Below are 55125 nucleotides of genomic sequence, written 5' to 3'. Positions count from 1 at the left end.
TTCGCTGTGGGTGCCGCGCTCGACGATCCGGCCCTGGTCCATGACCAGGATCTGGTCCATGTCCGCCAGGGCCATGGGCCGATGGGTGATCATCAGCGTGCTGCGCCCCTGCATCAGTTGGTGCAGCGCGTCCATCAGGGCGCGCTCGGTGGCGGCGTCCAGGCCCTCGGTGGGCTCGTCCAGCAGCAGGATCGGGGCATCCCGCAACAGGGCGCGGGCGATGGCGATGCGACGCGCCTGTCCGCCGGATACCCGTACCCCGGTCTCGCCGACCCAGGTGTCATAGCCCTCCGGCAGCGCCTCGATGAACCTATGGATCTGCGCCGTGCGGCAAGCCGCTTCCAGGTGCCCCTGGGTGGCCTCGGGCGCGGCCAGCAGCAGGTTGTCGCGGATGCTGGCGTCGAACAGGTGTGTCTGCTGGGACACCAGCGCGATGTGCCGGCGCAGGTCCTCGCCGTGGAAGGCGTCGATGTCGGCGCCGCCGAGACGGATGTGGCCGCTGTCCGCGGCCCAGAAGCGCAACAGCAGATGGAACAGCGTGCTCTTGCCGGAGCCGGTGGCACCGACGATGGCGATGCGCGCGCCCTCCGACAGATCCAGGTCGATCCCGTCCAGCGCCGGTCGGGAGGCCTGCCCGTTCGCGCTCGGGTAACTGAACCGCAGGTCGCGAATGTGTAACGCGTGGTTTTGGGGCACCGGGGAGGGGCCGGCTGGCTCGGGCACCGCCGGTTTCGCGTCGACGATGGCGAACAGGCGTCGGGCGGCGGTCAGCGTTTGTTCCAGTTGCTGGAAGGCCAGGGGCAGACCGGCAACTGACTCGAAGGCCGCCAGCGCCAGCAGCGCCAGCATCACCAGTTGGGGGGGCGCCAGGGCACCATCGGCCACCAGCGGGATGCCGAGCCAGAGCATGCCCCACAGGGTGAGGTTGGCGCTGAGGCCAACGGCCCCCTGGGACATCCCTGCCAGCCGGCTCATGCGATCCTGGTCTGCGATCAGCGCCGCAGTGGCCGCATCCAGCCGCCGTGCGTGGTCGTCGGCGGCGCCGTAGACCAGCAGTTCTGCCAGGCCCTGGGTGCCGTCGATGGCCAGTTGGCGCAGTTGGGTGTCGGTGTGCGCCAGCCGGCGACCCGGCGCCGCGCCCAGCCGCCGGCCGAGCCAGGGCAGCAGCCCCCCCGCCAGCAGCAGCATACCCAGCAGCAGCAAGGCCAGCTGCAGGTGGTACAAGGCGGCGAACACGAACAGGCCGGCACCGGCGGTCAGCGCCACCAGCACTGGTACCAGCACGCGAATGTACAGATTGTCCAGGGCGTCGATGTCCGCGCGGATGCGGCTCAGCAGATCGGCGCTGTGGTATTGCTGCAGGCGGGCGGGGGCCAGGGGTTCCAGGTGCTGGTAGAACCAGACGCGCAGCCCGGCCAGTTGGCGCAGGGTGGCCTCGTGGCTGATCAGCCGTTCCAGGTAGCGACCGACGGTGCGGGCGATGGCGCTGGCCCGGATGAGGGCCGCCGGGGCAAGGTAGCTCAGTGCGACACCGCTGGCGCCGGCAATTGCCATGGTGGTGACGAACCAGCCGGACACCGCCAGTAGCGCGACATTGGCCAGCAGCGTCAGCAGAGACACCGCAAAGCCCGCGATCATCCAGCCGCGGTAGGGGCGAAACAGCAACCAGAGGCGTTTCAGCTCAGGCATGCACGGGAGTCTCCGCATTCCATCAGGCGTTCGCCTCCAGCAGGCGGACCATGCGCTGGTACGGACCCGGCTGGTTCACCAGCGAGGCGTGGTCGCCCTGCTGCACGATGCGCCCGGCATCGATCACCAGGATGCGATCAGCATCGCGCACGGTGGCGAGCCGGTGGGCGATGATCAGCAGGCTGCGCCCGGCGGCCAGGCTGTCCACTGCCTGCTGCACCAGGGCCTCGCTGGCGGGGTCCAGGTTCGCCGTGGCCTCGTCCAGGATCACCAGCCGGGCGTCGCGCAGGAAGGCGCGGGCCAGCGCCACGCGCTGTATCTGGCCGCCGGACAGCCCGGCGCCGCGCTCGCCCACCGGGGTGTCGTAGCCCTGGGGCAGGCGTTCGATGAACTCGGCGGCATGGGCGCGGCGTGCGGCCTCGCGCACCGCCGTCAGGTCGGCATCCGGCGCACCCAGGCGGATGTTGTCCAGCAGGGTTCCCTGGAACAGGCGCGGATTCTGCGGCAGCCAGGCCAGGCGCCGGCGCCAGTCGTCGATGTCCAGCGTGTTCAGGTCGATGCCGTCGATGGCGATGTGGCCCTGGTCCGGGCGTACGAATCCCAGCAGCAGGCTGGCCACGGTGGTCTTGCCGGCGCCGCTGGGGCCCACCAGCGCCACGCGCTCACCGGGGCGGATCTCGAAGCTGGCCCCGGCCAGCGCCGGTCGGCCCTGTTCGTAACCGAAATGCACGTCGTCGAAGCGGATCAGCAGCGGGCTGTCGGCGTCCAGCCGGCGCGGCTCCGGCGGCGCCTCCGGCAGGGGGGTGTCGAGGATGTGCACCAGTCGCTCCGCGGCGGCGACGGCCTCCATGCGGGCATGGTAGTGGCTGCCCATGTTGCGCAGCGGCAGGTAGAACTCCGGCACCAGCAGCAGGATGAAGAAGCCGCCGAAGAAGCTGATCTGCGGCGGCGACAACAGCGCCGGCAGCGGCAGATCCAGCTGATACAGCCGAAAGCCGATGAAGATCGCCACCAGCGCGATGCCCACCGTGGCAAACAGCTCCAGCACTGCCGATGACAGGAAAGCCAGGCGCAGCACCTGCATGGTGCTGCGGCGGTAGTCGTCCGACACCCGGGCGATCACCGCCGCCTCCCGCCGGCTGGCGTTGAACAGCTTGAGCGTGGTCAGGCCCTGGATGACGTCGAGAAAGTGCGCACCCATGCGTGCCAGGGTCTTCCACTGGCGCTGGTTGGCGCGGCCTACCCGTGTGCCGATCAGGATCATCGACAGCGGCACCAGCGGCGCCGTGATCAGCATGATCAGCGCCGACAGCCAGTCCAGCGGCAGCACCGCCAACAGCATGGCCAGCGGGATCAGCGCGGTGAGGGTCATGGCCGGCAGGTAGCGGGCGTAGTAGTCCTGCAGGCCCTCGATGCCGCGGGTCAGGTCCTCCGCCAGGGCACCGCTGCGTTGTCCGGCCATCCAGGCCGGGCCGGCGGCCTGGATGTGCCGATAGACCCGGTCGCGCAGCGTGCGCTTGACACCGGCCGCGGCACGGAAGGCGCTCTGCTCCGAGGCCCAGGCCAGCAGGGCGCGCAGCAGGAACAGCGCCAGCAATGGCCTCAGCCAGGCGCTGACGTCAGCCAGGCCGGCGCCGGCGAAGACCACGGCGTCGATGATGTGCGCCAGCAGCCAGGCCTGAGCGATGATGAGCAGGGCATTGCCGAGACCCAGGGCCACGGCGACCCGCAGCCAGGTAGAGGCCAGGTGCTGCTGGGACTTCAGCAGATCGCGAGCGGTGGTCATGCGAGGATCATGCGCCGACGGGCGTCTGTGGGCTGCCTCGGCGGGCGGCACCCTGGGGCGGCAGCTGCGTGGCGGCACCAGGGTAGTTGGCAGCTCCGGGGGAAGGTTTGGGGGCAGCAGCGCTGGTGGCGGTTGGGCGGCACTGGCGGCATGTCAGCGCGGACTGTGCTGCGGCCGTTGCAGCTGGCTCGCATCGTAGCCGACGGAGGCAACGAAGGCCTTCATGCGCTCGAAGTCGGCGTCGCTGAACGCCGGATCACGCGCCATCACCCAGACATAGTCGCGCTTGGCGCGGCCGATGACGGTGAGCTGGTAGCCCTCGTCCAGGTAGATGATGCGGAAATCGCCCTTGAACGGCCAGATGAACTGCATGCCCCAGAGGGCGTTGGTCTGCGTGTCCCGCACAAAACCGGTGGGGTGGTACACCTTGCGGGGGCCATCGAGGCTGCCCTTGTTGAATGTGAATCTGGTGGCGATGGTGCCGTCCGGGTTCAGGGCGTAGGACTCCAGCGGATTGTAGGCGTCCTTTTCCAAGAAGGTCGGGATCACGGCGACCACGTACCAGTCGCCCATGAAGCGTTCCAGGTCGACGTGGGGCACGGTGTCCATGGGGGATTCCTCGCTTGCGCAGGCGCTGAGCAACAGGGCGACGGCGACGGCGGTCAGGGCCAGCATCCGCTGCAGGGCCGCGGGGCGTCGGCGCGCCGGAACAATGGTACGGGTTGTCATGAGGTCGTCGTTTTACCAGAGATCGGGGTCGAGTTCACCTCTCATGCAGGAGGCTTTGGCGGTCCGGGCAGGAAGGCGTTGGTGCGGCGCATGTAGTCCTGGTAGGCGGGCCGGCGCGTGCCGATGTCCTTTTCCAGCAGCGCCACGCCGGAGACGCGCAGCAGCAGGAAGGTCATCAGCAGCGGGGCGATGATGGTCCACCAGGCGCCGGCGGCGACGGCAAACAGATAGAAGGCCCACCAGATGCAGGCCTCGCCGAAGTAATTGGGGTGTCGTGTGTAGCGCCACAGGCCCTGGTCCATCACCTGGCCGCGATTGGCGGGGTTGCTCTTGAAGGCGGCTAGCTGCTGATCACCGATGGCCTCGAAAGCAAAGCCGATCAGCCACAGGGCTACGGCGACGAGGTCGAGCCAGCCCAGGGTGGTGCCGCCGAGCACAATGCCGAGCAGGGGCAGCGAGATGATCCAGGCCAGGATAGCCTGCAGGCTGAAGACGATGTACAGGCTCTTGAACTCGAAATGGGGCTGGTTGTTGGCGCGGATCGCCTGATAGCGGTGGTCTTCGGGCTCGCCCCAGTTGCGCAGGGTGATGAACACCGACAGCCGCACCGCCCACACCGTGACCAGGAACAGCACCAGGTAGGCGCGTTCCGCCACCGTCGGGGCCAGTTGCACATAGGTCAGCAGCATGGCGAGGAAGAAGATCGACCAGAGGGAGTCGACGATGCTGACATCGCCGCGGATCAGGCTGACCAGCCAGGCGCCGATGGCAATGCCCAGCGCGACTGCCAGGCCGGCGGCATACAGGTCGAGATCAAACATGTTCGCGTACCTCGATGGACGGACGCGGCTCGGCGTTGGCCGGCGTTGCGGCCGGCCGGAAGCCGTCCAGGCGGCCGGCCAGGGCGACCAGCACGGGCGTGATCAGCATCCAGCCCGCGGCGACCGCCAGCAGCGCGATCAGCGGATCCGCGAACTGCACGCCGCCGAGTCTGGCTCCGGCATAGTAGGCCAGCGGTGCGCCGATGGCGCCGAACAGCAAGGCCCAGCCGGCGCGACCGCGCAGCCAGCGCAGCGAGACATTGAGCGTGGTGGCAAAGGCCACCCACATGGCGATGATCCAGCTCGGCGCCAGCCACTGGGCGAAGACGCCGGAGGGATAGATCAGCCAGCCATGACCGACCAGTTGCCCGTCCCAGAATGCGCCGATGGCGCCCGCCAGCGCCAGCAGCGCCGCCTCGGCCCAGGGGCGGTGCGCCCGCACCAGGTGATAGCCGACCACGATGGCCACCACGGCGATGCCCAGCAGGGGCCAGCCATGGGCGCCGGAGAGCACGCAGGCGAGCCAGCTGGCCTGGAACAGCAGGAAATTGATCAGGATGGTCACGGTGATCGCCTCTTCCCGGTTAAACCACGGATGTGCTGTCCACCCCGGCCGGAAATCAACAGACCCGTTGCAGACGCCTCAGGGCAATGCTGATGCACTCGGCGTTGCCCGAGCGGGGCAGCACGCGTGTCGGTTTTCAGGCTTGATGTGCGTGAGGCGCCGCGGCGGGCAGGGGCTGGCCGCTGGCAATGACGCTCAGCGCGCGCTCGATGTCGGTCTCGCTGGTGGCGATCACGTCGATGCCCTTGCGCGCCATGCGTTGCCGAAAGCCGTTGCCGGCGCCGCCGGTGAGGATGAGGTCGAGCCCCAGGCCGTACAATGGATGATCGTCGCCGTGGTATTCGTGCAGCGACATCTCCTTGGGCAGGTCCAGGCGGTCGACCTCCAGGGGCGCCTGACCGGGTGCCAGGTCATAGATCAGGAAGCGGCGGCTCTTGCCGGCATGGCTGGTGATGGAGCGGAAGTTCTGGCTGGTAACGGCGATACGCATGTAGACTGTCCTGCGACGGAGCGCGGTGAGAGTGGTTACGGCTGTTTGTAAGGCCGGCAGCATAGGGCGTGCGCCAGCACCCGCACATTGAAAAGGCGCAGTCAGTCCTCGGCGATCCGACGCAGGCTGGCGATGTTCAGGATCACATGATTCGGCTGGGTCTCCGTCAGCAGGCCCTCGCGCTTGAAGCTGGCAATGGTGCGGCTGGCGGTTTCGGTGGTGATGCCGAGCATGGCGCCCATGTCCTCGCGACTGAGCAGCTCGCAATCGTGGTTGGCGTTATCGCGCGCCAGTCGCAGCAGCATGCGGGCAATGCGCTGCCGGGCCGAGCCGGTGGAGAGTTCGGTCAGCCAGGCGTCGGCCTCGGTCAGGGCCCGTTGCCAGCGCGTCATCAGCTCCTTGTGCAGCTTGGGGCTGTTCTGCCCCAGATCTTTTACCAGGCGAGCCGGAAACCGGCAGACCTCGGTGCGTTGCAACGCGATGGCATCATGCTGGTAGGGTTCGTCCAGCAGCACCTCGAGCCCCAGCACATCGGTGCCGCGGGCGATGCGCACGATGCGCTGGCTGCCGTCGGGGAGGTACTGCACCAGTTTCAGCGCACCGCTGCGCACGGTGAACATGTAGTCGCCGCGCTCGCCGGTCTGGTAAAGCGCGGTGCCCTGTCGGAGGTCGAACTGGTCGATCGGGTCATGGATGCGATCGAAGTCTTCCTCTTCCAGACCGGCGAACAACACGGTGGTGCGCAATGCGCAGTTGCGGCAGTCTGCCTCACCTGACCAAGCCTCGCGTAATGTCACGGACTTTACCATTTGGGTTGTATTATCCTCGGCAGAGTAGCTGTCAATGACGATTGACAGCCAAGTCTACTCGATTTGCATGTACCCCGTGACGTTGCAGCCGCGGGGCATGGTTTCCGGCAGCGCTTGCGCGGGCGCATGCCGGAGCGCACTTCGACAATGATCATTGCGTTTTGTTTCGAGATGCCGGTGCAGTCATGTCACTCATTTCCCTGAAGTCCGTCTCCCTGTCCTACGGGGCGCCTGCGTTGCTCGACGGCATCGATCTGGACATCGGCCCCGGCGAGCGGGTCTGCCTGCTGGGCCGCAATGGTGCCGGCAAGTCGACGCTGCTGCGCATCATCGACGGCCAGATCCAGCCCGACAGCGGCGAGGTGCGCAGCCCCCAGGGGGTGCGCATCGGCCGCCTGGCGCAGGAGGCGCCCGCAGGCGGCGACGAAACGGTGCTGGATGTTGTCGCCGGCGGGCTCGGCCACCTGGGCGCCCTGGTGGGCGAGTACTACCGGCTCAGTCACGGGCTGGCCGCCGGGCCTGATGACGCACCCGCTGACGCCCCTGCTGACGCGGCCACCGAGGCAGCGCTGCAGCGTCTGGCGCAGATCCAGCAGCGGCTGGAGACGGAGGGCGGCTGGGAGATCGAGCAGCGTGCCGAACGGGTGGTGTCGCGACTGGGGCTCGACGCCGGGGCACCCTACGCCACCCTGTCCGGCGGCCTGCGCCGGCGCGTCATGCTGGCCCGTGCGCTGGTCACCGAGCCGGACCTGTTGCTGCTGGACGAGCCGACCAACCACCTGGACATCGACACCATCGAGTGGCTGGAGGAATTCCTGCTGGGCTTCCGCGGCTCGCTGTTGTTCATCACCCATGACCGGCGCTTCCTGCGTCGCCTTGCCACCCGGATCCTGGAACTCGATCGCGGCCGGCTCACCGATTGGCCTGGCGATTACGACAACTACCTGCGCCGGCGCGAGGAACGCCTGAACGCCGAGGCCCGCGAGCGGGAGCGCTTCGACAAGAAGCTGGCGGAGGAGGAGGTGTGGATCCGCCAGGGCATCAAGGCCCGGCGCACCCGTAACGAGGGCCGTGTGCGAGCGCTGAAGGCCCTGCGCGAGGAGCGGCAGGCGCGCCGCGAGGGGCCGGGCCAGGCGCGCATCCGGCTGGATGCCGGGGAACGCAGCGGCAAGCTGGTCATCGAGGCGGAGGGTGTCGCCTTCGGCTGGGACGGCAAGCCGGTGATCGCCGGTTTGGACACCCTGATCCTGCGCGGCGACCGGGTCGGCATCATCGGTCCCAATGGCGCCGGCAAGTCCACCCTGCTGAAGCTGCTGCTGGGCCAGCTGGAGCCGGACGCCGGGCGCATCCGCCGGGGCACCAACCTGCAGATCGCCTATTTCGACCAGTTGCGGGCGCAGCTCGATCCGGCCAAGAGCGTGCGCGACAATGTCGCCGGCGGCAGCGACAAGGTGGAGATCAATGGCGTCAGCAAGCATGTGCTGTCGTACCTGAAGGACTTTCTGTTCACGCCGGAGCGCGCCCGGCAACCGGTGTCCGCACTGTCCGGCGGCGAGCGCAACCGGTTGTTGCTGGCGCGCCTGTTCACCCAGCCGGCCAATCTGCTGGTGCTGGACGAGCCCACCAACGACCTGGATGCCGAGACCCTGGAACTGCTGGAAGAGCTGCTGCAGGGCTTCCCCGGGACCCTGCTGCTGGTGAGCCACGACCGCGACCTGCTGGACAACGTGGTCACCTCCACCCTGGTGCTGGAGGGCGAGGGCCGGGTAGGGGACTATGTGGGCGGCTACTCCGACTGGCTGCGACAGCGGCCGGCACCTGTGGCAGAGACGACGGCCAGGACGGCATCACGCTCGCGCCCCTCGGCGCCACGCCTCAGCGACACAAAGCCCGGTGCCCCAAGGCCCGGTTCGCCTAAGAAACTCAGCTACAAGCAACAGCGCGAGCTGGAGCAGCTGCCGCAGCGCATCGAGGCGCTGGAGGCGGAACAGGAGGCGTTGCACCTGTGCCTGGCGGATCCGGCCCTGTACCAGGGCGACGGCAGCGAGGTGGCCGCGGCCAAGGCGCGGCTGGCGGAGGTCGAGGGCGAACTCAGCGCCGGCTATGCCCGCTGGGAGGCGCTGGAAGAGGCGCAAAATCAAGCAAGCGCATAGGGGAGAGACATGCCCAATCCATCCGTGACCAATCCATCCGTGACCACGGGGCCGATCGCCTTCGGCCTCATCGTCATCGGCGACGAGGTGCTCAACGGCGAGCGGATCGACAAGCATCTGCCCAGTTTCAAGCAATTGTTGGCCGACCGTGGCCACGAGCTGGCCTGGTACTGGATGCTTCCGGACGAGCCCGACCTGCTGACCCGGCAGCTACGGGCATCCATGGCCGGCGAGCACCCGGTGTTCTGCTGCGGTGGCATCGGCGCCACACCGGACGACCACACCCGGGCCTGCGCGGCGGCGGCGGCCAATCTGGCGCTGGAGCGGCATCCGGAGGCGGCGGCGCTGATCGAGGGCCGCTTTGGCGCGGACGCCTACCCTGATCGCATCCTCATGGCGGAGCTGCCCGCCGGCAGCGCGCTGATTCCCAACCCGGTGAACCAGGTCCCCGGCTTCGCGGTGGGCCGGCACTACTTTCTGCCCGGGTTTCCGCAAATGGCCTGGCCCATGGCCACCTGGGTGCTGGATACCCACTATGGCCGGGCGGCCGGCCTGAACGAACAGGCGGTGGTGGTGCGGGGTGTGCCGGAGAGCCGGCTGATTCCGCTGATGCGCCGGCTCGGCGAGCAGTACCCCGAGGCCAAGCTTTTCAGCCTGCCGCACATGGGCGACGACCCGCACATCCTGCTCGGCTTCCGCGGCCACTGCGACCTCACCGCGGCCATGGATGCCCTGTGCGCCGGCCTGGACCAGGCCGGCATGGCCTATGAAGACAGGTCCTTGTCGCGCTCGATGAGGGCGTAGGCGGAGTGGTTGTGGATGGACTCGAAGTTCTCCGCCTCCACCACATAGGCGCTGATCCGCGGATCGTCGTTCAGGCGGCGAGCGACGTCGCGCACGGTGTCCTCGACGAACTTGGGATTGTCGTAGGCGCGCTCGGTGACGTATTTCTCGTCCGGCCGCTTCAGCAGGCCGAACAGCTCGCAGGAGCCCTCGGCCTCGACCATCTCGATGAGTTCCTCGATCCACAGGAAGCCACGGGTGCGCGCCTGTACGGTGACATGGGAGCGCTGGTTGTGGGCGCCGTAGCTGGAGATCTCCTTTGAGCACGGGCAGAGGCTGGTGACCGGCACCACCACCTTCACCGACATCTGCGGCTGGCCGTCACGGATCTCGCCGATCAGGGTCACGTCGTAGTCCAGCAGACTGGCCACGCCGGTGACCGGCGCCTGCTTGCGCACGAAGAACGGAAACCGCATCTCGATGTGGCCCGCGTCGGACTCCAGCCGCTCGGCCATCTCGCTCAGCATCGCCTTGAAGGTGGCGACGCCGATCTCGTCCTCGTGGCCGTTGAGGATGGCGACGAAGCGCGACATGTGCGTGCCCTTGAAGTTGTGCGGCAGATACACGTACATGTTGAAGGTGGCCACGGTGTGCTGCTCATGCCCGCTGCGATCCTTGATGCGCACGGGGTGGCGGATGTCCTTGATGCCGACCTTGTCGATGGCGATGCGCCGGCTGTCGGCGCTGGACTGCACATCGGCGATGGCGTTGGGATCGGCAGCAGCGGCTGTGGAGGGCGCTTGCTCCATGATGGAAACCTCGGAAACTGGCGTCGGAAACAGGCGGCGGAAACTGGCGATTGCCCTTCAGCCTTGGTGTGTCAATTCGGGAATATAGGGGCCGGCCGGGCCAAACAAAGGCGCAAGGCCGGGACAACCGAGGGCGCCAACCGGGGACCGTTATCGGTCCCGGTCGACGATGTAGCGGGCGATCCAGCGCAGCGGATCGGCGCTGTCGCCGAACACTGACAGGCTGTGCAACGCGTCCTTCACCAGGTCATCGGCGGCCTCGTGGGCCGGGCCGATGCCCATCAGCGAGGGGTAGGTAGCCTTGTGGTGGGCGGCGTCGGCGCCGCTCTGTTTGCCGATCACGGCGGTCTCGCCCTCCACGTCCAGCAGGTCGTCCTGTATCTGGAACGCCAGCCCGATGCACTTGGCGTAATGGTCCAGCCCCTCTGCCTGCTCCGTCGGCAGCCCCGGCTGCGCCAGCGCGGCCATGTTGACGCTGGCGCGGATCAGCGCGCCGGTCTTGTGGATGTGGATATTCTCCAGCATCACCAGGTCCAGTTCGCGCCCTTCCGACTCCAGGTCCAGCGCCTGTCCGCCGGCCATGCCGATGGAGCCGGACGCGCGCGCCAGGTTCTCGATCATGGCCACGCGCACGGTGGCGTCGCCGGGGAATTCCGGATCCGAGGCCAGCGCATGGAACGCCAGTGTCTGCAGCGCATCTCCGACCAGGATGGCGGTGGCCTCGTCGAAGGCCTTGTGACAACTGGGCCGGCCGCGACGCAGGTCGTCGTCGTCCATGGCCGGCAGGTCATCATGGACCAGCGAATAGGCATGGATCATCTCCAGCGCCGCCGCGGCCGTGTCGACCCGCTGCGGCTCGATGCCCACCGCCTGCGCGGCGGCGTAGGCCAGCGTCGGCCGAATGCGCTTGCCGCCGCCGAGCACGGCGTAGCGCATGGCCTGGTGCAGCCGCAGCGGCGGGGTGTCGCCGGCGGGCAGCAACCGCTCCAGCGTGGTTTCGGTGCGGGCCTGGCAGTTGGCGAAGAAGGCCTTCAAGGTCGGTTCAAGCATCAGCGGAGCGGCCTCCGCCGCGGCGTTTGGGTTGGCTGGGGATGTCGGCGGCCGGTTTGGGGGCGCTGGGGTCGGCACCTGTGGGAGCGTCTGCCACCGGCTCGGGCACAGCGGACTCCGAGCGCTCGGTGAGGATGCGTACGCGCTGCTCTGCGGCGTCGAGGGCATGCTGGCAGCTGCGCGTGAGGCTGATGCCGCGCTCGAACGCGGTCAGTGATTCCTCCAGACTCAGGTCGCCCTGTTCCAGGCGGTCCACCAGCCGCTCCAGTTCCTTCATGGCCTGCTCGAACGCGTTCGGGTCGTCGATCTTGTTCTCTGTCATGCGGATTTGAACCCTTGTTTCCCGCTACGGTAACGTACGCGGTTTTTCCGGTCAATTTGCGCGGCCCTGCGGTCGCGCGCTGCCCATCATCTCTGTGCGAAGGAGCTTTCAGGCTGCCGATGAAAGGAAACTACAACGCCGATGCCATCGAGGTCCTCAGCGGTCTGGATCCGGTGCGCAAGCGCCCCGGGATGTACACCGATACCACGCGGCCCAACCACCTGGCGCAGGAGGTCATCGACAACAGCGTCGACGAGGCGCTGGCCGGGCATGCCAGCCGCATCGACGTGACCCTGTACCCGGACGGCTCGCTGGAGGTGGCCGACGACGGTCGCGGCATGCCGGTGGATATCCATCCGCAGCAGGGCGTGCCGGGGGTGGAGGTGATCCTTACCAAGCTGCATGCGGGCGGCAAGTTCTCCAGTGGCAGCTACCGGTTCTCCGGCGGCCTGCACGGGGTGGGCGTGTCGGTCGTCAACGCCCTGTCGAAGCGGCTGGAGGTCTGGGTCAGGCGCGACGGCAAGGAGTACCGCATGGCCTTCGCCGGCGGTGACAAGGAATCCGAGCTGGAGGTGGCGGGCACCGCGCCGCGCAACCAGTCGGGCACGCGGCTGCGCTTCTGGCCGGATGCCGGGTACTTCGACAGCCCGAAGTTCTCCATCCGGTCGCTGACCCACCTGTTGCGGGCCAAGGCGGTGCTCTGCCCCGGCCTGACCGTGCGCTTCACCGATCAGGCCGCCGGCGAGGAGCAGGTCTGGTGCTATCAGGACGGGCTCAAGGACTACCTGGCGCAGGCGCTCGATACCGTGGACACGGTTCCCGAGGAGCCCTTCGTCGGCGACCTGCAGGCCACCAACGAGGCGGCCAGCTGGGCCGTGGCCTGGCTGCCGGAGGGTGGCGAGCTGGTGACCGAGAGCTATGTGAACCTGATCCCGACAGTGCAGGGCGGCACCCATGTCAACGGCCTGCGCACGGGCCTGACCGAGGCGGTGCGCGAGTTCTGCGAGTTCCGCAACCTGCTGCCGCGCAGCGTCAAGCTGGCGCCTGAGGATGTCTGGGCGCGGGCCAGCTGGATCCTGTCGGTGAAGCTGATCGATCCGCAGTTCTCCGGCCAGACCAAGGAGCGGCTGTCCTCGCGCGAATGCGCCGCCTTCGTCGCCGGTGTGGTCAAGGATGCCTTCAGCCTGTGGCTTAACCAGCATGTGGCTGATGCCGAGCGCATTGCAGAACTGGCCATCGGCGCCGCCCAGGCACGGCTGCGCGCCGGGCGCAAGGTGACGCGCAAGAAGATCACCCAGGGGCCGGCGCTGCCGGGCAAGCTGGCCGACTGCAGCAACACCGACCCTGAGCGCAGCGAACTCTTCCTTGTTGAGGGCGACTCCGCTGGCGGTTCCGCCAAGCAGGCCCGCGACCGCGAATTCCAGGCCATCATGCCCCTGCGCGGCAAGATCCTGAACACCTGGGAGGTGGACCCGGCGGAGGTGCTGGGGTCGCAGGAGGTCCACGACATCGCCGTTGCCATCGGCGTCGACCCGGGCAGCGAGGACCTGTCGCGGCTGCGCTTCGGCAAGGTCTGCATCCTGGCCGATGCCGACTCCGACGGTGCCCATATCGCCACGCTGCTGTGCGCGCTGTTCCTGCGGCACTTTCCGCGGCTGGTGGCGGAGGGGCATGTGTATGTGGCCATGCCGCCGCTGTATCGCATCGATGTCGGCAAGCAGGTGTTCTACGCCCTGGACGATGCCGAGCGCCGGGGCGTGCTCGACCGCATTGCGGCAGAACGCCTGAAGGGCAAGGTCAGCGTGCAGCGCTTCAAGGGGCTCGGCGAGATGAACCCGCAACAACTGCGCGAGACCACCATCCATCCGGACACCCGGCGGCTGGTGCAGCTCACCGTGGAGCCCGACGACGACAGCAGCACGCTGATGGACATGCTGCTGGCAAAGAAGCGGGCCGCCGATCGCCGCGCCTGGTTGCAGGCCAAGGGCGATCTGGCGGAGGTCTAGCCTCCTGCACCCATTGGCCCTTAAGGAAACGCTGATTTATTCAGCTTTTCCCGTGCGGGGCAGGAGGCCCCGCCATTTTTAGCGGCGCAAGTCGCTGAAACTGAAGCGATTCGGAAACCGCGTTTACGAATCGCGTGCTGATTTTTGGCCAGAATGGCCAATATATCAGCGTCTCCTTAAAAGCGGCGACAGTTTATTCGACCCGGCCTGTTGCCGGCTGCATCGCAACGGGAGTGCCTACCCCCTGCCGCGATACAAAATTGGAGATACATAGACTGTCACCGTAATCGAGGCGCCATAATCAGGGTCCCTCCAGCCCGAGGATGAAATCCCACTGCGCCGGCTCCACCGGCATGATGGACAGCCGGTTGCCACGGCGCACGAGCGGAAAGTCCTGCAGGGCGCCGTCGGCGTGCGCCTTCAGCTCCGCCAGGGTGATCTGTCGACGCAGATGGCGCACATAGCGCACGTCCACCATGTACCACCGCGGGTTTGCCGGATCGCTCTTCGGATCATGGTACTTGGCATCCGGATCGAACGCCGTGTGGTCCGGGTAGGCCGCCCGGGCCACTTCGGCAATGCCGACGATGCCCGGCGGGTTGCAGTTGGAGTGATAGAACAGGATCTGGTCGCCGGGCTGCATGTCGTCGCGCATCATGTTGCGCGCCTGATAATTGCGCACCCCGTCCCAGGGCTCCGTCTGTCCCGGACGGGCCGCCAGATCATCGATGCCGAAGGCGTCGGGCTCGGACTTCATTAACCAATAGCGCATGGATTCTCTTCCATCGTCCTGTCATGGGTCGCGTGCAGAACGGTCGCAGTTTAAGGGAATCGGCAAGCGTTCGCCTGTTGCAACCTTTCCCTGGAACCCTTCACCCCCGGCCCTGGTTGCCCCGGTCATCCGGGTCTTATGCACCCTGTGTTGGCCGTAGCGTCATCAGACAGCGGTTTGGAACAGCGCCGGGGCTGCGCCCGGACGACCTCGTGCACCACCAGCGGAATCCGTATTACCCTACAGGAGACGCTGATTTGTTGGCCTGCCTGATCGGATCCCTGATCGGAGCCGGGCCAAGAATCAGCACGCAATTCGAACACGCGATTTGCGAATCGCTTTATTTGATGAACGGGAGCCCACATGGACAAGCAACCATCTGTATACGAAACCTTCTTCGATCTGGACAGGTACGGCGTTGTTGGTCACTCACAGGCCAAGCCATTTCCCCTGCTCAGCTATCGCGGACTCAAGGCCAGGGGCAAGCAAGTCCTTGCCATCGATCCGAGCTGCGACAGTATCGATGGCGACAAGGCCTATCCGAGCCTGGCCGCACTGCCGCACCCGGTCCAGGGGCTGATCATCGAGGTGCCGAAGGCGGAGACCAGGGACTGGGTGGCGGCCGCTGCTGAGGCCGGCATCAAGGATGTCTGGATCCACATGGCCCATGACACGCCGGAGGCCGTCGCGCTCGCCCGGGAGAAGGGCATCAATCTGCGCACCGGCACCTGTGCCGTGATGTATCTGGCGCCGACGCTGTCCTACCACGGCATCCACAAAATCGTCATGAAATTGCTCGGGAAGTATTGAGGCTGGACGCCGCCGCCGGACAGGCCAGCGTACCGTGAGAAAGGCCCGGCCAGGGCGTCGAGGATGCGTTGGCTGGGGTCCTGGGCCTACAGGGCTGCCGCTGCGCCATCCAGGGGCTTTACCACCAAGGAGACGCTGATTTGCTGGTGACCTGACGAAACAACCGGCGCCTTGGTTGATCTGGGTCTATGCCGCAGCACCACCAAGGTGTCGCGTCAGGGTATATTGCTCCCGACGGACAGGAAGAAGTCATTTTTATCAATTGCTTATAAACTGATAGACGGCGCCGGTCCAGCAGGAAGGCAGAGCGCCGACCCAACGCAGCGTGCCACCCCCGGGTGGAGGAGTTTCCGAATGACTGCCATGCAAATCGCCGGCCGGAACGTCCAGTTCAACAAGAAGGGTCACCTGGTCAGCTTTCAGGACTGGGACAATGACCTGGCCGCGGCGCTTGCAGCCGAGGACGGTCTGAAGCTGACCCCCTGTCATTGGTCCGTGATCAATTTTCTGCGTGATTACTACGCCTTTCACGAGATTCCGCCGTCACCGAAGGTCATCGTGCGGGAGATCGGCCACCAGCTATCCACGCACATGCCGTGCACGCGCAAGAGCCTGATGAGTCTGTTCCCCAACGGGGGCTGCAAGCAGGCCTGCCGCATCGCCGGACTGCCGGACTACTACTGCTACGCCTGCTGAGTCGCACTGACCAGGAAGACGCTGATTGATTGGCCTCCCTGATCCGAGCCAGGCCAACAATCAGCATTTGCCTCAATGGCCTTTCCGGCGCGCGGTCATGCAACCCAGGGCTGCGCGTCCGTTCTTGGCTGTTCAGGCCTGCTGTCTGGTCCGGCACCGTTGTCCGATCCTCCGCAGGACGCCCGATGGGTCTCGTCCAGAAATCGCACCAGCACCTCGGCGTGTGCCTCCACCAGGTGCACCGAGTCATGATCGGCATCCGGGACCTCGTAAAGGCGCACAGGTGCGCCGTTAGCGGCGGCGGCAATGCGGCGGGCGTCGGTGATCGGCACGGTGCGGTCGTGGCTGCCGTGGACCAGCAGCACGGGGCAGGCGACCCGGCAGATGGTGTTGATGGGTGCGATGTCCGCAAAGCGATGCCCGATGATCCACTGCACGTAGCGCTTGGTCAGGTTGACGACCAGCCGCGGCAGGTGCAGCCGCGCCAGGGAGCGCTCGGTGAGTTCATCCGGGTCGGCGAAGGTGCCGATGGCGATCACCGCCCGGACCTGCGGGTTGCGCGTCGCCTCCAGCAATGCTGCACCGGCGCCGACGGAATGGCCGAGCACGCTGATGTGTGCCGCCGCTTCGGGGTGTTGCGCTCGCAGCCAGGTGATGGCCTGACCCAGATCTTCGGCGAAGCGGGGCAGCGAGGAGAAGGTGTCGCCGTCACTTGAGCCGTGATTGCGGGCATTGAACAGCAGCAGATTGCAGCCGGCGCGGTGCAGGGGCAGGGCCAGCGGCAGCATCAACTCGGCATTGCTGCCCCAGCCGTGCAGCAGGATCACGCTCCGGCGCGCGCCGGGTGCCGGCAGCAGCCAGCCTGATAGCGTCCGGCCGCGCACCGTCGGGATGCGCACGGCAGCATAGTCCAGGCCCAGGGCCGCCGGCGAGCCATTGATGCCCAGGCGCGGCGCGCGAAAGCCCAGGTGCACGCCCAGGGGGATGGCGCCAACGGTGACCAGGCCGGCGAGCAGGAGCACCCAGGGCAGGGAAGGCGTTGCGGCGTCGGCGAACATCGATCGACTATTGGGCGTTGAGTTCGACGAATTCCAGCGCGTTAGCGTCCGGATCGCGGCAGAACAGCGCCCGCCGGCCGGAACGGCTGAGGCTGAAGGGGATGCCGGCGGCCTCCAGGCGCTGGCGCAGCCGGTCGAGGTCGTGTACCGACAGGGCCAGGTGCCGATCGCGCCCCCCGTGGGCGGGGCGCCCGTCGGTCGGATCGGGGTTGGGCAGTTCCAGCAGGTGGATCTGCTGCGGGCCGATCTGCAGCCAGGCCCCGGGATAGCCCAGATCCGGGCGCGCCGGGTCCGGGGACAGGCCCAACAGGTCGCGGTAGAAGGCCAGGGAGCGCTCGGTGTCGGCCACGATCAGGCTGACGTGGTGAAGTGCCGTGATCTCAATCAATTGACTTGCCTCTGTTTTGTGCGTCTGCGCGGGTCTGCACTCAACCGGCGGCCTCGATCTGCAACACCTTGCCGCCCAGGTTGCGAAACGCCCGCTGCCGGCAGCTGAGCACGATGATCTGCAGGTCGTTGGCATGGCGATGCAGGGCATCGAACATGCGCTCGATGCGGTCGTCGTCGGTGAACACCAGGGCATCGTCAAGGATCACCGGGGCGTGGCGGCCGCCGTTGGCCGACAGCCGTGCGAAGGCCAGGCGCACCAGCAGCGCGATCTGCTCCTGAGTGCCGCCGGACAGGATGTCAAAAGACTCTTCCTGCCGGTTTCGCTCCAGCGAGCGGGGCAGCAGGCTGGCGTCCGTCCAGTTGAGCACGGCGTCGGGCCAGAGCAGGTGCATCAGCGGCCGAAGTTCCCGCGCCACCGGCTCGAAATACTGCTCCCGGGCGTTGCGGCGAGCCTGCTCCAGCGCCGTCTCCAGGCGTTGCAGCACCGCCACTTCGCGTTCGATGCCGTGCAGCCGCCGGCGCGCAAGCTGCAGCTGTTCCTGGGTCTCCTGGAGCCTTTCTTCGACGGATTCGCCGGCGTTGGCTGCGATCCGTTCATCCAGCGTGGCCAGCGCCTGCGCGATCTCCGAGGCCCGGTTGCGGGCGCTGTCCTGGATGGATTGCGCGCGGGTCAGCGCCGCCTGCGCCATATCGAGGTCGGGCGCCTGTGCCTTGCAATGTGCGCAGTGCGCTTCGGCCGTCTGGCGTCGGCAATCGGCCTCTGCCGCGCCCCTGACCAGAGCGGCCTCGTCGGTGTCGGTGAACGGCTGCAGCGCGACGGCGGCGTTGGCCACGCGCTCCTCCGCACCTTCCAGACGCACCTGGGCCTGGGTCTGCGCGGTGCGCGCCTGGTCGCGCCGCTCCCGGGCGGCCTCGCGCCTGGCGGTTGCGGCATCGGCAGCGGTCTGGGCGGTGCGAAAGGCCGCCTCGGCCTCATCCATTGACATGAACGGGCGCTCGGCCGCATCGTCGTTGCTTCCCGCCGGCATCGCCGCCAGGCTCTGCTCCCGTTCCTGTTCCAGGGCCGCAATGCCCCCGGGGGCCAGGGCGTCCAGCCTGGCCGAGGCCTCGCGGCGCCTGTGTTCTGCCAGTTGGGCGGCTTGATGCGCTCGCTTTGCCGCATCCAGGCTGTCCAGCCCCAGGGCGTCCAGGGCCTGGGACAGCCGTGTGCGGGCCTGTTCGACATCGGCCAGTTCGCCGGCGCCGGCGCCGGGATGGACCCACAGTTCGCCCAGGTCGCCGAGCCGCAGCCGGGTGGATGCGTGGATCAGGTGCGCCGAGTCCTGCTCCAGCGCGACACCATCCTGCATGACGCGGCCTTGCTGGCCCGCTGCGTAGTGCAGCTCGATGCGGGTGGCAGTGCTGTCACGCAGGGCGCGTGCGGTGCGCAGGGCCGTGGCCAGGGTCTGCAGACGCTCCATGTCCCTGTCGGTCGGGCCGAGGGATGCCGCTGCGCTGGCCTCCTCCACGGCCTGCCGTGCGGCCCGGGCCTGGTCGAGCCGCTCGCCGAGTTCCTTGCACCGCGCCGCGCCGGCCAGGGCGGCCTGTTGGGCCTGGATGCGCCGACGCTGCTCCTCTGCGGTCTGGCGGGCGGCGTCTGCCTGCTGATAGGCCTCGACCGCCACGGCAAAGTGGTGTTCGCTGTCGCGCAGGCCGGTTTGTGCGGCGTCCAGCGCCTGTCGCGCCGCATCGGCCCTGGCCTTGGCCGTGCGCTGCTCGGCGAGGGCGCGTCTCAGGGCGGCCAGGGTCTCGTGGGCGCTTGCGGCCGCCAGGGTCTCGGTCTGCAGGCGCTGCTCGGCGGCACGCACCTCGGCGGCGTGCTTCTGTGCCGCCTCCAGCTGCGTCCTGGCCTGTTTGAGTCGGGACGCGCGTTCCGCCTCCGCCTCGGGCGCTTGCAGTTCATCGCGTTCCTGTCTGAGCCGGCGACGCTCCGAGAGCGCCTGCTGCAGCGCCGCGACGCTGTCGGCCAGGCGTTGCTGTTCCTGGTCCAGGTGCGCGACCACCGCCTGGGCGTCGGCCCAGGGCCCGCCGCTCCGGGGTCGGCGGGTCGGGGTTACGTAAGCGGCCAGCTCTTCGCGGCACCGGGCCAGCAGCTGGTCCATGCGCTGTCCGCCGGTCATGGCCTGCACCTCGCCGGCCACCAGCGCCAGCAGGTCGCGTCGCGCCTCCAGCGCGGCCTGCTGCTCCGAGGTGGTGCCGCCGTCGAGACGGGCGCTGCCCTGGCGCACCCAGAGCAGGCCGGCGGGGCCGGCGCCGTTATCCCCTAGCAGGCGGGCGATCCAGGCCTCGGCCTCGTCCGCCTGGGCGATCAGGGTGCCGGCGCGGGCCACGCGGGCCTCGCGTCGGGCCAGCCAGCGCTTGGATACCACGAAGCGCCCGTCCGGCGTGTCCAGCTCAACGGTGACCTCCGGGGCGCCGCCGGCGTGGGGCTTGAGCTGCTTCACGGCATTGGCAGTGGAGCGATGAGGGATGAGGAAGAGCGCGTTCAGGGCGTCGAAGACGGTGGATTTGCCGGACTCGTTGGGCGCGCCCAGCAGGTTGACGCCGTCTTCGATGCCGTTGATCCGTACCGGCTCGACAAAGCGCCGGACGTTCTTCAGTTCGATGGCCCGCAGTTTCATTCCGCGGCCTCTCTGGCGTAGGCGTAGAGCCGGTTCAGGGCGGCGCTGGCGATGTCGCGGGTGTCCTCGGGCTGCTGGTCGTCATCGGCCTCGTGCATCAGGGCCTCGGCGGCGAGGCGGATGGCGCCACTGCGGGCGATCTGGTCCAGGTCAGAGACGCTGTGCAGCGTGCCGAGCCGTTCGCTCTGCAGGTCGAAGTAGGCAAACTCCGGCCTGTGGCGGTCGCAGGTCGCACCCAGGGCCGCATGCGCCGCCGGCGACGCCCAGCCGGTGGCGATGATGCGTAACAGGGTGTTGCGCCGATCCGCCGTCGGCAGCAGGGCCTCCAGGGCGTCGGCGGCGGATTCGCCTTGGTGCAGGGGCAGTTCCTGCCGGATCCAGGCAAAGGTGGCGGTCTCGATCTCGCGCACGTCGGGTTCCGCACCGGGGCCGTCGATGCTGACAGCGAGACAGCGGCCCCGCCCGGGGTGCTTGAACCGGTCCGGCTCCGGCGTGCCGGGGTAGTGGGTGCGCGGCGTCACTGCCAGCCGCCCGTGCCAGTCGCCGAGGGCGAGGTAGTCGAGGCCGGCGCTGCGGTCGCGATCCGGCGGAATATGCTCGCCGCTGTCGGTAAAGTCCAGCACGCCGCCGTGGGCCAGGCCGATGCGCAGCGCGCCCGCCGGCGTGGCGGTGGCGGGCATCGACGCCGTGAGATCGCGTCCGGCGGCCCGGACGGGCACCGGGCAGGGCAGCACATGCACGCCGGGGGCTGGCTGCAGCACACTGGTGTCCAGGATCGGCCGCACATTGGACGGGGCATCGCGGCGGATCGCCTCCCAGACCGGTTCGGCGCTGCGCAGGTTGTCATGGTTGCCCGGCAGCAGCCACCAGTGGACGTCGGCCTGCTCGCGCATCTCGGCCAGCATCTGCCGGAGCACCTGGGGGGAGGGCGTGGCGGAGTCGAAGGTGTCGCCGGCGAGCAGCACATGCCGGGCGCCGTGGGTCCGGGCCGCCTGCGCCAGGCGCCGGATGACGGTGTGGCGCGCGTCCATCAGGCGCCCGCGGACGCCGTTGTCGGCCGGTTCGGGGATATTGGCGAAGCGGCGGCCCAGATGCAGGTCGCTGGTATGGATGAATCGGAACGGCATCGCTGGGTGTTTCGGTCACATGGCGCGCATGGGCGCGGTGTCGGCGGGATCGACGCCGGTCGCGTCAGTGGCGTCACTGGCCAGCTGCTCCAGGCCCTGGCGCCAGTCCTCGACGAACAGCTCGATGGACTCGATGAAGTCCGGCGCGTGGCTCGCGCGATTGATGGTGCAGTGGATCAGCACCCCGTCGGGCTCGGCGGTCAGGGTCCAGGCCAGGGCGTTGGGGCAGTGCGGCAGGGTAAAGCGCAGCCCGCCGCTGAGCAGCTCGCGGCGCACCTGGAACTGGCCCCAGAGGCAATAGATGGCGCCGGCGTCGCAGCTGGTGTCCCAGTCCAGCACCCGATCGATGGAGGCGCAGGCCTCGGCCAGGCGGGGACCGCGTATGCCCGCGTGCAAGCCTTCAGCAGACAGGCGGCAACGGGCGGTGGCAAAAAATTCCATGGCAGTGGTTTGCTTCGGGTTGGCGCTCAGCCGGCCGCCAGGCCGGCCAGATGGTGGAAACTCTCCATGCGCTGGGGCGCGATAATGCCTTGTTCGCAGGCGGCACGGAGGGCGCAGCCGGGCTCGTGCCGGTGACTGCAGTCGGCGAAGCGGCAATGGCCCAGAAAGGGCGCGAACTCGCGAAAGCCCTGCTCGAGCTGGCTGCGGCTGATGGCGCCCAGGCGGAAGCTGCGCACCCCGGGCGAGTCGATCAGATGCCCGCCGTTGGCGAGCCGGTAGCAGGTGCTGGCGGAGGTGGTGTGGCGACCCAGCCCGGTGGCCTTGGACAGGCGTCCGATCTGGATGTCACGGTCGGGCATCAGGGCCTGGACGATGGACGACTTGCCGACGCCGGACTGCCCCAGCAGGATGCTGGTGCGTTCCGCCAGATGCGGGCGCAGGGCCTCCAGCTGCGGATCCTGCTTGACGCTGACCGGCAGCAGCGGATAGCCGATGGCGGGATAGTGGGCGAACGCCTGCAGGAACGCCCCGCGCTCCGGAGGGTCGATGAGGTCCATCTTGTTCGCCAGGATCAGCGCCTGCACGCCGATGAGCTCGGCGGCCACCAGATACTGATCCACCAGGTAGCCGCTGGGCGCCGGGCGCGGCGCGACGACAACGATGATGAGCGAGATGTTTGCTGCCAGCGGCTTGTCGCGCCCGCCGTAGTCGGGGCGGCTGAGCACGGTGTCGCGGGGCTGCAGGGCGGTGACCACGCCGGCGGCGGTGCCGGTGGGTTGCCAGACCACCCGGTCGCCGCAGACCGGCTGACCGATGTTGCGGCGCAGCAGGCAGTGGTGCACCTGGCCCTGGTCGTCTTCCACGGCCAGATTGGACCCATGGCGCACCACCACGCGACCGGCCCGGGGCTCGGCGTCGTCGAGCTGCTCCATGACATCGGTGGTGCGCTCCTCCAGGCGCCGACGACGGCGATCCTGAATGGCGCGAATGCGCTCGATCTGGCGTTGGGACAGGCGCCGTCGTGGCATGCTGACACTCTACCTGCTCAATTGGCAGCCGAAACCCTATGGCTACGGACAATGACTGCATTCGACACGGATCTCTCACATCTCCGTAGATTCTTGGGCGACCAGTGTAGCCGATCAGGCCGCGGCGTATCGGAGTTCGCATCGCTCGACACGGCGGTTGTACAGATGCTGGTGTGCGTTGGATATACTCGCCTTTACAGCCGCGAAAACCGAAATCGCCGAGACGGGAGCGACACATGGCAAGAGAGGACAACCTGATCTGGATGGATCTGGAAATGACCGGGCTGGATCCGTTTCGGGACTACATCCTGGAGATCGCCACCATCGTCACCAGTCCCGATCTGGAGGTGCTGGCGGAGGGGCCGGTGATCGCCGTGCATCAGCAAGAGCACGTACTGGCGGGGATGGATGACTGGAACAAGACGCATCATGGCCAGTCCGGCCTGATCGATCGGGTGCGCAACAGCGACAAGGATGAACGGCAGGCGGAGGCGGAGACACTGGCGTTTCTGGAGAAGTGGTGCGTGGCGCGCAAGTCGCCGCTGTGCGGCAACAGCATTTGCCAGGACCGCCGTTTCCTGGCGCGCTGGATGCCGCGACTGGAGGCCTATGTGCACTATCGCAACCTGGATGTCAGCAGCCTGAAGATCCTGGGCCTGTTGTGGGCGCCGGACGTGGTGGATGCGTTCAAGAAGGAGGGCCGTCACGAGGCGCTGAACGACATCCGCGAGTCCATCGCCGAGCTGCGGCACTATCGCGCAGAACTGCTGCAGGTGTAGGTGGCTGACGGGCCCATGAACATGCCTACCACAGAGCGCCCCTTGCCCTATGCGCTCTATCGCGCCGAACAGGTGCGGGCGCTGGATCGCTGCGCCATCGAGCGGCACCACATCCCCGGCGAGGTGCTGATGGAGCGCGCCGGCGCGGCGGCCTTCGGGCTGCTGCGGGCGCGCTGGCCGCAGGCGCGGCGGATCGCGGTGCTGGTGGGTCCCGGCAACAACGGCGGCGACGGCTACGTGGTGGCGCGTCTCTGCCTTGGTGCCGGGCTGCGGGTGGACCTGCTGCAACTGGGGGAGCATCGGCACCTGGAGGGCGAGGCCGCGCTGGCGGCGCGGGCCTTTGCCCAGGCCGGCGGCGCCGGCAGGGCCTGGCGTGCCCTGCCGGCGGATGCGGACCTGATCGTCGACGGCCTGCTCGGCACCGGCCTGCAGCGCCCGGTGGCCGGGGTCTGGGCGCAGGCCATCGGCGCCGTCAATGGGGCGCGGGCGCCGGTGCTGGCGCTGGACATCCCGTCCGGGCTGAGCGCGGACACCGGCGCCGTGCTCGGCGCGGCGGTGGAGGCGGACACCACCCTGAGCTTCATCGGCCTGAAGCAGGGCATGTTCACCGGCCGCGGTCCGGACTGCTGCGGCGAGATCCGCTTCGACGGGCTGCAGGTACCGCCCGGCATCTACGCCGGCGAGATCCTGTCCGCGCGGCGACTGGACTGGCGCAAGGAGGCGGCACTGCTGCCGCGGCGGCGGCGCAGTGCGCACAAGGGCGACTGTGGTCATGTGCTCGTCGTCGGCGGCGCCCCCGGCATGTCCGGGGCGGCGCGGCTGGCGGCTGAGGCGGCCCTGCGCGGCGGCGCCGGCCTGGTGACCCTGGCGACGCATCCGCAGCATGCCCCCTGGCTCAACTTGACCCGGCCTGAACTCATGGTGCAGGGCGTGGATGATCCGGCGGCGCTTGTGCCGCTGGCACAGCGGGCCACGGTCATCGCCGTCGGTCCGGGGCTGGGGCAGGGGCCTTGGGGCCGGGCGTTCCTGCAGCAGGTGCTGCGCCTGGAGCGGCCGATGGTGCTGGATGCGGATGCGCTGAACCTGATCGCAGCCGATGGCGTCGGCGACGGCTCGATGGCGGCTGCAGCGGCAGACTCGCCACCCTGGCCGTCGCAATGGGTGCTGACGCCGCACCCCGGCGAGGCGGCGCGTCTGCTGGGCTGCAGCGTGGCCGATGTGGAAGCGAACCGATTCGTCGCGGCGCGCCGGTTGCAGGAGCGCTATGGCGGAACGGTGGTGCTGAAGGGCGCCGGCAGCCTGATCCTGGGGCCGGGGCACCGGCCGGTGGGGGTCTGCAGCCAGGGCAACCCCGGCATGGCAAGCGCCGGTATGGGTGATGTGCTGACCGGCATCATCGCAGCATTGCTGGGGCAGGGGCTGTCACCGGAACAGGCCGCCGGCGCCGGTGTCTGCCTGCATGCAGCGGCCGGTGACCGCGCCGCGCGACAGGGGCAGCGCGGGCTGATCGCCGGCGATCTGATCGACGCCCTGCGTTCAACCCTGGCCCTGGCGGAGGAATGACCCGATGGAAACGGAATGGTATCTGGCGTCCGAGGCGGCGCAACTGGCATTCGGCGCCGCCCTCGGCGAGCGCCTGCGCGGCCGTGCTGGTGTCGTCTTTCTGCGTGGCGATCTGGGGGCCGGCAAGACGACCTTGGTGCGCGGGCTGTTGCGCGCGCTGGGGCACAGGGGTGCTGTGCGCAGTCCCACTTACACGTTGATGGAGCCCTACGCGCCGGGCGAGAGCCGGGTGTTCCACCTGGACCTGTACCGGCTGGGCGATCCGGAAGAACTGGAGTACCTCGGGTTGCGCGATCTTCTGGACGGCGAGGCCCTGCTGCTGGTGGAGTGGCCGGAGCGGGGTGCCGGGGTGCTGCCCGCGCCGGATCTGGAGATCCTGATCACCCATGCGCCGCCGGGACGCCAGGTGCTGCTGCGTGCCTGCCCCGCCTGGACCTGGCTGCCGGCATCCCTGGCGCTGCCGAAGAAGACCGGCTGATCACCCCTTTTGGCGACGCTGTCTGATTGGCCTCCCTGATCGGATCCTGGCCAAAATGGCGGGGCTTCCTGTCCCGCGCGGGGAATGCTGACTGAAGCAGCAATTCCCCTGGCAAAGGCGAGTTCGGTTTTCGCGCCTTGTCTCTCGTGGGTTGTCTCCAATGGGCCACAATGCCTTGTGGTTGCGGTGAAAATGCAACCGATTTCTCAGCCGGCATGAAGTTGCCGTCACAACAAGCAGTTCTATTTCTGGAACTTTTTGCCGCCTGATGCTACGCTTTAGATGCCTTTCGATGCCGTCTGGGGGGACGATCCGGGGGAAGCTGCGTCATGAAGAACGCATTTGCAACAATTCTGGCGCTGTTCACGGCGCTTTGCGCGTTGCCGACGACAGCGGACCTGACGAGCATCCACGGCGCAAGGATCTGGAACGGTCCGGATCACACACGGGTGGTCATCGACACCGCGGAACCGGTGGAGCACAAGATCTTCGCCCTTGACGGGCCGGACCGCCTGGTGGTGGACATCGTCGACGCGCGGCTTGAAGGCGGACTGCCCACGGCCCATGTCAAGGACTTGCTGGTGGCGGGGCTGCGCAGCGGCGTGCGCGATGGCGACGATCTGCGCATCGTGCTGGACCTGAAGCAGCCGGTGAAGGTCAAGAGTTTCTCCCTGACGCCCAACGAGACCTACGGTCACCGCGTGGTCATCGACGTCGAGGCAAAGGACGGCGGTCCGGCCCGTGACGGCGTGCCGACCTCAGCCACGCGCATGGCAAGCGTGCGACAGACGCAGCAGCCGACCTACCGACAGCACCGGGACGTGGTGGTGGCAGTGGATGCGGGGCATGGCGGCGAAGACCCCGGCGCCATCGGTGCCGCCGGCACCTACGAGAAGGACATCACCCTGTCCGTGGCGCGAAAGCTCGCGGCCCGCATCAACAAGCAGCGGGGCATGCGGGCGGTGCTGATCCGCGACGGCGACTACTTCGTGCCCCTGCGCAAGCGCATCGACAAGGCCCGCCAGGCGCATGCGGACCTGTTCGTCTCCATCCATGCCGACGCCTTCAATGACCGCCGGGTGCGTGGCTCGTCGGTGTTCACGCTGTCCAACGGCGCCGCCTCCAGCGAGGCGGCGAAATGGTTGGCGGACCGCGAGAACCGCGCCGACCTGATCGGCGGCGTCAGCCTCGCCGAGCGCAACGAGGTACTGGCGGGGGTGTTGCTGGACATGACCCAGAACGCCACCATCGAGCACAGCGGCGTGGCCGCATCGCGAGTGCTGAAGCGACTGGGCGCGGTGGGCGAGGTGCACCAGAGTCGGGTGCAGCAGGCGGGGTTCGTGGTGCTGAAGTCACCGGACATCCCGTCCATGCTGGTGGAGACCGCGTTCATCTCCAACCCGGACGAGGAAAAGCGGTTGCGCAGCGCGGCGTACCAGAACAGGATCGCGGACTCGCTGCTGGCGGGCATCGTTGACTATTTCAATGAGTATCCGCCGCCGGGAACGCAGTTCGCCCGCGAGCCGGGGCCGCCGCCGGGGGGCGACAAGACCTCGGACGCCGGCCTGCTGCCGGGTCGGGTGACCACCCTGGCCGGAGTGGGTCCTCAGGCGCCCCGTTGAGTCGACGCGGGCCGATCTGCTTCGGGCAGCCCGTCGAAGAAGTCCACCACCCCGGTCGCCAGACAGTACTCGGCGCCCACCACCAGCAGTTCATCGTGCAGGATCAGGTCTTCCAGGATCTGCGAGCCGTGTCTCAGCTGACTGGCGGCGGCCCGGATATTGGCGCGCACCGCCTGCTCCATCAGCGCCGTCGGCTGCGTTGCGAGGTCTGTCTCCAGCAGCCCCTCAACCGACGGGCGAATACGGTCGACGATGGGTCGAAGGTGGCTGGAACGCTGTTCCGGCGGTCGTCGCAGTTCCTCCAGCGTGGCGGTGACGGCGCCGCAGTGAGAGTGGCCGAGCACCACCACCAGGCGGGTGGCAAAGCGGTCGGCGGCAAATTCCACGCTGCCGACCTGGGACGGGGCGACGATATTGCCCGCCACCCGGATGACGAACAGGTCGCCCAGGCCCTGGTCGAAGATGATCTCCGCAGGAACGCGGGAATCGGAGCAGCCCAGCACGATGGCGAAGGGGGCCTGTCCGGACAGCAGTGCGCTGCGTCGCGCCTGGTCCGCCAGATTGCTGCTGCTGGTGGCCTCGCTCAGGTAGCGCCGGTTGCCTTCGCGCAGCCGCTCGAGCGCGTCGAGGGCGGATACCTGATTCCTTGTCATGCTCTTCTCCCTGCGGGTCAGGCGCCGCATGGCACGGTCGCGAAAAAACGGGCATTATCCGGGATCGGGCGGCCAGCCGCCAGCTGCCAGCCGCAAGTTGCAGCAATGACAGGTACGCGCCCATACGGTTTGGATTTCAACGTGCTGCCGCACCTGCCGATTCAACGAGATCATCCGCCATGAACCCGACGTCCCGTTCGCATCCAGACAGCCTGCGCCAGTCCGGGATCCCCCGGGTTGGGTTCGTCAGCCTTGGCTGTCCCAAGGCCACCGTGGACTCCGAGCGCATCCTGACCCAGCTGCGCGCCGAGGGGTATGCGCTGTCGCCGGACTACCAGGGGGCAGATCTGGTTGTGGTAAACACCTGTGGATTCATCGATGCCGCGGTGGACGAATCCCTGGAGGCCATCGGCGAGGCCCTGGACGAGAATGGCCGTGTCATCGTCACCGGCTGTCTCGGCGCCCGTGCCGAGCTGATCCGTGCCACCCATCCACAGGTGCTGGCGGTGACCGGCGCCCATGCCTTTGCCGACGTGATGCAGGCGGTGCATCGGTATCTGCCGCCGCCAGATCAGCCGTTCGCCAATCTGGTACCGCCCCAGGGGGTGAAACTGACGCCGAGTCACTATGCCTATCTGAAGATCTCCGAGGGCTGCAACCATCGCTGCAGCTTCTGCATCATCCCCAGCCTGCGGGGGGACTTGGTCAGTCGTCCCATCGGCGAGGTCATGGCCGAGGCCGGGCGCCTGGTGGACAGCGGCGTGCGGGAGCTGCTGATCGTTGCCCAGGACACCAGCGCCTACGGCCTGGATCTGCGCTACCGGCCGGATTTCTGGGAGGGCAGGCCGCTACGCACCGACATCGAGACCCTGGCGCGCTCCCTCGGCGAATTGATGGCCTGGGTGAGGCTGCATTACATCTATCCCTATCCGCAGGTTGACCAGCTGATCCCGCTGATGGCCGATGGCCTGATCCTGCCCTACCTGGACATGCCGCTGCAGCATGCCAGCCCCAGCATACTCAAGGCCATGCGCCGCCCCGCGGCCACAGAGAAGGTGTTGCAGCGAATCGAGGGCTGGCGGCGGTTGTGTCCTGAGCTTGCCCTGCGCAGCACCTTCATTGTCGGCTTTCCCGGCGAGACGGACGCGGATTTTCAGCAACTGCTGGCCTTTCTGCAAGAGGCCCGACTGGACCGCGTCGGCTGCTTCCCGTATTCCGCGGTGGAGGGCGCGGCGGCCAATGCCCTGCCGGACCCGGTGCCGGAGAGGCTGAAACAGGAGCGTCTGCAACGCTTCATGGAGGTGCAGGCGCAGATCAGCCGCGCCCGGCTGGCCGAGCGGGTCGGCCGGCGTGAGGTGGTGCTGGTGGACCAGGTGCAGGACGACTGCGTCATCGCCCGCAGCCAGGCCGATGCGCCGGAGATCGACGGTAACGTACTGATCGACGGCGCCTGGGAACTGTCGCCAGGCGATTTCATCGAGGTGGACATCACGGGGAGCAGCGACCATGACCTGACGGCAGAGCCCGTCACCGGCTGAGAGCCGGTCGGCATGGGCAGCAGCATCGGCAGTCAAGGGGCAGCCGCCGCACGGCCCGTTCGCTGGCCCTGGTTCCTGGGGGGGCTTGTGCTGCTGGTGGCGGGCCTCGGCCTGCTCATGGCGCAGGTGGCGGCCACCCCGACCCCGGACCTGCGCATCGAGACCTCCGCCGAGGTGGTGGACCGCAACGGCACCTTGTTGCGTGCCTTCACCGTCGCCGATGGCCGCTGGCGCTTGCGGGTTGAACCCGAGGCAGTGGACCCGCTGCTGCTCGAGATGTTGCTGGCGTTCGAGGACCAGCGTTTCTTCAGTCACGGCGGGGTTGATCCCAGGGCCATCGCGCGGGCGGCGTGGCAGGCGCTGCGGCATGGCCGCGTGGTCTCCGGCGCCTCCACCCTGAGCATGCAGGTGGCCCGCCTGCGCCTGGGGCTGTCCACCCGCAGCCTGGCGGGAAAATGGCAGCAGATCCGCGGGGCGCTGGCCCTGGAGCGGGCGGCGGATAAGGATGCCATCCTCGCCGCCTATCTGCATCTGGCGCCCTATGGCGGCAATCTGGAGGGGGTGCGGGCGGCCTCCCTGGCCTGGTTCGGCAAGGAGCCGGTGCGCCTGACGCCGGCGCAGGCGGCGCTGCTGGTAGCGTTGCCGCAATCGCCCCGGGCCCGACGGCCGGATCTGTCGCCGGACGGCGCGCGCGCCGGCCGTGCGCGGGTGCTTGCCCGGGCCGAGGCGGCGGGGATCATCGATGCGGACACCGCGGCGGCGGCCCGCCGCGAGCCATTGCCGACACGCCGGCTGGCGTTTCCGCTGCACGCCGCCCATGCGGCGCGCCGTGCGCTGGAGCATGCGCCGAGTCGTGGCCGACATCGGCTGACCATCGATGCCGGCCTGCAGGCCCGGCTGGAACGCCTTGCGGCGGAGCATGCGGCGGCGCTGCCGGACGGTACCTCGGTGGCCCTGATGGTGGCGGATCACGGGTCCGGCGAGGTGCTGGCCTCAGTGGGCTCTGCCGGCCTGCTGGACAGCGGGCGCGATGGGTTCGTCGACATGACGCGCGCCTTGCGCTCGCCGGGCTCGACGCTGAAACCGCTGATCTACGGCCTGGCCTTCGACCAGGGGCTGGCGCATCCCCAGAGCCTGATCGAGGACCGGCCGGACAGCTTCGGCGACTATGCGCCGACCAATTTCGATCGCGACTTCCAGGGCACGGTGACCGTGCGCGAGGCCTTGCAGGCGTCGCTCAATGTGCCGGCGATCACGCTGCTGCAGGCCGTCGGTCCGGCGCGGCTGCTGGCCCGCTTGCGGCGGGCAGGTGCCGAGCCGCAACTGGCGGGCCACGCCAGCCCGGGGCTGGCCATCGGTCTTGGGGGCGTTGGCCTGACGCTGCATGATCTGGTGGCGCTGTATGCCGCCATTGGTCGCGGCGGCCGCGCCCTGGACCTGCGGGAGCGGCTCGATGCCCCGCTGGCGGCTCCGCTGGCGTCTGGGAATCGTCCGCCGGTGCTGTCATCGCGCGCCACCTGGTATCTGGGATCCATTCTGTCCGGCAGCGGCGACATGCGGCAGGTCAGCGACGCTCTGGCGATGAAGACGGGGACCTCCTACGGCTACCGTGATGCCTGGGCGCTGGGGTACGACGGTCGTCATGTCATCGGCGTCTGGGCCGGTCGACCGGACGGGGCACCGGTGTTCGGGCTGACCGGGCGGACGGCGGCGGTACCGCTGCTGCGCGATGCCTATGCGCGGCTCGGCCGCCGCGTGCCGCTGCCGCCCCCAGGGCGCGATGTGTGGCTGGCGCGCACGACCGATCTGCCGCCGACCCTGCGGGCGGTGCGTCCGGCAGCGGCTGCGGACCCGGCGTCCCGGCTGGACGGGGTGGAGATTGCCTTTCCGCCGGATGGCGCCCGTGTGGACCTGGGGCTGCGGCAGGGGGCCGGTGGCGAGCTGGTGCTGCAGGCGCGCGATGGCCGCCCGCCGCTGGTGTGGCTGGCCAATGGTCGGCCGATTGCCCAGGAGCGGTTTGTTCGCACCGCTCGCTGGCGACCGGACGGGCCGGGCTATGCCACCATCTCGGTGATCGATGCGGATGGCCGCGCCAGTCGCGTGCGCGTCCATCTGGAGTGAAAGCAGCGGGGCAACGTGCGAGACTATGACAAGTCCAAACCAACCCGAACCAAACAAGCCATCGGCCTGAGCTGTGCCCGAACACTCATGGTCGTCGACTCTGACTGATGCCCAGCAAACACCTGCTCGTCGATATCGGCAACACCTCCGTCAAGTGGGCCCTGTGGGATGGTCGCCAGTTGTGTCGGCCGGGGGCCGCGAAGCATCATGGCGCATTGCCCATCGACCTGCTTGCGGCCTGGGAGTCCCTGACGGGGATCGCACAACTGGTGGTCGCCTGTGTCGGCCCTCGGTCCGTGCTGGATGCCGTGGCTGCGGTGGCCCGGGCGAGCTGGCAGTGCGGGGTGCGGGTGGTGGAGACCCGGGCGAGCGCCCATGGCGTGCGGATTGCGTATGCGCAGCCCGCGCGGCTGGGGGTGGATCGGTTCCTGGCCCTGGTAGGGGCACAGCATGCTGGGCCGCCGGGCGACAAGGTGATCGTCGACGCCGGTACCGCGGTGACCTATGACCTGCTGGATGCCGCAGGTCGGCACCTCGGCGGCCTGATCCTGCCCGGTGTGCAGATGATGCGCGACAGTCTGCTGACCGGGACCCTGATCCCGCGGCACGAGTCCGCCGATGGCAATCAGTCCTGGGCGGCGGATACCGGCGAGGCCATTGCCGCCGCCAGCATCCAGGCCCCGGCGGCGCTGGCCGAGCGGCTGCTGGACCGGCTGGCGCAGGAGACCGGCAACAGCCCGTGCCTGATCATCACCGGCGGCGACGCCGAGCGGTTGCTGCCGGCCATCGACCGTCCGGCGGTGCATCAGCCGGACCTGGTGCTGCAGGGCCTGAGTCGGTTCGTCTGAGCCTGCCGCTTGTGCATCTTTCAGCAGCTGCTGTTCCTGCTGACGGCGCTGTTCTCCGCGCCTTTGGGTTTGTCGGTTCTCGGCAAAGGTGCCAATTTTCAGAAGCAAGGTTGTAGAATCAAGGTTTTAGAATCAAGGTTCTAGAATCAAGAATCACCAATGTCCGGCCACGGTCTGAGTGGCGTTTGTTCGGAGCTGGAAGGATGATGATGACGCGTCGCGAGTTTCAGGTGGGTCTGCTCGGTCTGCTGGGAACGGCCCTGGCACCGCGGGTTGTCGGGGCGCAGATGCTGGTGGAGGGGCGGGACTGGCGTCCGCTGTCGCCGCCGCAGCCGTCCGCCGAGCCGGAACGGATCGAGGTGCTTGAGTTCTTTTCCTACGGTTGCTCCCATTGCAGCCAGATGAACCCGCTGATCACCGAGTGGGCCGAGGCGCTGCCGTCGGACATCCTCTTTCGGCGCGTGCCGGTGACCTTTGGTCGCGGGGCCTGGGTCGCGCTGGCGCGGCTGTTCTATGCGCTGGAGTTTGGCGGCCATCTGGCGCAGCTGGATCAGGCGGTCTTCGATGCCGTGACCCGGCAGCGGATGAATCTCTACACCGAAAGGAACATCCTCAAGTGGATTGCGGAGCAGGGGCTGGATGCGGATGCCTTTGCCAAGGTCTACAACGGCTTCGCGGTGGAGATGGCCCTGCGCAAGGCGGCCGATCTGGAGCGGCGCATGGGGATCGACGCGGTGCCTCGCATCGTGGTGGACGGCCGCTATGTGGTAACCGGGGACGGCGCGGCGGGCCATGCCGGCCTGATCCGAATTGCGGAACAGTTGGTGGAGAAGGCGCGGGTGCAGCGTGGCTGACGGGGACGCAACCCCAATCTCCAATCTCAGGATGCGGGCGCGATTCCGGGTGCCGCAGGCGGCTGGTTGACGTCCTGGAACTGCAGTGACGCCAGCCGCGCATACAGACCGTTCTCGGCCAGCAGTTCCTCGTGGCGGCCGCTGGCGACGATGCGGCCCTGGTCCAGCACCAGGATGCGGTCTGCCTGGCGCACGGTAGCCAGGCGGTGGGCGATGACGATGCTGGTGCGATCGCGCATTAGATGTTCCAGCGCCTCCTGCACCAGGCGTTCGCTCTCGGCATCGAGGGCGCTGGTGGCCTCGTCCAGCAGCAGCAGGGCAGGGTCCCGCAGAATGGCGCGGGCCACGGCGATGCGCTGGCGTTCGCCGCCAGACAGGCGCACCCCGCGCTCGCCGAGGAAGGTGTCATAGCCCTGGGGCAGACGCTGGATGAAATCGTCCGCATGAGCGGCGCGGGCGGCGGCGCGCACCGCGGCCTCGTCGGTGCCCTCCAGGCCATAGCGGATGTTCTCCCGGGCGTCGCTGCCAAAGATCACCGGATCCTGCGGTACCACGGCGATGTGCCGGCGCAGCTCCGACGGGGCCAGTTCGCGCAGGTCGACGCCGTCGAGGGTCAGGCGCCCCCGCTGCGGGTCATAGAAGCGCAGCAGCAGATGGAACAGGGTCGACTTGCCGGCACCGGACGGCCCCACCAGCGCCACCCGCTGACCGGGGCGGATGTCCAGGTCCAGGTCGGCAAGGGCCAGGATGCCCGGGCGCGCCGGGTAACTGAAGCTGAGGCCCTCGGCCCGTACCGCTCCGCTGACCCGGGTCGGCAGGCTGCGCGGCTGTGCCGGGGCGGCGATCTTGGGTTGCGTCTGCAACAGCTCCATCAGCCGCTCGCTGGCGCCGGCGCCGCGCAGCAGCTGGCCGATGATCTCGCTGAGCGAGCCCACCGAGCCGGCGACCAGGATGGCATAGAACAGAAAGGCTGACAGCTCGCCGCCGCTGAGCTCGCCGGTGAGCACCTCGTTGCCGCCCACCCAGAGCACGGTGCCGATGGCGCCGAAGGTGACCATGGTGACCATGCCGCTCATCAGCGCGCTGTTCAGGGAGCGCCGCATGGCGGTGTCGAAGGCCTGCTCGACCCGCTCGGCGTAGCGCCGCTGGTCGATGGGCTCGTGGCCGAAGGCCTGCACCGTGCGGATGGCGTGCAGGGTTTCGTCTACGTAGGCGGCAACGTCGCCGATGCGGTCCTGGCTCTTGCGCGACAGACGCCGCACGCGGGCGCCGAGCAGCCAGGTGGGCACCACCACCAGGGGCACGCCCAGTAGCACCATGGCGGTGAGCCGCGGGCTGGTGATGGCCAGCATGGCAATGCCACCGACGGCCAGCAGCCCGGTGCGCAGGCCCATGGCCAGGGTGGAGCCCACCACCACCTGCAGCAGCGCGGTGTCGCTGGTCAGGCGGGAGATGAGTTCGCCGGTGCGGTTGGTCTCGTAGAAGCCGACGTCCAGCGCCAGGGTACGCTCGAACACCGCCCGCCGCACATCCGCCACCACCCGCTCGCCAATCCAGTTGAGCAGATAGCTGCGGGCCGTTATGGCCACCGACAGCAGCGCGACCACGCTGAGAAATGCCAGCAGGGCCAGGTTGAGGGCCCGGGTGGAGCCGTCCGCCAGGCCGTAGTCCACCACGTTGCGAATGACCTGACCAAAGGCCAGCAGCGCACCCGCGGCGACCACCAGCGCCAGCAGCGCAAGCAGCAGTCGCCCGAGGTAGGGGCGGGTAAAGGCAAGCAGTTGCAGCAGCGGCTTCAGCCGCCGGCCGCCTGGACGTTCGGCGTCGTCGCCGATAGCGGGATGCGATCGCATGGTGGGTTGACTCGGGCCCCGAACCAGAAGGCCCGAGACACCCCTCCGCCGCGCGTCAGCCGCGGAGCAGTTGGTAGAGTTTGTCCTTCAGCAGAAGGCGTTCCTTTTTCAGGTCCTCGATGGTCTCGTCGGCCACCGGGGTGCCCAGTTCCTCGAGCTTGCGCACGCGCTCATCGAGCCCGTCGTACTGGTCCATGAGCTCGGCGAACGGGGCACTTTCGGCCCGCATCGCCTCGATCTTGCCTTCGAGCTCCGGGAACTCGTGGACCAGGTCGTGTTTTTCTCCCAGCATCGGGTGGTCTTCCTCCGAAGCGATGGCACCGGCACAGTGGTGCGGCGGCGGTGCCCTGGTGATGCCCCGGTGATGCGCTGGTCATGCGCCGGGGGCGGAAAGTTCTCAGGCGGTGGAGCGGCTCGGGTGCGTCGGCCTGGTTCGGGGGCGTTGGCACCGTTTCCGGGCTCCGGCGGCGATTGTAAACCAAGGCGTATCAGGCCGGGGCCAACAAAGACCCTTGAATCGTGATCCAGGTTATGGATGCGCCGATTTCAGTGCCGATGGCGCAGAGCGCGCTCGATGCGCTACTGGGCGTTCAGGGCCTTGATTACCTGATCGGTGATGTCCGCATCGTCGCCCATGTAGAGCAGACCGGCCTGGGTCGACTCGAACACCGCGGTCAGCTTGGCCTTTTTCGCCACGGTGTCGATGGCCTTGCGTGCCGGGGCCAGCACGCGCTGGCCCTGCTCCTGCTGGACCTGCATGACCTCGCGCTGAACGGCGTTGAAGTCCTTCTCGAACTGTTCGATCAATGCCCGCAGCTCGGTCTCTCGCTTCTCCACCTGCTCCTTGCTCATCAGGGGCTTGTCGCGTTCTAGCGCCGCCTGCATCTGGCGGATCTCTTGCTCGCGCTGGGTGAAGGCCTGCTGCTGGTCGCCGAAGCGGGTGTCCAGCTCAGCCTGGGCCGCCTTGCCCAGTGCGCTCTCCTCCAGCACCCGCTGCATGTCGACGAAGCCGATGGTCTGGGCGCTGGCGTCGATGGCGACGCCGCCGAGCAGGCTGATACCCAGGACACAGGCGACTAGGGGTTTGCGAATCGTGATCATTGGTTGACGCTTGCTTGACTCAATGTGCGTGAATGACCGCCCAAGTTTACCCCCGACGCCGCGGCGAACGACAGCCCTGATGCGGTCGGCTCGTCGGTTGGGTAACCGGTATACAATGCGCCGCTCGATACTGTCCGTCCGATGCGGTGGATGGTCGCAGACAACAACACCCAGGGCGCAAACAGAGGCGCAGGAGAGACGCCATGGCCAATTCCCTTCAGGATCAACTGCTGAAGGCGGGGCTGGTGAGTGATCAGCAGCTCAAGCAAGCAAAGAGCAAGAAGCGCAAGCAGCAGCGCGCCGGTGCAACGGACGACGCCGCGCGTCGTCAGGTCCGGCAGGCAGCGTCGGAGAAGAAGCGCCAGGACCGCGAACTGAACCGCCAGCGCGAGGAAGAGGCCAGGCGCAAGGCCGAGTTGGTGGCCATCTGGCAGCTGATCCGGGATCAGCGGGTGCCGCGCGATGCCGGCGACCTGGCCTACAATTTCACCGACGGCAGCACGCTCAAGCGGCTCTATGTCAATGCCGAGCAGCAGCGCCAACTGGTGGCGGGGGAGCTGGCCATCGTGCGCCAGGACGACTTCTACCAGCTGGTGCCGGCCCAGGTGGCCGAGCGGGTCGCAGCCTTCGACGCGAGCCTGGTGCTGGTGCGGAACACGCCCGCCGCGGAGGAGGACGACGAATACGCCGACTACAAGGTGCCGGATGACCTGATGTGGTGATCTGGTGTGGTGAACTGGTGTGGCGTACCTGATCGATACCCATTGCCACCTGGACGTGGCGGCGTTCGAGCCGGACCGCGGTGCTGTGCTGCAGCGCACGCGGGCCGCCGGTGTCCGGGCCATTGTTGTGCCGGGCATCGACGCCGCGGGCTGGAAGCCGCTGCTGGCGCTGTGCGACGCCGAGCCGGACCTGTTCCCGGCCCTGGGCCTGCACCCGTTGTTCATGCAGCAGCATCGGGCCTCGGACCTGCAGCGGCTGGAGCAGGCGCTGGCAACGGTGCGGCCGGTGGCGGTGGGAGAGATCGGGCTTGACTTTCATGCTGCGGCATCTGATCCGGCGCAGCAGCAGCGCCTGTGTGCCGCGCAGCTGTGCCTGGCGCGCGACGCCGGCCTGCCGGTGCTGCTGCATGTGCGCAAGGCCCACGATGCCATGCTGGCGCTGCTGCGGCAGACCGGGGTGCGGGGTGGCATTGCGCACGCCTTCAACGGCAGCCTGCAACAGGCGCAGCAGTATGTCACGCTCGGCTTCAAGCTCGGCTTCGGCGGCATGCTCACCTTCGAGCGCTCGGCCCGGTTGCGGCGGCTGGCCCGCGAACTGCCGCTGGAGGCCATCGTGCTGGAGACCGACGCGCCGGATCTGACCGTGGCGTCGCATCGCTTTCAGCGCAACAGCCCGGAATATCTGCCGGAAGTACTCTCGGCCCTGGCTGCAGCGCGGGATGCCGACCCGGAGTCCATCGCCGCCGTGACCACTGCCAACGCCCGGGAGGTGCTCGGGCTCGATGCACCCTGGCATGCACCGGAGCCTGCTCATCATGATTGACACGCTGCCTGATACTCTGGCCGACACGATGACCGACAATCCGCTCTGGGAACGCACCGGCATTCTGCTGGGAGAGGACGGGGTGGCGCGGCTGGCGAATGCGCGGGTGCTGCTGGCGGGCCTCGGGGGCGTCGGCTCCTTCGTTGCCGAAGCGCTGGCGCGTGCCGGGGTCGGCGCGCTGACCATCGCCGACCATGACACTGTGGTCGCCTCCAATCTGAACCGCCAGCTCTGCGCCCTCAACAGCACCCTGGGGCGGCCCAAGGTGGAGGTCATCGCCGAGCGCATCGCTGACATCAACCCGCATTGCCGGGTCACTCGGATCGATCGCTTCCTGGCGGTGGATGAACTGCCAGCGCTGGTGGGGCAGGGGCTGGATGGGCGCGGCTTCCACCAGGTGGTGGACGCCATCGACAGTCTGAGCAGCAAGGTGGCCCTGATCAGCGCGGCGCTGGCACAGGGCGTGCCGGTGGCCGCGAGCATGGGCGCCGGCGGCAAGCTGGACCCCACCCGCCTGTGCGTCGGTGACCTGATGGACAGCGAGGTCTGTCCGCTGGCCCGGGAGGTGCGCCGACGCCTGCGCCGCCAGGGCCATGAGCGGGGCGTGCTGGCGGTCTGGTCCACCGAGCCCGCACGCCCGCCGCTGCCGCCGGAGCCCACCGGTCGGGGTCGTCCGCGTGCGGTCAACGGCACCATCAGCTACATGCCTGCGCTGTTCGGCCTGACACTGGCAGGGATGGTGATCCGGCGCTTGCTCGAGTGATGCCGACAGGTAAGCCGCGAAAACTGGAATCGCGGTTGCAGCCTGCGTGGTGGATCGGTCACCATGTGCGCTGGGGCGCCCGTGCCCGCGGCACGGTTCCCGCCGCCGGCGTTCGTTCCTTCCACTCCAGCCTGAGGTGCTGACAGCATGCGCATCATCGATACTGAGGCTCAGGTCATCGCCGACCTGAAAGACGAGGGCCGGGTGGTTGCCGAAAAACAGTATCCGAGCTTCAAGGTCACCACCGTGAGACATCCTACCCTGGGCAAGCTGGTGCTGCTCGAGGGGCCGGACGGCACCGGCGCGATGGTCGAGACGGAGGAATAACTTGGCGGCACCGGCGGAACGAGGCGGGGCCGTTGGCGGGCCGGCCGACGAGGGGCTGCCTGGCGAGGACGAGCGCTGGCTGCAGGAGCAGGTGCAGCGCTCGCTGGAACGGCTGCTGCCGCGGCTGGAGCAGCGCTTTCGCGGCGCCGTGGACGAGGTGGAGTGGCTCGCCTATCTGGAGCGGTTCGAGCGCCACTTTCCGCGGCTGTTCCGGCGCCTGTACGCACTCTACGGGCGGCATTACGACTTCTTCTTCCATCTGGAGAGCATCCTCGCGTCGGCGACCGAGATGTGGATCGCCCGGCCCTCGGAGCTGAAGGCGCTGGACGCCATGCGCGCCGTCGACCCCACCTGGTATCAGTCAAACCGCATGGTCGGCGCGATGTGCTACGTCGACCTGTTCGCCGGCGACCTGGCGGGCCTGCGCGAGCGCATCCCGTATCTGACCGAGATGGGCATCACCTACCTGCACCTGATGCCGGTGTTCGAGAGCCCGGAAGGCGACAACGACGGCGGCTATGCGGTCAGCAGCTATCGCAACGTCGATGCCCGGCTCGGCGACATGGACGAACTGGCCCAGCTGGCCACCGAACTGCGGCACCACGGCATCTCGCTGACCCTGGACTTCGTGTTCAATCACACCAGTGACGAGCACGCCTGGGCCGAGGCGGCGCTGGCCGGCGACCGGCGCTACCAGGCCTACTACCGGATGTATCCCGACCGCAGCATGCCGGATCAGTACGAGCGCACCATGCCCGAGGTGTTCACCGAAGACCATCCGGGGGCGTTCACCTATCGTACCGGCATCAAGAAGTGGGTCTGGACCACCTTCCACACCTACCAGTGGGACCTCAACTACGCCAATCCCGAGGTCTTCAACCGCATGCTCGAGGAGATGCTGTTCCTCGCCAACCAGGGGGTGGAAATCCTGCGGCTGGATGCGGTGGCCTTCGTCTGGAAACGGCTGGGCACCAATTCGCAGAACCTGCCGGAGGCGCACTGGGTGATTCAGGCCTTCAACGCCCTGGTGAAGATCGCCGCCCCGGCCATGGTGTTCAAGTCCGAGGCCATCGTGCATCCGGATCAGGTGCGCGAGTACATCGGCATCGACGAGTGTCCGCTGTCCTACAATCCGCAACTGATGGCCCTGCTGTGGGAGGCCTTGGCCACCCGTGACGTGCGCGTGCTGCTGAGCGCCATGCAGCGCCGGTTTGCGGTCCCGGAAGGCTGCGCCTGGGTGAACTACGTGCGCTGCCATGATGACATCGGCTGGGCCTTTGCCGACGACGACGTGATTGCGGCGGGCTTCGATCCGGACCCCCACCGCAAGTTCCTGACACGCTTCTTCGTCGGCGAGCACGAGGGCAGTTATGCCCGCGGGGCGCCCTTCCAGGAGGACCCGGTCAGCGGCCAGGCGCGCGTGTCCGGCACCTGCGCCTCACTGGCCGGCGTGGAACTGGCGTTGGACACCCAGGACGATGTGGAACTGGAACTGGCCATCCGTCGTATCCTGCTGATCCATGGTGTGATCATCACCGCCGGCGGCATCCCGCTGATCTACCTGGGCGACGAGATCGCCACCCTGAACGACTACGGCTACGACAGCCAGCCGGAGAAGGTTGGCGATTCCCGCTGGCTGCACCGTGGCGCGTTCGACTGGTCTCGGGCCGAGCAGCGCCGGGATACCGATCAGGTGCCCGGGCGCGTCTACCAGGGGCTGCTGCGCCTGCTGCAGGTGCGTGGGCAGAACCAGGCCTTTTCCCGCGGCGAGACCGAGTTCGTCGATAGTGGCAACCGCCATGTGCTGGGGTTTCTGCGCACCAACGACAGCGCCACGGTGTTCGTGCTGGCCAACTTCAGCGAACACCAGCAACGGCTCGAGGCCCGGCGCCTGCGCCAGATGGGCATGCGCAAGACCATGGTGGACCTGTTCGCCGGGCGCACCATCGTCGCCACCCAGGAGCTGCTGATCGAGCCGTATCAGCTGATGATCCTGTCGCGCTCCGCCTAATCCCCGTTTCTGCAGCCATTCTCACAGCAGGGCCTGACCATCATGCACATTGCCACCCGGATCGGGATGCTTCCGTTGCTGCTGGCGCTTTCAGCGACCGTCCAGTCTGGCGGCCGGGCCGAGGGCCAGGTCGAGAGAGGGCGCGACACCCTGTACCAGGTGTCCACCATCGACGCGCTGCTCGACGGCGTCTATGGCCCCATGGCCACACTGGCGGACGTGCTGCCCCATGGCGATGTGGGCATCGGCACCTTCGAGGCACTGGACGGGGAATTGATCCTGCTGGACGGACAGGTGTATCAGGCGGCGGCGGACGGCGTGGTCCGGCCGATGCCGCCGGAGACAGCGACGCCCTTCATTGCGGTGACCCACTTCGATGCCGACCAGTCACTGACGCCGCCCGCGGGTCAGGACTTTGCCGGCTTCAAGACCTGGCTGGAGGCGGCGCTGCCCAGCCGCAACATCGTCTACGCCATTCGCGTCGACGGTCACTTCGGGTCGATCCGCTACCGCAGCGTGCCGCGCCAGCAGACGCCCTATCCGCCGCTGGCGGAGGCGGCTCGGGAGCAGGTCTTCTTTGCCCGTGACGACATCGAGGGGACGCTGATCGGCTTCTGGTGTCCGAGCTTCACAAAAGGCGTCAACGTGCCGGGTTTCCATCTGCATTTTCTGTCCGCCGACCGCCGCCACGGCGGCCATGTGCTCGACTTCACGCTGGCAGAGGCGGCCGTGCAACTGGACCATACCAACGGCTGGGACGTGCAGTTGCCGATGCAGCCGGCCTTTCTGGCCAGTGATCTGGGCGCGGACCGCAGCGAGGCCCTGCATGCAGTGGAGCAGGGAAGGCCAGCGCCGGCAGATTGAGCGTATGGCCGCCTGGCGGCCAGCATTCATTTTGTGATCGCCTGTGCACTGATCCGTAAAAGGCGTTAGAATTTCTCGACCAAACCAACTACATCGAAAGCACCAGGGAACGCTGGGGGAAGATACCGATGTCAACCGATCGCATCATCGCGTTCGTCATGGCCGGCGGCGAAGGCGCCGGACTGCAACCGCTCACCGCCGCGCGCTCGACCCCGTCGGTGCCCTTCGGTGCCCGTTATCAGATCATCGACTTCGTGTTGAGCAATCTGGTCAACTCCCAGATCCGCACCACCTACCTGCTGGTGCAGTACAAGTCACAGGCCCTGATCGAGCATGTGCGCAAGGGCTGGACCATCTCGCCGCTGCTGTCGGACCAGTTCATCACCGTGGTGCCGCCGCAGATGCACAGCGGCGCCAACTGGTTCCAGGGCACCGCCGATGCCGTGCACCAGAACCTGAACCTGATCGAGGAACATGCGCCGGACTACGTGGTGGTGTTCGGCGCCGATCACGTCTACCGGATGGATGTCCGGCAGATGATCGAATTCCACAAGATGCGCCAGGCGGATGTGACCATCGCCGCCTTGCCGGTGCCGCTGGCCTCCGCCCACGACTTCGGCGTCATCGGGGCGTCGGAAGACGGTCGCATCGAGGCCTTTCAGGAGAAGCCGGAACGGCCGTTCCCGATGCCCGGCCGGCCGGACACGGCCTATGCCTCGATGGGCAACTATGTGTTCGACGCCAAGGCGCTGGTGCAGACCCTGCAGGCCGCCCAGCGTGCGGGGCAGACGGATTTCGGGCGGCACGTGCTGCCGCAGATGCTGGCGAGCAATCACCGGCTGTACGCCTATGACTTCACCCGCAACGAGATCCCCGGGGTGAAGCCCTACGAGGAACGCGCCTACTGGCGCGACGTGGGCACCATCGACGCCTACTTCGCTGCCAACAAGGACGTGCTCGGTGCCGAGCCCAGGTTCGATGCCTTCAACCCGCAGTGGCCGATCTACTCCGGCAATTACCAAGGGCCAGCGGCCCGCGTGCTGGGCGGCGAGATTCGCAACTCTCTGCTGGGTGCGGCCACGGTGGTGCATGAAGACACCCTGATCCTGGACTCCATCATCCGCCGCGAGGCGGTAATCGAGGAAGACGTGGTGCTGGATGAATGCATCATCATGGACTACGTGCGCGTCTGTCGCGGCGCCCGGCTGAAGCGCGCCGTGGTGGGCCGCAACACCATCATCAGGCCGGATACTCGAATCGGCTACGACCTGGCGGCGGATCGCAAGCGCTATACCGTCAGCCCGGGCGGGGTCACTGTGGTGGCCTCGCCGCCGATCGGCTTCTACGCCCGTGAAGGACACGGCAAGGGCCACGGCTACGACGCCTGACGCATGCCCAGACCGCTTGTCGCCCGTATCGACCTGGCGGCCATCCGACACAACTACCGTTATGCCAAGCAACTGGCGCCGGCCAGTCGCGCGGTTGCGGTGATCAAGGCCAATGCCTACGGGCATGGCGCCGTGGCCGTGGCCAGGACACTGGCGGCGGAGGCGGATGCCTTCGGCGTCGCCTGCGCGGAAGAGGCGATGGAACTGCGAGAGTCCGGTATCGACAACCCCATTCTGCTCATGGAGGGGGTGTTCGAGCCGGCAGAACTGGCCCTGGCAGAACGCCATCGGCTGACCCCGGTGGTGCACTCGCCGGAGCAGTTGCTCTGGTTGCTGCAGGCCAGGCCCGGGCGGCCCTTGTCCTGCTGGCTGAAGATGGACACCGGCATGCATCGCGTCGGCCTGGCGCCGCGGGCCTTTCAGGAGGCCTATCGCTGCCTGCGCGCCTGCCCCCATGTGGCCGACATCGTGCTGATGAGCCACCTTGCCCGCGCCGATGAACTGGCGCACCCCGGCACCACGGATCAATTGGCCGTGTTCGACGCCCATGTGCGCGACATGGACTCACCGCAGAGCCTGGCCAACTCCGCCGCGATCATGGGCTGGACGGCGGCCCGGCGGCAGTGGCTACGCCCGGGCATCATGCTGTACGGCGCAACGCCGCTGCCCGCCGATCACCCGGCCTCGGCGCCGTTACGGCGGGGCATGTGTCTGGAGTCGGCGCTGATCGCCATCCGCGAACTGGACGCCGGTGCAGCGGTGGGCTACGGCGGGCGCTTTGTCTGTTCAACCCCCACCCGGGTGGGGGTGGTGTCCATCGGCTATGCTGACGGCTACCCGCGCCACGCCCGCGACGGCACGCCAGTGGCGGTGAAGGGCCGGCGCACCCGCATTATCGGCCGCGTCTCCATGGACATGCTCACGGTCGATCTGACGCCGGTCCCGGATGCGCGGGTCGGCGACCCGGTGCAGCTCTGGGGTGATCGGGTGGACCCCAACGAGGTCGCGGCCGCCAGTGACACCATTGCCTACCAGCTCTTCGCCGGCCTGTCGCGGCGGGTGCGGCTGATCCATCAGGACGCCGACGCCGACGCCGACGCCAGCTGATCCCTGTCTGTCGGTCGGTCTGTCGACTGGCCCGTCGGCTGGTCGTCAGGCGTTAGCCGTCCAGCCCTTCCATGCGGATGCGGACGATCTCGCCGCTCACGGCCTCCAGCGCCTCGATGCGGGCCAGGGCGCGGTTCATGCGCGCCTCCTTGACGCGGTGGCTGAGCATGATCAGCGGCACATGGGTCTCGCCGGGTGCCGGCTCCTTCTGTTTGATGGCCTCGATGCTGATGCCTTCCTCACCCAGGATGCCGGCGATGCCGGCCATGACGCCGGGACGGTCCAGCGCCGTGAGACGCAGGTAGTAGGCGGTCTCCACCTCATCGATGGGCAGCACCGGGGTGTCGGTGATCTCGTCTGGCTGGAAGGCCAGGTGCGGCACGCGATTGGTCGGATCCGTGGTCAGCGCCCGCGCCACGTCCACCACGTCCGCCACCACCGCCGAGGCGGTGGGCAGCGCACCGGCGCCGGCACCGTAGTAGAGCGTCGGGCCCACGGCGTCGCCCTTGACCAGCACCGCGTTCATCACGCCGTCGACGTTGGCGATCAGCCGGCGATGCGGGATCAGCGTCGGATGCACGCGCATCTCGATACCGGCGTCGGTACGCCGCGTGATGCCCAGATGCTTGATGCGGTAGCCCAGTTCCGCCGCAAAGGCGACGTCCTGGGGCTCGATCCGGGAGATCCCCTCGGTGAAGGTCTTGTCGAACTGCAGCGGGATGCCGAAGGCCAGGGAGCCCAGGATGGTCAGCTTGTGCGCGGCGTCGATGCCCTCCACGTCGAAGGTGGGATCGGCCTCGGCATAGCCCAGGGCTTGGGCCTCCGCCAGCACGTCGCCGAAGTCGCGACCCTTGTCGCGCATCTCGGTGAGGATGTAGTTGCCGGTGCCGTTGATGATGCCGGCGATCCACTCGATGTGGTTGGCCGCCAGACCCTCGCGCAGCGCCTTGATGATGGGGATGCCGCCGGCGACCGCCGCCTCGAAGGCCACGGTCACGCCCTTTTCCTGCGCGGCGGCGAAGATCTCGTTGCCGTGCAGCGCGATCAGCGCCTTGTTGGCGGTGACCACATGCTTGCCGTTGTCGATGGCGCGCAGCACCAGCTCCCGCGCCGGCGAGTAGCCGCCGATGAGCTCGATGACGATGTCCACCTTTGGGTCATCCACCACGGCGAAGGCATCATCAGTGATGCGCCCGATGGCCTCGATGCCGCTGATGCGCTCCTGGTCGTAGGCGCGTGCGGCGGCATGGGCAATGCGAATGTCGCGTCCGGCCCGCCGGGCGATCTCCGCGGCGTTGCGAGTCAGCACCGTGACGGTCCCTCCGCCGACGGTGCCCAGGCCCAGAAGTCCGATGTTCACCGGTTCCATAGTCGCTCCTTGTGTCCTCCGTGGCGGAGGGATGTTCAGGGTTCGCTCGTAAGCCGGGTGCAAACTGCAGGCAAGCCGGCTTTAAGCCGGGGCTAGCGCGCGTCGTCGCGGAACATCTGCTTGATGCCGCGCATCGCCTGACGCGTGCGGTGCTCGTTCTCGATCAGGCTGAAGCGCACGTGATCGTCGCCGTAATCGCCGAAGCCGATGCCCGGAGACACCGCCACCTTGGCGTCGCGCAGCAGCTTCTTGGAAAATTCCAGCGACCCCATCTCGCGGTACTGCTCCGGGATCCGGGCCCAGACGAACATGGTCGCCCGCGGCCGCTCCACCGGCCAGCCGGCATCGTTGAGGCCGTCGCACAGGCAGTCGCGCCGGCGCTGGTACATGTCGCGGATGTCCGCCACGCACTGCTGCGACGACTCCAGCGCATGGATGGCTGCGACCTGGATCGGCGTGAAGGTGCCGTAGTCAAGGTAAGACTTGATCCGCGCCAGCGCGGCGACCAGCGTCGGGCTGCCGCACATGAAGCCGACGCGCCAGCCGGGCATGTTGTAGCTCTTTGACATGGAGAAGAATTCCGCGGCGATGTCCTTCGCCCCCGGCACCTGCAGGATGGACGGCGCGGTGTAGCCGTCGAAGACGATATCGGCGTAGGCCAGATCATGCACCACCCAGATGCCGTGCTCGCGTGCGATCTCCACCACCTGCTCGAAGAACGGCAGGTCCACGCACTCCGTGGTGGGGTTGCCCGGAAAGTTCAGCACCAGCATCTTCGGGCGCGGCCAGGAGTCGACGATGGCCCGCTGCAGCTCCTCGAAGAAGTTCACCTCAGGCGTCATGCGCACATGGCGCACATCCGCGCCGGCGATGATGAAACCATAGGGGTGGATGGGATAGGCCGGGTTCGGTACCAGCACCGTGTCGCCGGCGCCCATGGTGGCCAGTGCCAGGTGCGCCAACCCCTCTTTGGAGCCGATGGTGACAATGGCCTCGGTAGCGGGGTCGAGCTGCACGTCGTAGCGCTCCCGATACCACTTGGCGATGGCCCGGCGCAGCCGCGGAATGCCGCGGGAGACGGAGTAGCGGTGGGTGTCCCGGCGCTGCGAGGCCTCCACCAGCTTGTCGACGATGTGCTGCGGCGTGGGTTGATCGGGGTTGCCCATGCCGAAATCGATGATATCCTCGCCCCGGGCGCGTGCTGCGGCCTTCAACTCATTGACGATATTGAAGACATAGGGCGGGAGCCGCTCGATGCGGCGAAATGACGGTTCCGGGGCGACCACGATGGACCTCTGTGCAGATTGCCTGGGTAAAGGGGTTAGAGTGTAACGTCAGCTCGCCTGGATTCAAACGTGTGATGCACGAAAGACGGCAATTTCGCTATCAGCCCTTCTACTGCGAGGAGAATGCCTGGTGGCTCTGCGGCGAACCGACCCTGGCCGCGGGCGGGGAGGGGGAGCCCGGGGGCGGGCGACAGGTGCTGTTCGTCTCCAATCGCATCGGTCGATGTCCGTTCGCCTGCCAGCGCGCGGCGCCGCCCGGCCGGCTCCTGAGCTGGGATTACCACTGCGTGGTGCTCGACGAAGCCGCACGCATCTGGGACCCGGATACCCGCCTGGGCATGCCCCTGCCCGCGCGCGACTGGCTGCAGCAGACCTTTCCGTTCATCCGCCTTTTGGGCCCGGCGCTGGCGCCCAAATTCCGTCTGGTGCCGGCCGATGACTACCGCCGGCATTTTGGCAGCGACCGACGCCACATGCGCACCCGCGACGGCGGCTGGCATCACCCGCCACCGCCCTGGCCCCCCATCGGCAACAGCCACACCTTGCCCCAGTACCTGCAGCCCCCGCCTGACGGACCGGGCACCTGCCTCGACTGGCATGGTCTGATGCGCTGGCTAGAGCCCGAATTGCCGGCCAAGCCGTCCCCCAAGCCGCCCGTCGGGGCCGCAGCCCGCTGAGCAAAACCGGCCCGTGATCGCCTGCTTTGCGCTCGCCGGGTGTTCCCCGCGCGCTACCAGGCTTGCGCCTTGCTGCGCAGTCACGCCGTCTCGGCTGCTTGCCTCCGACTTCGGAATCGATGATAATTTCCAGCTCGCCGGCAGATACGGCACGGCCGATCATCGCCGATGTAGCTCAGGTGGTAGAGCAACTGATTCGTAATCAGTAGGTCAGCGGTTCGAATCCGCTCATCGGCTCCATTAAAAACAACGGCTTAGCATTCGAAAGGCTAAGCCGTTTCTCGTTGAGACACCATAGAGCCACCACGGTGACGCAAGTCGCGGCTTCGAGTCACCAGCGCGATACTGCACGAGGGGCCAGCCTGCACCAAGGTCCGTGGGCCCCAATCGGCACCAGCTCCAGGGCGAGCCTGCACCAAGGTCCGGGACAGCGATCGGGGCCAGTCGGCCGGGATGCCCTCACACGCGGGTTGGGCTTTCACGCGGTTGATTTGCGCGCGTGTGTTCGTTTGGGTCGGTGGCGGGCGCTGGGCTTGGGCCTTCGGTGACAGCAGCGGGGGCGAATCGGTGCCAGACGGGTCGGGGCTGTCGGCGGTAGCGCAGCAGGGCGTAACGGGTGCAGTTTTGTCCCCCGCTGTCCCCCGCTTGTCCCCCGTTTTGGGGGACACGAAAAACCCCGCAAGGTACTGATTCGATGGGGCTTTCCAAAATGTCCCCCATGTTCCCCATGTCCCCCGCCGTTTTGCAGCACTCAGGGAAAAAATCTGTACCGCGTAACGCGCGCGTTATGTGTTCCACGAAAATTCTTATATGTGTATATGTATTACAGGAAAACGCACAGGGAATGACGCGGGACATGGGGGACGCGCGCGCGCATTTTCCTAACCCGGCAAAGCCGGAACCAAACAGGCCCGATCAGCTATCGTTGAGTGTAGCCGTCCCGAGACTGGAGCCGGACCATGAACCCCTTTGTCGAGCAACACCAAGACGAGATCGGCTGTGTTCTGTCGTGCTTCGATCGCGTCGTGATCACGGGCACGCTGCCGGACATTTGCCATGCCAAGGCGATGGCGGGTTACCTCGGGGGCAACGGCAATCCGCCTGTTCGACTACCCGTGATGGGCCGAGCCGTTGCGCGAGCCGACCTGGGCACCGTTTCGCCTGCAGGTCTACTTCAATGGCCACGGCTGGCTGGCGCGGCAATTGACGCAGGCCGGCATTGCGTTCGAGACCGCGGACAACGCCTTCCTGCACCTTGCCGACCCTGCCGAAGCCCAGCGCTTGGCAGACAGCCTCGATGCCACCGCGCTGCATCGCCACCTCGATGAATGGGCGCAGCGCTGCTGCCCCGTCTTGCACCACTTCCGCAACGGCGTGCACTGGAGCTTCATGCAGGTGGAGTACGCCACCGACGTGGTCTTCCGCCAGCAGGCCCGCTTTCAACCCTTATACGAGGCCATCGTGCGCACCGCCGTGCACGTGGTCAAGGCCGAGCATGTCGCCCGCTTCCTGGGTCACAAGCTCTCGGGCAACGATCAGGGCGAGGTCGGCAACGACTTCTCCACCCGCATCCAAGGCACCCGCATCCGTCACCACATGGGACCCGCCAGCCTCAAGCGCTATGATAAGACCGGCATCATCGCGCGCGTCGCGTGCACCGCTAACGATGTCTCCTTCTTCAAGCACCACCGTTACGTGGAACAGCGCAACGGCGAGCGTGTGTTCAAGCGCGCTCCACTGCGCAAATCGATCTACAGCCTCGGCGACCTGCGCCAACTCATGCACGCCGCCCAGAGCGCTACCTCGCCTTCATGGCCTGTCTCGACAATCCCGACGCGGCGCAGAAGGCGTTGGCCAAGATGGCGGCACCAGCCAAACCCAACGGTCGCTCCTACCGCGGCTTTGACCTGTTCCTCGACCCTGACTACCGACTGTTCCTCACCCTCGCCCGCGGTGAATGGTCCATCTCCGGCTTCCGCGCCGGCGACCTGCGCGCCCACATCCCCGACCTCACAGCCGGCCGCAGTGCTTGCCTGATCAAGCGTCTGCGCACCCATGGCCTCATCAAGAAGGTCGCCCATTCCTACAAGTACTTCTTCACCAAACTCGGTCGGCGCGTCGTCGTCACCGCCCTGGTCATCCGCGAGTACTTCGTGCAGCCCAGCCTGGTCCAAAATGCGCTCTGAAGTCTTTGCCGTTTTGTCGAAGATTTTGGGGGTAAGGGACTAAGCAGGTTCCTGGTTGCTGGTTACTGGTTCATAATCCAGTCCGAGCATTTGATCTTGTTTCATACTTGATTCCTTTGTTGTCGGACTTGGCCAGATAGCGAATCAGGCTGCCGATCATGTTTCCTGTGGATTGAGCCAGCACATAGAGGCTTTGAAACTGTTCGTTTTTGATATGGTATACGTCGAGGGCGATGTAGAGTTGGGCTTGGACTTCAGATGCTGACCCTTTGGCGGTTAAAAGGAACTGGAGAAATTCCTTGTTGCCACCTCTGCCGAAGCCTTCGGCGATGTTGGACATGATGGAGACCGAGGCACGACGGATTTGGTCGTGCAGGCCGAAGTCACGGGCAAACTGGCCGTCGTTTGACAGGGCGTAAATTGCCATGGCCAGTGCTCGGGCCTTTTGCCAGACTTCGATGTCCTCGAATTTTTGTATCGTTGCCATGACTCATTTCCCACTAATAGACTTCATCATGGGTTCCAACATCGATCAGAAGTATGACCTCCTGGTCGTCGGTTGGGTCAATTTCGAGGGTGAAAACGATACGACAATCGTAGCCGCAGGCGCTGGCCCATAGACCCTGGAGTTTGCCGCTGAGTTTGTGCGTGCCGAGGGAGTGAGAATATAAGTCCTCTTGCATTTGTCGCAGGGTTTCATCGATGCGTGGTTGCAGGGCGCGGTTCCTCTTCACCTGTTTTCGATACGCCCGCTGAAAACTCGTGGTGAGCACCAGATTTCTCACGCTTCGTCCTCAAGAGACTGGTGCAGGTTCTGGATGACGGCATCGGCGTGCTGGGCTTTCAGTCGGCCCTGCTGAAAGTCCGCCTGAGCTTGTCGCGCAGCCTCGGCGATCTCATCACGTCTCGCCTCACTCCAGCGATGTTGGAGGATATCCAGGAGCATCTCCTGTTGTTGTGGCGGTAACTGGGTGACGGCGTCGATTGCCTGGTTCAGTGTGATGGGTTGGGGCATGGCGTTAACTCCTTGATGTTGGCGAAACGAAAGACACGGGGGATGCTTAGTAACACATCAAAAACAACTGATACACTTTATGCATTCAGTCCGCGGCCATCGACGAGATAGTTCCATTCCCCCAGGACGGCATCGTGGCGGATGAATTGATCCTTGATTTTGCGGTACGTGGAGGTGACCCTGAAACGGCTCTATGTCGAGGCCGAGGGCATCCGCCTGCAGCCGGCCAACCCCGAGATGGCCCCGCTCACCTATCCGCATGAGGCGTTCGAGGTGCTGGGCGTGGTGAGCGGGGCGCTGCGCGCATAGGCCTGAACGGACCACGGCTCCCCCGTGTGCGCCATGACCAATAATCCTGCGATTCTGCCTCTCACCAGCTAATGTGGCAAAGAACCCAAAGACTGGCGAGATCGACCCGCGATAGTCTTTTCTGGCCTGCCTATCATCCGATCGAGTCGACCTACGCCACTTAGCAGCACCGCACATCCGGCGGCGGAATTGACGCGTTTGCTGGAAGCACGGTCAGGCTCTGGGCCCTCGCACGTCGCCTTGATCTGGCCGGAGCCACCCTCGTCGTAAGGAAAGGCGATAGTCCTGAGCGCCGATGGATCGCCATCCAGTCGTTAGCCAGCCCCCTGTTGGAGTCACTGGCTGACCGTGACCCGCGCCTGACGGACGAACTGTCGGATGAGCTTGGGTGACTTCACCCTTCTGGACACCTCGACGCCGCTGATCACATCCACGGCATAGGGCCGTACCTGCTCGATGGCACTGCGGACGTTCCCTGTTGTCAGACCGCCGGCCAGGATCAAGGGCGCTGACAGCCTGTCGCGGATGCGCCTTGCGCCCCTCCAGTCGAGACTTACCCCAGTCCCCGCGGGCATCTCGCCAGTGCGCGCGTCGAGTAAGATCGCGGTGACCCCGGTGGACTCCAGGGCATGGGCCGCCGCGAGCGGGTCGGTGATCTCACCGCACGCCAGACCGGTGGCGACGTCGATGCGCAGAGCCCGGATCAGGCCGATGCCTATCGGAGCCAAGGCCTGTGCAATCTTGGCGGTCTCCGCCAGGGTGTTGTCGGTGTGCAGTTGGACGAGATGAGGGCGGAGCGCGCGGGCGAGCCCGATGACATGCTCGGGGGAGCCGCCGCTGACGAGCGCGCGGGTGGTCATCGGGGGCACCCGGGCGAGCAGGGCATGGGCCTCCTGTCGCGACAGGTTCCATGGGACCGGTACCGGGTACTCCACCACAAACCCAAGGCAGTCCGCACCGGCGGCGACACACCAGTCGACCTGGTCCGCATCCGTGATACCGCAGATCTTGACCCGGACCATCTCCTAGTCCTCCAAGGCCTGGACCAGGCGCCGGACGGCCGCCGCGGGATCGGTGGCCTTGAGGATCGCGGTCCCGACCAGGACGCCCGACCCGCCGGCCTCGATGACCTGCCGGGCCTCCAGCGGCTCGGAGATCGCACTCTCGCTGATCGTCTGGACCCCAGGGGGGACGCTATCCAGCAGCCTGAGAGTGTTGGCGACCGTGCCTTCATCCCGCTCGAGTTGGCGGATGTCACGGTTGTTGATGCCCAGCAGGTCCAGATCCAGGGTCAGGGCTAGGCGTAATTCATCCTCGTCATGCACTTCCACCAAGGTCTCCAGCCCGGCGCGATGGGCCTCCGCGTGCAATGCCTTCAGCTGCGACCAGTCAAGCTGGGAGACCATCAGTAGCAGACAGGCCGCGCCCGCATCCCGACGCTCCCACACCTGTTTCGGCTCGGTCACGAAGTCCTTGCACAGGACCGGCAGGGGGACGGCAGAAGAGACTGTCTGCAACAGTTCCAGGCCGCCACCGAAGTTTGGACCCTCCGTGACGACGGACAAGCAGGCGGCGCCTGACGCCACCATGGTGCGGGCCAGGACTACAGGATCCCGGCCGGCGAGCAGGTCGCCCTCCTTGGGGCTGCGCACCTTGATCTCCGAAATGAGAGGAAGGCGGCCCGCGTCATAGGCGGCCTGGAGGGCCGCGGTGAAGCGGCGTTCTCCGGCCCCGCGGTTCATCGGCCCTCCGCGGCGATGCGGTTGGACTCGGCGATCAGTTGGTCCAGCTTTTGGCGTGCCGCCCCGCTGTCGATCAGATCCGCCGCCAACCGCGCGCCGCTCCCCAAGTCTGTCGCCTTGCCGCCAACCAGCAGGGCTGCCGCGGCATTGGCGATGACCATGGCCCGCCGTGCTCCCTGTTCCGTACCGGTCAGGATGGCCCGCACCAGCTCAGCGTTCTGCGCGGGGTCTCCGCCCAACAGCTCTTCGTAGGTGTAGGTCTTAAGTCCGAAATCCGCGGGCGTGACTTCATACTTCTTGGCCCACCCGTCCTTCACCTCGGCCACCGAGGTCTTGCCGATCACCGAGATCTCATCCAGCCCGTCCAGCCCATGCACCACCAAGGCGTGCCTGAACTCGAGCTCGACCAGGATGTCGGCCATCATCGACACGAGATCGGACTTGTAGACCCCGAGGAGATGGCACCTGGCATCCGCTGGATTGATCAGGGGGCCGATGATGGTATAGAAAATGGTCTTGATGCCCAGGGCCATCTCGGGGGGTAGTACCCGATGCATCACGGGGTGGAAGTTGGGCGCATAGAGGAAACTGATCCCCACCCGCTCGATCAGGCGTTGGGCTTGGGCGGGGGAGAGGTCGATGGCGACGCCCAGCCGTTCCAGGACGTCGGCGCTGCCGGAGGAGGATGAGAGTGACCGGCTGCCGTGCTTGGCCACCGGAATGCCCGCCGCGGCCGCTACCAGGGAGACCGTGGTGGAGCAATTGAATGTGGTGCGGCCGCCGCCTGTGCCGCAGGTGTCAAGGAGCTCACCGTCCACCTCGGGGCGTATCTGCTCGCAGTTGGCCCGCATGGCACGGGCGATGGCGGCCGCTTCCAGGATCGTGGGTCCCTTCATGAGCAGGGCGACCAGGAAGCCGGCGATCTGCACGTCGGTGACCTCGCCGCTGCGGATACCGCCGATGATGCGGGAGATTTCCTCCTCTTGCAGGTGTTCGCCAACCGTCAGTTTTCGCAATGCCGCGCGGATCATGACCTCGTACTCCCCGTGCTCATAGACTGAACTTGTAATTCCGGAAGGCCATCAGGGTAGTGGTCGTGGTGACCGCCTCCAGGCCTTGGAGTTTTTCGGTAACGATCTCCGCCAGTCGCTCATACTCGGCGCTTTGGACGATGGCCACCAGGTCATAGTCACCGGCCACCGAATAGACGTCCACGACATCGTCCATCGCTGCCAGTCGCTTGGCCGTGGCCGGAACCTGGCCGCGCTCCACGTTCATCATCACCAGGGCTCGGATCATGCGTGTTTCTCTCCGTCGTTAGGGGGGTTCATTGATGCGGGTTCGCTGGCCCCGCAGGTACTCGGCATTCCAGCAGGGCCAGGACGTGACGAAACAGATGACCGGCGTACCACTGCGTTGATCTGGCGGGAAGCGGGATCTTCTGGAGGCAAGACTCAGGAAATGGTTGCCAGACGTCTCATAGGCTAAACGCGCGATTGTACTACGATCCGCTGTCGCGCAGGCAGGCGGCCCGCGCAGCCAGATCCTGATGAGATTCGAAGGGGGCGATCAGCGGAGGGGGTGGATTACCGGCAGGGGTAGGCAGAAGCGGGTCGAGGATGGCCATTGACGCAGTGGCTGGCCGGGCAGGCACTGGTTACTCAGTCTGGCACTAGGACTGCTCATTCACTGTGCGACGGGTCGCCTATGATTTTGTGTGCCGGTTCGGACAGGTCGCGCAGCAGATGCGAGATGGCCAGGATCGGGTCCGCGCGGGCCACTCCATCCGTACCCGGAGGCCGACGATCTCGATCCGGTAGCGGCGGGCATTCCAAGACGTCAGCCAGACCCGATAGACAATACCCCTCTGCAGCAAGCCCACGATGGCATGAAGCGGGACTGCCCCGTGTTCGCCAAAGCGCCCAGGCGCGGCTACGGATGCGTGGCCACGATTGTCGTACCGTCGCCGCTCCGACATGGCGGCGGCACATCACGACCGCGATCTAACCAACCACGGACGCGGTCGACGACCGCCGCTCACGAACGCTGCCGTGGCAGCGCCCGCGCGCCGAGAACGGCGCCACCGTGGTCGCGCTGATCAATGGCGGGGAGGTGACCCTGAAACGGCTCTA

54 protein-coding genes and 1 tRNA gene (1 of these 55 only partly in view) are annotated in these 55125 nt (G+C 67.2%); 25 read left to right on the top strand and 30 right to left on the bottom strand.

All coding sequences use genetic code 11. The features are described 5' to 3' along the window. The 7 genes from cydC to F2Q65_RS10160 form a co-directional block, all read right to left on the bottom strand. A protein-coding gene (cydC, locus tag F2Q65_RS10190) for a thiol reductant ABC exporter subunit CydC (protein WP_150093009.1) crosses the window boundary here: on the bottom strand, positions 1–1689 show its 5' portion. The gene continues 87 nt to the left of window position 1, outside the view; only the first 1689 of its 1776 coding nucleotides appear in the window; it begins with the start codon at positions 1687–1689; the stop codon falls past the left edge of the window. Positions 1690–1711: 22 nt separating this feature from the next. Then, positions 1712–3475: a thiol reductant ABC exporter subunit CydD gene (gene cydD / locus F2Q65_RS10185; RefSeq protein WP_150093007.1), complete on the bottom strand. Its 1764-nt coding sequence runs from the start codon at positions 3473–3475 to the stop codon at positions 1712–1714. Between the two features lie 153 nt (positions 3476–3628). Continuing rightward, positions 3629–4150 (bottom strand): lipocalin family protein, encoded by a 522-nt coding sequence (locus F2Q65_RS10180; protein WP_150093061.1) that lies wholly within the window; start codon positions 4148–4150, stop codon positions 3629–3631. Between the two features lie 95 nt (positions 4151–4245). Further along, on the bottom strand, positions 4246–5025 hold the full coding sequence (locus F2Q65_RS10175) for a DUF1295 domain-containing protein (RefSeq protein ID WP_150093005.1): 780 nt from the start codon (positions 5023–5025) through the stop codon (positions 4246–4248). Continuing rightward, a complete protein-coding gene (locus tag F2Q65_RS10170; RefSeq protein WP_246156130.1) occupies positions 5018–5590 on the bottom strand; it encodes a DUF2878 domain-containing protein in 573 nt (190 codons plus the stop codon). The genes F2Q65_RS10175 and F2Q65_RS10170 overlap by 8 nt, the downstream gene beginning before the upstream one ends. A gap of 136 nt (positions 5591–5726) precedes the next feature. Continuing rightward, on the bottom strand, positions 5727–6080 hold the full coding sequence (locus tag F2Q65_RS10165; protein ID WP_150093001.1) for a NifB/NifX family molybdenum-iron cluster-binding protein: 354 nt from the start codon (positions 6078–6080) through the stop codon (positions 5727–5729). A gap of 101 nt (positions 6081–6181) precedes the next feature. Continuing rightward, positions 6182–6889: a Crp/Fnr family transcriptional regulator gene (locus F2Q65_RS10160; RefSeq protein WP_150092999.1), complete on the bottom strand. Its 708-nt coding sequence runs from the start codon at positions 6887–6889 to the stop codon at positions 6182–6184. A gap of 185 nt (positions 6890–7074) precedes the next feature. Here F2Q65_RS10160 and F2Q65_RS10155 point away from each other — a divergent pair, with 185 nt between their 5' ends. Continuing rightward, positions 7075–9042 carry an ATP-binding cassette domain-containing protein gene (locus tag F2Q65_RS10155; RefSeq protein WP_150092997.1) on the top strand — a complete coding sequence of 656 codons (1968 nt, stop codon included), beginning with the start codon at positions 7075–7077 and terminating at the stop codon, positions 9040–9042. Positions 9043–9051: 9 nt separating this feature from the next. Then, positions 9052–9846 (top strand): competence/damage-inducible protein A, encoded by a 795-nt coding sequence (locus tag F2Q65_RS10150; RefSeq protein WP_150092995.1) that lies wholly within the window; start codon positions 9052–9054, stop codon positions 9844–9846. Here F2Q65_RS10150 and folE2 read toward each other — a convergent pair. The 3 genes from folE2 to F2Q65_RS19940 all read right to left on the bottom strand — a co-directional run bounded on the left by folE2 (position 9807) and on the right by F2Q65_RS19940 (position 12006). After that, the gene (gene folE2 / locus F2Q65_RS10145; protein ID WP_150092993.1) at positions 9807–10634 is read right to left on the bottom strand and encodes a GTP cyclohydrolase FolE2; all 828 of its coding nucleotides are present in this window, start codon (positions 10632–10634) and stop codon (positions 9807–9809) included. The two genes, F2Q65_RS10150 and folE2, sit on opposite strands and share 40 nt — an antisense overlap. A gap of 150 nt (positions 10635–10784) precedes the next feature. Continuing rightward, entirely contained in the window at positions 10785–11684 is a 900-nt protein-coding gene (locus F2Q65_RS10140) for a polyprenyl synthetase family protein (RefSeq protein ID WP_150092991.1), read from the bottom strand. Next, positions 11677–12006 carry an exodeoxyribonuclease VII small subunit gene (locus F2Q65_RS19940; protein ID WP_150092989.1) on the bottom strand — a complete coding sequence of 110 codons (330 nt, stop codon included), beginning with the start codon at positions 12004–12006 and terminating at the stop codon, positions 11677–11679. The genes F2Q65_RS10140 and F2Q65_RS19940 overlap by 8 nt, the downstream gene beginning before the upstream one ends. Before the next feature lie 119 nt (positions 12007–12125). Between F2Q65_RS19940 and parE the strand changes: the two genes are divergently transcribed. Further along, entirely contained in the window at positions 12126–14012 is a 1887-nt protein-coding gene (gene parE, locus F2Q65_RS10130; RefSeq protein WP_150092987.1) for a DNA topoisomerase IV subunit B, read from the top strand. Between the two features lie 301 nt (positions 14013–14313). On the opposite strand, the gene F2Q65_RS10125 is transcribed toward parE, so the two are convergent. Beyond that, on the bottom strand, positions 14314–14784 hold the full coding sequence (locus F2Q65_RS10125) for an EVE domain-containing protein (protein ID WP_150092985.1): 471 nt from the start codon (positions 14782–14784) through the stop codon (positions 14314–14316). A 363-nt stretch (positions 14785–15147) separates the two neighbouring features. On the opposite strand from F2Q65_RS10125, the gene F2Q65_RS10120 reads away from it, so the two are divergent. Continuing rightward, positions 15148–15594 (top strand): CoA-binding protein, encoded by a 447-nt coding sequence (locus tag F2Q65_RS10120; RefSeq protein WP_150092983.1) that lies wholly within the window; start codon positions 15148–15150, stop codon positions 15592–15594. Between the two features lie 354 nt (positions 15595–15948). Next, entirely contained in the window at positions 15949–16290 is a 342-nt protein-coding gene (locus tag F2Q65_RS10115; RefSeq protein ID WP_150092981.1) for a TusE/DsrC/DsvC family sulfur relay protein, read from the top strand. Between the two features lie 95 nt (positions 16291–16385). Here the strand turns inward: F2Q65_RS10115 and F2Q65_RS10110 are convergent, their stop codons facing one another. The 6 genes from F2Q65_RS10110 to rsgA are packed head-to-tail and all read right to left on the bottom strand — an operon-like array spanning position 16386 to position 22994. Further along, positions 16386–17348: an alpha/beta hydrolase gene (locus F2Q65_RS10110; protein WP_150092979.1), complete on the bottom strand. Its 963-nt coding sequence runs from the start codon at positions 17346–17348 to the stop codon at positions 16386–16388. Positions 17349–17355: 7 nt separating this feature from the next. After that, on the bottom strand, positions 17356–17736 hold the full coding sequence (locus F2Q65_RS10105) for a VOC family protein (protein ID WP_246156129.1): 381 nt from the start codon (positions 17734–17736) through the stop codon (positions 17356–17358). A gap of 40 nt (positions 17737–17776) precedes the next feature. Beyond that, complete coding sequence (locus F2Q65_RS10100; RefSeq protein WP_150092975.1) at positions 17777–20398, bottom strand: AAA family ATPase; 2622 nt, start codon at positions 20396–20398, stop codon at positions 17777–17779. After that, entirely contained in the window at positions 20395–21525 is a 1131-nt protein-coding gene (locus F2Q65_RS10095) for a metallophosphoesterase family protein (protein WP_150092973.1), read from the bottom strand. The genes F2Q65_RS10100 and F2Q65_RS10095 overlap by 4 nt, the downstream gene beginning before the upstream one ends. Positions 21526–21540: 15 nt before the next feature. After that, the gene (locus F2Q65_RS10090; RefSeq protein WP_150092971.1) at positions 21541–21966 is read right to left on the bottom strand and encodes a hypothetical protein; all 426 of its coding nucleotides are present in this window, start codon (positions 21964–21966) and stop codon (positions 21541–21543) included. A gap of 26 nt (positions 21967–21992) precedes the next feature. Continuing rightward, positions 21993–22994: a small ribosomal subunit biogenesis GTPase RsgA gene (gene rsgA / locus F2Q65_RS10085; protein ID WP_150092969.1), complete on the bottom strand. Its 1002-nt coding sequence runs from the start codon at positions 22992–22994 to the stop codon at positions 21993–21995. A gap of 236 nt (positions 22995–23230) precedes the next feature. On the opposite strand from rsgA, the gene orn reads away from it, so the two are divergent. The 4 genes from orn to F2Q65_RS10065 all read left to right on the top strand — a co-directional run bounded on the left by orn (position 23231) and on the right by F2Q65_RS10065 (position 27436). Further along, on the top strand, positions 23231–23773 hold the full coding sequence (gene orn / locus F2Q65_RS10080) for an oligoribonuclease (protein WP_150092967.1): 543 nt from the start codon (positions 23231–23233) through the stop codon (positions 23771–23773). A gap of 15 nt (positions 23774–23788) precedes the next feature. Further along, positions 23789–25336 carry an NAD(P)H-hydrate dehydratase gene (locus F2Q65_RS10075; RefSeq protein ID WP_150092965.1) on the top strand — a complete coding sequence of 516 codons (1548 nt, stop codon included), beginning with the start codon at positions 23789–23791 and terminating at the stop codon, positions 25334–25336. Positions 25337–25340: 4 nt separating this feature from the next. Continuing rightward, positions 25341–25814 (top strand): tRNA (adenosine(37)-N6)-threonylcarbamoyltransferase complex ATPase subunit type 1 TsaE, encoded by a 474-nt coding sequence (gene tsaE / locus F2Q65_RS10070; RefSeq protein ID WP_150092963.1) that lies wholly within the window; start codon positions 25341–25343, stop codon positions 25812–25814. Positions 25815–26143: 329 nt separating this feature from the next. Then, a complete protein-coding gene (locus F2Q65_RS10065) occupies positions 26144–27436 on the top strand; it encodes an N-acetylmuramoyl-L-alanine amidase (protein ID WP_150092961.1) in 1293 nt (430 codons plus the stop codon). Here the strand turns inward: F2Q65_RS10065 and F2Q65_RS10060 are convergent. Next, a complete protein-coding gene (locus F2Q65_RS10060) occupies positions 27421–28089 on the bottom strand; it encodes a carbonic anhydrase (protein ID WP_150092959.1) in 669 nt (222 codons plus the stop codon). The two genes, F2Q65_RS10065 and F2Q65_RS10060, sit on opposite strands and share 16 nt — an antisense overlap. Positions 28090–28268: 179 nt before the next feature. Between F2Q65_RS10060 and rimO the strand changes: the two genes are divergently transcribed. From rimO to F2Q65_RS10040, 4 genes are all read left to right on the top strand, one after another. Next, complete coding sequence (gene rimO / locus F2Q65_RS10055; RefSeq protein ID WP_150092957.1) at positions 28269–29627, top strand: 30S ribosomal protein S12 methylthiotransferase RimO; 1359 nt, start codon at positions 28269–28271, stop codon at positions 29625–29627. A gap of 12 nt (positions 29628–29639) precedes the next feature. Continuing rightward, positions 29640–31748, top strand: a complete 2109-nt coding sequence (pbpC, locus tag F2Q65_RS10050) for a penicillin-binding protein 1C (protein ID WP_150092955.1) — start codon at positions 29640–29642, stop codon at positions 31746–31748. Between the two features lie 107 nt (positions 31749–31855). Next, complete coding sequence (locus F2Q65_RS10045; protein ID WP_150092953.1) at positions 31856–32596, top strand: type III pantothenate kinase; 741 nt, start codon at positions 31856–31858, stop codon at positions 32594–32596. Positions 32597–32799: 203 nt separating this feature from the next. Further along, the gene (locus F2Q65_RS10040) at positions 32800–33450 is read left to right on the top strand and encodes a thiol:disulfide interchange protein DsbA/DsbL (protein ID WP_150092951.1); all 651 of its coding nucleotides are present in this window, start codon (positions 32800–32802) and stop codon (positions 33448–33450) included. Between the two features lie 26 nt (positions 33451–33476). Here F2Q65_RS10040 and F2Q65_RS10035 read toward each other — a convergent pair whose 3' ends face one another. From F2Q65_RS10035 to F2Q65_RS10025, 3 genes are all read right to left on the bottom strand, one after another. Next, positions 33477–35303, bottom strand: a complete 1827-nt coding sequence (locus F2Q65_RS10035; RefSeq protein WP_150092949.1) for an ABC transporter transmembrane domain-containing protein — start codon at positions 35301–35303, stop codon at positions 33477–33479. A 55-nt stretch (positions 35304–35358) separates the two neighbouring features. Beyond that, positions 35359–35595 carry an HP1242/YdcH family protein gene (locus F2Q65_RS10030; protein WP_150092947.1) on the bottom strand — a complete coding sequence of 79 codons (237 nt, stop codon included), beginning with the start codon at positions 35593–35595 and terminating at the stop codon, positions 35359–35361. A gap of 287 nt (positions 35596–35882) precedes the next feature. After that, positions 35883–36404, bottom strand: a complete 522-nt coding sequence (locus F2Q65_RS10025) for an OmpH/Skp family outer membrane protein (RefSeq protein WP_150092946.1) — start codon at positions 36402–36404, stop codon at positions 35883–35885. A gap of 203 nt (positions 36405–36607) precedes the next feature. Between F2Q65_RS10025 and F2Q65_RS10020 the strand changes: the two genes are divergently transcribed. From F2Q65_RS10020 to alr, 8 genes are all read left to right on the top strand, one after another. Continuing rightward, a complete protein-coding gene (locus F2Q65_RS10020) occupies positions 36608–37126 on the top strand; it encodes a DUF2058 domain-containing protein (RefSeq protein ID WP_150092944.1) in 519 nt (172 codons plus the stop codon). A gap of 28 nt (positions 37127–37154) precedes the next feature. Further along, the gene (locus F2Q65_RS10015; RefSeq protein ID WP_150093059.1) at positions 37155–37949 is read left to right on the top strand and encodes a TatD family hydrolase; all 795 of its coding nucleotides are present in this window, start codon (positions 37155–37157) and stop codon (positions 37947–37949) included. Beyond that, the gene (locus F2Q65_RS10010) at positions 37942–38712 is read left to right on the top strand and encodes a tRNA threonylcarbamoyladenosine dehydratase (protein ID WP_246156125.1); all 771 of its coding nucleotides are present in this window, start codon (positions 37942–37944) and stop codon (positions 38710–38712) included. The genes F2Q65_RS10015 and F2Q65_RS10010 overlap by 8 nt, the downstream gene beginning before the upstream one ends. Before the next feature lie 147 nt (positions 38713–38859). Continuing rightward, a complete protein-coding gene (locus F2Q65_RS10005; RefSeq protein WP_150092942.1) occupies positions 38860–39039 on the top strand; it encodes a hypothetical protein in 180 nt (59 codons plus the stop codon). A 1-nt stretch (position 39040) separates the two neighbouring features. Continuing rightward, positions 39041–41050, top strand: coding sequence for an amylosucrase (locus F2Q65_RS10000; RefSeq protein WP_342782233.1), 2010 nt, complete (start codon positions 39041–39043; stop codon positions 41048–41050). 42 nt (positions 41051–41092) lie between these two features. Further along, positions 41093–41914: an acetolactate decarboxylase gene (gene budA / locus F2Q65_RS09995; protein ID WP_246156124.1), complete on the top strand. Its 822-nt coding sequence runs from the start codon at positions 41093–41095 to the stop codon at positions 41912–41914. A 128-nt stretch (positions 41915–42042) separates the two neighbouring features. After that, positions 42043–43302, top strand: a complete 1260-nt coding sequence (locus F2Q65_RS09990; RefSeq protein WP_150092940.1) for a glucose-1-phosphate adenylyltransferase — start codon at positions 42043–42045, stop codon at positions 43300–43302. Between the two features lie 3 nt (positions 43303–43305). Further along, positions 43306–44409, top strand: coding sequence for an alanine racemase (gene alr / locus F2Q65_RS09985; RefSeq protein WP_150092939.1), 1104 nt, complete (start codon positions 43306–43308; stop codon positions 44407–44409). A 52-nt stretch (positions 44410–44461) separates the two neighbouring features. On the opposite strand, the gene F2Q65_RS09980 is transcribed toward alr, so the two are convergent. Both F2Q65_RS09980 and alaC read right to left on the bottom strand, forming a co-directional pair. Further along, positions 44462–45778 carry a homoserine dehydrogenase gene (locus tag F2Q65_RS09980; protein ID WP_150092937.1) on the bottom strand — a complete coding sequence of 439 codons (1317 nt, stop codon included), beginning with the start codon at positions 45776–45778 and terminating at the stop codon, positions 44462–44464. 92 nt (positions 45779–45870) lie between these two features. Continuing rightward, the gene (gene alaC / locus F2Q65_RS09975) at positions 45871–47064 is read right to left on the bottom strand and encodes an alanine transaminase (RefSeq protein WP_150092935.1); all 1194 of its coding nucleotides are present in this window, start codon (positions 47062–47064) and stop codon (positions 45871–45873) included. A 74-nt stretch (positions 47065–47138) separates the two neighbouring features. Between alaC and F2Q65_RS09970 the strand changes: the two genes are divergently transcribed. From F2Q65_RS09970 to F2Q65_RS19670, 3 genes are all read left to right on the top strand, one after another. Next, positions 47139–47741: a protein N-terminal glutamine amidohydrolase gene (locus tag F2Q65_RS09970; RefSeq protein ID WP_170265633.1), complete on the top strand. Its 603-nt coding sequence runs from the start codon at positions 47139–47141 to the stop codon at positions 47739–47741. Between the two features lie 164 nt (positions 47742–47905). Beyond that, a tRNA-Thr gene (locus tag F2Q65_RS09965) sits at positions 47906–47981 on the top strand. 891 nt (positions 47982–48872) lie between these two features. Then, positions 48873–49778 (top strand): hypothetical protein, encoded by a 906-nt coding sequence (locus tag F2Q65_RS19670; protein WP_150092931.1) that lies wholly within the window; start codon positions 48873–48875, stop codon positions 49776–49778. A gap of 219 nt (positions 49779–49997) precedes the next feature. Here the strand turns inward: F2Q65_RS19670 and F2Q65_RS09955 are convergent, their stop codons facing one another. From F2Q65_RS09955 to F2Q65_RS09945, 3 genes are read right to left on the bottom strand one after another with little or no spacing between them, the layout of a single operon-like run. After that, complete coding sequence (locus F2Q65_RS09955; RefSeq protein ID WP_150092929.1) at positions 49998–50414, bottom strand: four helix bundle protein; 417 nt, start codon at positions 50412–50414, stop codon at positions 49998–50000. A 13-nt stretch (positions 50415–50427) separates the two neighbouring features. Next, entirely contained in the window at positions 50428–50712 is a 285-nt protein-coding gene (locus F2Q65_RS09950) for a type II toxin-antitoxin system RelE/ParE family toxin (protein WP_150092927.1), read from the bottom strand. Beyond that, entirely contained in the window at positions 50709–50942 is a 234-nt protein-coding gene (locus F2Q65_RS09945) for a hypothetical protein (protein WP_150092925.1), read from the bottom strand. Before F2Q65_RS09945 ends, F2Q65_RS09950 begins: the two co-directional genes overlap by 4 nt. Before the next feature lie 153 nt (positions 50943–51095). On the opposite strand from F2Q65_RS09945, the gene F2Q65_RS19445 reads away from it, so the two are divergent. Further along, positions 51096–51251 carry a LexA family protein gene (locus F2Q65_RS19445; RefSeq protein WP_170265626.1) on the top strand — a complete coding sequence of 52 codons (156 nt, stop codon included), beginning with the start codon at positions 51096–51098 and terminating at the stop codon, positions 51249–51251. A gap of 335 nt (positions 51252–51586) precedes the next feature. Here F2Q65_RS19445 and F2Q65_RS09940 read toward each other — a convergent pair whose 3' ends face one another. The 4 genes from F2Q65_RS09940 to F2Q65_RS09925 are packed head-to-tail and all read right to left on the bottom strand — an operon-like array spanning position 51587 to position 54292. Beyond that, a complete protein-coding gene (locus F2Q65_RS09940; RefSeq protein WP_150092923.1) occupies positions 51587–52273 on the bottom strand; it encodes a phosphoribosylanthranilate isomerase in 687 nt (228 codons plus the stop codon). A gap of 3 nt (positions 52274–52276) precedes the next feature. Continuing rightward, on the bottom strand, positions 52277–52993 hold the full coding sequence (locus F2Q65_RS09935) for an indole-3-glycerol-phosphate synthase (protein ID WP_150092921.1): 717 nt from the start codon (positions 52991–52993) through the stop codon (positions 52277–52279). After that, positions 52990–54024, bottom strand: a complete 1035-nt coding sequence (trpD, locus tag F2Q65_RS09930; protein WP_150092919.1) for an anthranilate phosphoribosyltransferase — start codon at positions 54022–54024, stop codon at positions 52990–52992. The genes F2Q65_RS09935 and trpD overlap by 4 nt, the downstream gene beginning before the upstream one ends. 19 nt (positions 54025–54043) lie before the next feature. Further along, positions 54044–54292 (bottom strand): Lrp/AsnC family transcriptional regulator, encoded by a 249-nt coding sequence (locus F2Q65_RS09925; RefSeq protein ID WP_150092917.1) that lies wholly within the window; start codon positions 54290–54292, stop codon positions 54044–54046. Positions 54293–55125: the final 833 nt, after the last annotated feature.

Source organism: Thiohalocapsa marina (genome assembly GCF_008632335.1).
Lineage (GTDB): Bacteria > Pseudomonadota > Gammaproteobacteria > Chromatiales > Chromatiaceae > Thiohalocapsa > Thiohalocapsa marina.
The sequence above is the reverse complement of the archived record's forward strand: the minus strand, read 5'-3'. Positions and strand labels throughout refer to the sequence as shown.

Bases quoted from the DNA above. Each gene is read 5' to 3' on its own strand.
- F2Q65_RS09940 (WP_150092923.1), bottom strand. From the start codon at position 52,273: ATGGTCCGGGTCAAGATCTGCGGTATCACGGATGCGGACCAGGTCGAC.
- F2Q65_RS09980 (WP_150092937.1), bottom strand. From the start codon at position 45,778: ATGGAACCGGTGAACATCGGACTTCTGGGCCTGGGCACCGTCGGCGGA.
- F2Q65_RS10175 (WP_150093005.1), bottom strand. From the start codon at position 5,025: ATGTTTGATCTCGACCTGTATGCCGCCGGCCTGGCAGTCGCGCTGGGC.
- F2Q65_RS10110 (WP_150092979.1), bottom strand. From the start codon at position 17,348: ATGTTCGCCGACGCCGCAACGCCTTCCCTGCCCTGGGTGCTCCTGCTC.
- rsgA (WP_150092969.1), bottom strand. From the start codon at position 22,994: ATGCCACGACGGCGCCTGTCCCAACGCCAGATCGAGCGCATTCGCGCC.
- folE2 (WP_150092993.1), bottom strand. From the start codon at position 10,634: ATGGAGCAAGCGCCCTCCACAGCCGCTGCTGCCGATCCCAACGCCATC.
- rimO (WP_150092957.1), top strand. From the start codon at position 28,269: ATGAACCCGACGTCCCGTTCGCATCCAGACAGCCTGCGCCAGTCCGGG.
- F2Q65_RS10115 (WP_150092981.1), top strand. From the start codon at position 15,949: ATGACTGCCATGCAAATCGCCGGCCGGAACGTCCAGTTCAACAAGAAG.
- F2Q65_RS10180 (WP_150093061.1), bottom strand. From the start codon at position 4,150: ATGCTGGCCCTGACCGCCGTCGCCGTCGCCCTGTTGCTCAGCGCCTGC.
- F2Q65_RS10125 (WP_150092985.1), bottom strand. From the start codon at position 14,784: ATGCGCTATTGGTTAATGAAGTCCGAGCCCGACGCCTTCGGCATCGAT.
- cydD (WP_150093007.1), bottom strand. From the start codon at position 3,475: ATGACCACCGCTCGCGATCTGCTGAAGTCCCAGCAGCACCTGGCCTCT.
- F2Q65_RS09925 (WP_150092917.1), bottom strand. From the start codon at position 54,292: ATGATCCGAGCCCTGGTGATGATGAACGTGGAGCGCGGCCAGGTTCCG.
- F2Q65_RS10100 (WP_150092975.1), bottom strand. From the start codon at position 20,398: ATGAAACTGCGGGCCATCGAACTGAAGAACGTCCGGCGCTTTGTCGAG.
- F2Q65_RS10160 (WP_150092999.1), bottom strand. From the start codon at position 6,889: ATGGTAAAGTCCGTGACATTACGCGAGGCTTGGTCAGGTGAGGCAGAC.
- F2Q65_RS10040 (WP_150092951.1), top strand. From the start codon at position 32,800: ATGATGATGACGCGTCGCGAGTTTCAGGTGGGTCTGCTCGGTCTGCTG.
- F2Q65_RS10155 (WP_150092997.1), top strand. From the start codon at position 7,075: ATGTCACTCATTTCCCTGAAGTCCGTCTCCCTGTCCTACGGGGCGCCT.
- pbpC (WP_150092955.1), top strand. From the start codon at position 29,640: ATGGGCAGCAGCATCGGCAGTCAAGGGGCAGCCGCCGCACGGCCCGTT.
- F2Q65_RS10020 (WP_150092944.1), top strand. From the start codon at position 36,608: ATGGCCAATTCCCTTCAGGATCAACTGCTGAAGGCGGGGCTGGTGAGT.
- alr (WP_150092939.1), top strand. From the start codon at position 43,306: ATGCCCAGACCGCTTGTCGCCCGTATCGACCTGGCGGCCATCCGACAC.
- F2Q65_RS10120 (WP_150092983.1), top strand. From the start codon at position 15,148: ATGGACAAGCAACCATCTGTATACGAAACCTTCTTCGATCTGGACAGG.
- F2Q65_RS10030 (WP_150092947.1), bottom strand. From the start codon at position 35,595: ATGCTGGGAGAAAAACACGACCTGGTCCACGAGTTCCCGGAGCTCGAA.
- F2Q65_RS10005 (WP_150092942.1), top strand. From the start codon at position 38,860: ATGCGCATCATCGATACTGAGGCTCAGGTCATCGCCGACCTGAAAGAC.
- trpD (WP_150092919.1), bottom strand. From the start codon at position 54,024: ATGATCCGCGCGGCATTGCGAAAACTGACGGTTGGCGAACACCTGCAA.
- F2Q65_RS09970 (WP_170265633.1), top strand. From the start codon at position 47,139: ATGCACGAAAGACGGCAATTTCGCTATCAGCCCTTCTACTGCGAGGAG.
- F2Q65_RS10035 (WP_150092949.1), bottom strand. From the start codon at position 35,303: ATGCGATCGCATCCCGCTATCGGCGACGACGCCGAACGTCCAGGCGGC.
- F2Q65_RS09955 (WP_150092929.1), bottom strand. From the start codon at position 50,414: ATGGCAACGATACAAAAATTCGAGGACATCGAAGTCTGGCAAAAGGCC.
- F2Q65_RS19940 (WP_150092989.1), bottom strand. From the start codon at position 12,006: ATGACAGAGAACAAGATCGACGACCCGAACGCGTTCGAGCAGGCCATG.
- F2Q65_RS10095 (WP_150092973.1), bottom strand. From the start codon at position 21,525: ATGCCGTTCCGATTCATCCATACCAGCGACCTGCATCTGGGCCGCCGC.
- budA (WP_246156124.1), top strand. From the start codon at position 41,093: ATGCACATTGCCACCCGGATCGGGATGCTTCCGTTGCTGCTGGCGCTT.
- F2Q65_RS10090 (WP_150092971.1), bottom strand. From the start codon at position 21,966: ATGGAATTTTTTGCCACCGCCCGTTGCCGCCTGTCTGCTGAAGGCTTG.
- F2Q65_RS10150 (WP_150092995.1), top strand. From the start codon at position 9,052: ATGCCCAATCCATCCGTGACCAATCCATCCGTGACCACGGGGCCGATC.
- F2Q65_RS10025 (WP_150092946.1), bottom strand. From the start codon at position 36,404: ATGATCACGATTCGCAAACCCCTAGTCGCCTGTGTCCTGGGTATCAGC.
- F2Q65_RS10075 (WP_150092965.1), top strand. From the start codon at position 23,789: ATGAACATGCCTACCACAGAGCGCCCCTTGCCCTATGCGCTCTATCGC.
- parE (WP_150092987.1), top strand. From the start codon at position 12,126: ATGAAAGGAAACTACAACGCCGATGCCATCGAGGTCCTCAGCGGTCTG.
- F2Q65_RS10010 (WP_246156125.1), top strand. From the start codon at position 37,942: ATGATTGACACGCTGCCTGATACTCTGGCCGACACGATGACCGACAAT.
- F2Q65_RS09945 (WP_150092925.1), bottom strand. From the start codon at position 50,942: ATGCCCCAACCCATCACACTGAACCAGGCAATCGACGCCGTCACCCAG.
- F2Q65_RS10065 (WP_150092961.1), top strand. From the start codon at position 26,144: ATGAAGAACGCATTTGCAACAATTCTGGCGCTGTTCACGGCGCTTTGC.
- F2Q65_RS10165 (WP_150093001.1), bottom strand. From the start codon at position 6,080: ATGCGTATCGCCGTTACCAGCCAGAACTTCCGCTCCATCACCAGCCAT.
- F2Q65_RS09935 (WP_150092921.1), bottom strand. From the start codon at position 52,993: ATGAACCGCGGGGCCGGAGAACGCCGCTTCACCGCGGCCCTCCAGGCC.
- F2Q65_RS10140 (WP_150092991.1), bottom strand. From the start codon at position 11,684: ATGCTTGAACCGACCTTGAAGGCCTTCTTCGCCAACTGCCAGGCCCGC.
- tsaE (WP_150092963.1), top strand. From the start codon at position 25,341: ATGGAAACGGAATGGTATCTGGCGTCCGAGGCGGCGCAACTGGCATTC.
- F2Q65_RS09990 (WP_150092940.1), top strand. From the start codon at position 42,043: ATGTCAACCGATCGCATCATCGCGTTCGTCATGGCCGGCGGCGAAGGC.
- F2Q65_RS10045 (WP_150092953.1), top strand. From the start codon at position 31,856: ATGCCCAGCAAACACCTGCTCGTCGATATCGGCAACACCTCCGTCAAG.
- orn (WP_150092967.1), top strand. From the start codon at position 23,231: ATGGCAAGAGAGGACAACCTGATCTGGATGGATCTGGAAATGACCGGG.
- F2Q65_RS10060 (WP_150092959.1), bottom strand. From the start codon at position 28,089: ATGACAAGGAATCAGGTATCCGCCCTCGACGCGCTCGAGCGGCTGCGC.